The following is a 54,253-nucleotide window of genomic DNA, read 5'->3' on the forward strand; positions in this document are numbered from 1 at the left end:
CCACTCAGGCGCACTTCGTAGCGGCCGGCAGGTGTCAATATCTGGTCCCTCGCCTGCAGGTTCATGTCTTGTGTCGGCACCGGCAGTTGCCGCACCAGCCGGCTCAGCCACGCCGACGCACTGGCCTGAGGCTCGGGGCCCGAGCGGGTGGCGATGGTTTGGGGCGTCGCTGCGAGCTTGACGATGCTCAGTGTCTCGCCCGGCTGCAAGGCCGCGCCGATGCGGGCCAATGACAGCGGCGGCGTGGCGCCGGGCGTGGCGCTGTCGAACAGTGCCGGGCCGTCGCCGGGCGCCAGCAGCTGTAAGCGCACCTCGATGCGGTCCAGATCGGCCGGTGGCCAGGCCGGCTGCGGCCTTTGGAACAGGGCTTGGCGAAAGGCCTCGACCGGCAGGCGAATCGAGTAGAAGGCGCGGCGCGGGCAGTCCGGGGCCGTGCTGGTGGGGTCCACACAAGGCCCCTCGCGCCATAACCAGGCACGGAAATCGCGCTGCGGCCGCGCCTGGCGCTGCAGCTGCGGTCCGGTTTCGGTAAAGCCCGTCAGTCGGCCGCGCTGGGCCTCGCCGCTGCCGGCGGCCATGGCCTCGAAGGGGGCGATCCAGATGTCGTCCCGGCCGCGCAGTCGCAGGCTCACGCGAGCGCGGTGCACGGCCGACAGATCCAGGCCGCCGCGCTGGCGACCCACCAGCGGGCCGCTGTCCAGGCTGCCGACAAGGTAGATGAAGCCCCCGGCATAGGCGTTGCTGCCCACCGCGACGCACAGGCTGGCGCCGTCCGGGTACTGGAGCGCGCAGCCCGACATCTCGACCGCGCGCTGGGCCTTGTACTGCTCGTCGAAGTCGATGGCCGAGAAGGGCAGCAGCAGCGGCGCCAGGGCCTGGCCCGGCGCTTGATCGCGGCCGGGGTTCAGCAGCGCCAGCTGACCGGCCGGGTGGCGTAGTTGGGTGACGATCTCGGCCAGCGATTGCCGGAAGCCCTGCTCATAGCGCTGGTAGCTGCGCTGCTTCTCCTCGATCAGCAGGCTCAGCGCCAGCGCCAGCGTGGCCAGCAGCAGCAGCAGGAAGACACCGTGGAACACGATGCGGCGGCGAAACGCCGCCACGCCCAGGCGCGGCACGGCCAGGGTGCCAAGCTCGAACTTCACGACGGGGCCGTCCAGCGGAACCCACGCATTGGCACATTCTCGATCGCATCGAATGCGGAATCGACATCGCGAAAGGCGTCGCGGATGGTCGAGACATGCTTGCGCACGTTGTCGCGGTTGCGGCCGCTCTTGACCACCTCGAACAGCTCCTCATAGGACACGACCTGACCCCGGCGCTGGTGCAAGGTGGCAAGGATGCGCTGGGCCGTCAGCGGCAGATTGATCCGCTGGCCGCGCCAGATCGCCGAGCGCTGCCACAGCGGGTCCAGAAGCAGCTCGTCGTTGGTCTCGTCTGCGGCCGCCGCAGCGGGCTGGCGAGCCTTGGCGGCGCGCAAGATGTCCAGAAAGGTCTCGATGAACTCGGCCTCCCCGAAGCTCGTCTTTTGCAGATAGTCCCAGGCGTCCAGCGCCTTCATGATGCCCCGGTAGATGGCGGCCGGCATTGCCGATACGACCAGCACCGGCGTGCCCTGGTGCAGCTTGTTGATCGCATTGATCAAGGCCACGCCGGCATGGCGCTCACGGCCCAACTCGATGTCCAGCACCACCATCGCGTAGGACTCGCGGGCCAGTGCGGCCTCGGCGGCGTCACGGTCGAACCACTGGTCGATCTGCAGCTCTGGGCGGGCGGCGCGTATCCAACCTGCCAGCTGGTTGCTGGTGGGCCTGTCGTCTTCGATGACGGCGATGCGGGTGCTCATGGCGGGGAATTATGGGCGGGGCGGGCTTCAGAGCCCGTGAGGATTTCTTCCGGGCCGTGAGTACATGCGCCCGTCCGCTCCATGGTTGCTTCCGGCGCTTGCGGGAATGATGGCTTCACCCAATCCGGGGGTGAACGAGAACCACCATGCTGAATCGCCTCAAGACCTTGCCCGCCGCCATCGGCCGTGGTCTGCGCCCTTTCGTGCCGCAATCGGCCGCGCTGCGCCGTGCGTTGCCTCCACTGCTGATGGCGGGCGTGCTGGGCCTGGCCGTTTATGGCCTTGCCAGTCATCCGCCCCTGCACACGGTGGGGCGCGGTGAGGTGGCCGTGCGGGTGAACCAGTTCAGCGGCGCGGCCAGCGAGTTTCGCGACGGCAGCCTGCTGCTGCTGCCGGGGCTGCATCAGCTGCGCAGCTTCCCGCTGCGCGATCAGAGCTACCGCCCGGCCCATCTGGCCAGCGCCAGCGGTGCGGCGCCGCTGCAGTCGGTCGAGGGCCTGTCGCTGGGCATGGAGCTGACCCTTCGCTGGGGCCTGGACACGACGCGTCTGCCCCAACTGGCCCGCAGCCTGCCCGACGATATCGAGCAGGAGATCGTCGGGCCGGCCCTACAAGGCATCGTCTACAAGCTGATTGCCCGCCACACGGTGCGCGAGATCTTCTCAAGCAAGCGCGCGGAGATCCAGCAGACCTTGGAGGCCGAGCTGCGCACCAAGCTGGCTGCCGACGGCCTGCTCCTGCGCAGCATCCAGATCGGCAAGATCGACCTGCCGGCCGACTACCGGCGCGGCATGGACGGCCTGCTGGCCGAGAGCCTGGCGACCGAGAGGATGCGTTACACCTTGGAGATCAAGGACAAGCAGGTGCGTCAGACCGAGCTGGAGGCCGCCGCCGACAAGGCGCGCCGCGAGATTGCCGCCGAAGCGGCGGCGCGCGAACAGCTCATCGCGGCCAAGGCCCAGGAGGAGGCGATGAAGCATGTGCTGCCCTTCAAGCAGCGCCAGATCGAGCAGCGCCAGCTGGAGGCCGAGGCCAACAGCGTGACCCGCCTCAAGCTGGCCCAGAGCAATGCCCAGGCCCGCCGCATCGAGGCTGAAGGCGAGGCCCAGGCGCGCCAGCAGCTGGCCGATGCCGAGGCCTACCGCCTGGCCCAGCTGGGCAAGGTCAACGCCCAGCAAATGGCCACCGAGGGCGAGCTGATCTCCCGCCATCCGCTGCTGGTGCAAAAAGCCATGGCCGACAAGCTCTCCGACAAGATCCAGGTCATCATCGCGCCGCCGCCGGCCGCCGGTGGCTTCATCGGCAATGCGCTGCTGGGCGGTCGCTCGCAGGCCAGCGTCGTCGACAACAGCAGCGACGAGGAGTGAGCGATGAACCGCAAGCTCCTCAGCCGTTTTCATGTGCCGCTGCTGATGGCCCTGGCCACGGCTGCCGCCCTCTATAGCAGCTGCGCCGGCGCGGCGAGCGGAGTGGCCCTGGTGCTGCAGGACCAGGTGGCGCTGCGTGGCGCGGCCCGCGAATCGGCGCCGGCCCAGGCCCAGTTGTGGCGCGGTGAGGCGCTGGAGATCCGCGGCGAGCGGCTCGATTACTACCAGGTCTATGACTACCGGCGCGAGCGCGGCGGCTACGTGCGCAAGACCCAGCTGATGCGCACCGGCACCCGCCCTACCGACGCGGCCGACCTGCTGGCCGCGCTGAGCCTGGTGCGCCATCAGCCCGGCGCCGAGGCCTTGGGCCTGGGGCTGGCGGCCGCCTATGTGCAGGCAGCGCCGGCACAGACCCTGGCCGGCGCTGCCGGGGCCCAAGCGCTGGAGGCGATGGGCAGCCTGGCCGAGCGGCTGGCCGATCGGGTCTCGACGCCGGTGGTCGAGGGTCAGGTCCTGAGCAAAAATGCCGAGGCAGTACGGGCCGCCCAGCTCGACGTGGCGGCCCGCTACGGCCTGCACTTCACCAGCCACGAGGGGGTCGGCGGTACACGGCTGTGCTACGAGGGGGAGATGTTCCGCCGCGTGATGGCCATCGCGGCCGCCGCACCCGAGCAGCGGGTTCGCGCCGCGCTGGCCCTGACCCGACCCGACTGCCAGCCGGCCGAGCTTCACCCCCGCGAGCGTGAGCAGCAGGACGGTTGGCGCGCCGAGGTGCTGGAGCTGGTGGACGGCGACAGCCTGCCCACCCACTGGAAAAACCGCCTGCTGATGCGCCGCGCCGGGGTCTGGAGCAGCCTGGCGTTCGCGCGCTCGCGCCGCGGCGACGCAGCGGCCGCGAAGGCGGCCTCGGAGCGCGCGCTGGCCGAGTTTGCTGCGATCAAGCCCGCCGAGCTGGCCGAGGACGACGGCGCAGCCTACAACGACGCGGCGATGCGCACGAATGCCCAGCGCTGGGCCGTTCAGCCGGTCAGTGCGACGATGGCCGGCTTGGTGGTGTCGGTCGGAGCCGAGGGCGAGACCTGTGTGGCCTATGGCAACGCGCGCCGCTGCACCTGGGGCCAGGTCTGGCCGGCCTCGGCCCGCATCAACCGCGAGGGCACGGCCATTGCGTTGGCGGTGCAGCCGCTCGATGGCTGGACCGAGCTGTGGCTGCTGCGGCTTGACAACAAGGCCTGGCGCATCGATGTCCTGCCGCCGGCGGCGGCTGCGCCGGGCCTGGGCTATGCGGAGTTTGCCGGCTGGGTGCCCGGCGGCCGGCAGCTGCTGGTGGCGCGTGAAGCCCGTGCCGAAGGGCGCTACAAGCGCAGCTACGAGCTGCTCAATCTGGACGGCCTGGCCGCCGAGCGGCAGGCCGGCGACGCCCGGCTGCTCGGGGCGTTCCAGCGCTGGCAGGATCGGGACTGGCGGCGGCTGTCGCTGAGCATGCGCTGACCCGCTTCTTTCTGCACAATGGCGCGGTTCACCAAGACCAGGGAGACGCTGTGTCCTACATGTTGTTGATCGTCGAACCCACCGGCCAGCGCGAGGAGCGCGGTCTGCAGGCCGGCCAGGAGGCTTATGCGCAGATGCAGCGCTTCGGTGCCGATTTGCAGGCCAAGGGCCTGCTGGCCGGTGCGAATTCGCTGGCGGCTTCCGGCGTGCGCCTGCAGATGCGCGAGGGCCGGCGGGTGCTGACCGACGGACCCTTTGCCGAGGCCAAGGAAATGGTGGGTGGCTATTTCCTGCTGAACTGCCAGGGCCGCGACGAGGCCCTGGCCATCGCCGCCGAGTGCCCGGCCGCCCAGTGGGCGACGGTGGAGGTGCGCGAGGTCGCACCCTGCTATGTGAACTGAAACGGGGCGCCGGCCGCCTTGCGCGGTCCAGGCCGCCGCCGATGCGAAGACGCGGTTGGACGAGTTCGTCGGTGGCGAGGCCGAGCCTTGGATCTAGAGTTGCCTGCCGCCGTGCGCAAGCCCTGGCTGCTCTTTGGCTCCGAGCGACGGCGGGCCGTGGTGGAACCAGCGCGATCCGCGCGCCTACCGGATGAAGCGGCGCCGCCTTGACCGGGCTCTCAGGCGTAGGCGACCCAGCCTCGAAATGCCAAGCCCATATAGAAGGTGTCGATATCCGAGAAGCCCGCCTTTCGCATCAGCGCCTCATCCTGGTCCGGGGCAAGAATGGGCAACTGCTGGCCGATAGCCACCGCGCTAGCCTTGGCCTGTTCAGGATCGACGCCAGATGAGGCGGCAAACGCAGCGCATCGCGACAGCCCCAACGCACGCTCGGCAGGCTCCTGGGAAATGCTGTAGTGCGCCGCGACCAGAACGCCACCCGGCTTCAATCGCGCATGAATATCGCGCAGTATTTTGTAGCGCTCAGCCTCGGTGGTGAAGTGCAAGGTCAAGAGACAAGACGCCGCATCGAACGGCCCCTGAGGTGCAGCGTCGATGTAGCCCTGGTGCAGCTGAACGCGCGACGCTAGCGGCCCTAGACGGATCTTCGCGAGATGCAACATTTCAGCCGAGGGGTCAACGCCGTCAAACTGCCAGCCCGGGCATGACTGTGCGAAGAGTGTGAGCTCCATGCCACCCCCGGCGCCAACGACCAAGACGCGCCCATGTGGGGGTGTGCGTTCTGCCATCAGCAAAGCCGCCATGCGATGCATGTCATTCAAGCCGGGCACACGGCGGGTGGCGTTGTCGGCATAGCCGACGAGGGCCTGCGGATCTGAAAAAGAAGACATCTGTCCCTCGTTGTGGAATGTGCGGTGTGCGCGCAAGCCTTGCTTCGCGACCGGGGGCGGCCTACTCTGTGGCCCGCTAGGTCCCGAACACCAAGGCCTGATGCACCGATGCCCCGGCCATCACGCCGTCGGCCGAGGCGAAGGTGGCGTTGTGCGGCACGCGTGCGGCATCGCCGGCCGCGTAGACGCCGACCACCGTGGTCTGCTTGAAGGCGTCGGTGCGTATCACCGGGCCGAAGGGGCCGGCATCGAACTCGCAGCCCAGTTGCGCGGCCAGCGGGCTGGCCATCTCGGTGCGGCTGGCCAGGTAGAGGGCAGCGATCTCGATCAGCCGGCCGTCGCACAGGCGTGCGCCGCCATCCTCCATGCCGGCCAGCGGCACCGGCTCCAGAGCCACGCCGCGCGCCAGCAGCTGAGCCCGCAGCGCGCCCTCCAGCTCAGCCTCGCAGCCGTTCAGGAACAAGGTGGTTGGGCCCCACTCGGGAATCAGCTGGGCCTGGTGCCCCGACATCGGCCCGAGCCACAGCACGCCCAGCGGCCGGCCATCGAACTCATAGCCATGACAGTAGGGGCAGTGCAGCACGGTCCTGCCCCAACGCTCTTGCAGGCCCGGGATGCCCTCGGGCAGGCGGTCGACGATGCCGCAGGCCAGCACCAGCTTGCGCGCGCGCAGCGCCTCGCCCGTGTGCAGCACCACCGAGAAGCCGCCGCCGCCAGCCTCGGCCGCCGCGCCGACGGCCAGCCCTTGGATGAAGTGCACGTTTGGGTAGGCAAGCAGCTTTTCGCGCGCGTTCGCGATCATCGCCAGCGGCGCCTCGCCGTCGTGGCCGAAGAAGCCGTGCGAGGCGCTGGCAAAGCGGTTGCGCGGCGCGCCGGCGTCGACGACACAGACCCGGCGGCGCCCGCGTGCAATCTGCATCGCGGCGGACAGGCCGGCAAAGCTGCCGCCAATGACAAGCGCATCAAAAGTCATGGTCTTGGTGGTGTTGAAGTGCCGCGCCCCGGTGGGATTGCAGACGTTGATGGAAGTCGGCGGACAGCTGGGCCAGGCTGACATCGCTCAGCCGCGCCAGCAGCAAGGCCTCGGCCTCGGCGAAGGCGCTGCCCAAGGTCGCGTTGACGGCCTTCTCGACCAGGCAGTCGGGGTGCTCGGAGCGGTGGCCGATGGCCAGCAGGGTGGGTGCGCCCAGCGCTTCGTGCACATCGCGCAAGCTGATGTCAGCCAGCCGGCAAGCCAGTGACCAGCCGCCGCCATGGCCTTTCTCTGACGCGACGAAGCCGGCCTCACGCAGGCCGCCGAGCAGCCGGCGCAGCACCACCGGGTTGGTGCCCATGGCCTTGGCAAGCATCTCCGAGGTGGCAGGACCGTCCATTTCGGCCAGGTGCAATAGCACATGCAGAACGGCGGAGAGGCGGCTGTCTTTTGTCATGCAACATCATATGTTTCATGATCTAAGGGCGTCAAACCGGTTCGGTGAAATCCCTTTGCTTCGATGGCCTTGTCGATTTCGCTCGATCTGCTTCGTCGTGGATGCAGGGGCCGACAAAACGCTCCGTCGCATCAAGGAGAACACCATGCGTTACATGATCATTGTCCGGGCGACGGCCCAGAGCGAGGCCGGCGTGATGCCGCCGCCCGAGGACGGGCTGATGGCCGAGATGGCGGCTTTCCACGAGGAGTTGGCCCAGGCCGGCGTGCTGCTCGATGCGAACGGGCTCAGGCCCAGCAGTGAAGGCTGGCGCATCCGCCACCAGCGCGGCCAGCGACTGCTGATCGACGGGCCCTTTGCCGAGACCAAGGAGCTGATCGCCGGCTACACGCTGATCCAGGTGCGATCTCGCGAGGAGGCGATGGAATGGGCGCGGCGCTTTCCAGCGCCCTTTCGCGACCAGCTCTGCGAGATCGAGCTGCGCCGGCTCTACGAGCTGGAGGACTTCGAGGACCAGGCCTGCGTGCAGAGCTTGCGCGAGCTGCCGCCTTACAAGAACTGAATCACATCGCTAACATCAAACTTCAGGGAAACAAGGAATGATCAAGACCATCGCCCTCGTCGCCGCCGCCCTGGCTGTGCTGCTGATATATGCCGCTACTCGTCCCGACAGCTTCCGTGTCGAGCGCAGCACCCGCATCCATGCGCCGCCCGAGAAGATCTATGCGCTGATCCATGATCTCAAGGGCTTCAACCGCTGGAACCCCTACGAGAAGAAGGACCCGGCGATCAAGGGCCGGTACAGCACCGTCACCGCCGGGCCAGGCGCTCGTTACGGCTGGGAGAGTGACAAGGTGGGCGTCGGCAGCATGGAGATCACCGAAGTGGCCGCGCCCAGTCGGGTTGCGATGAAGCTGGACTTCGTCAAGCCCTTCGAGGCCAATAACCAGGTGGAGTTCACGCTCAGGCCCGAGGCCGGCGCCACCCAGGTGAGTTGGGCCATGCAAGGACCCTCGCCCTTTATCTCCAAGCTGATCGGCATTTTCATCAGCATGGACCGGATGATCGGCCAGGACTTCGAGGACGGGCTGGCGAATCTGAAAAGCCTGGCCGAGCAACACTGAATCACCCACTCACCCACCAAACTACCTGGGGAGAACCCATCATGCACAAGCAAATCTTCGTCAACCTGCCGATCAAGGATATGGCGCGATCGCAGGCCTTCTTCCGCGCCATGGGCTATGGGTTCAACAGCCAGTTCACCAACGACCAGGCCGCAGCCCTGGTGCTGGGCGAGAACCTGTTTGCCATGCTGCTGGTCGAGGACTTCTTCAAGGGCTTCACCAGCAAACGGATTGTCGATGCGACGCAGAGCACCGAGGTGCTGACCTGCCTGTCCTGCGACAGCCGGGCCCAGGTCGATGCGCTGGTCGCCAAGGCGGTGGCCGCCGGCGCCACCGTGCCGCGCCAGCCGCAGGACCATGGCTTTATGTACTCCCATGGCTTCGAGGACCTGGACGGCCATATCTGGGAGCTGGTGTTCATGGATGCCAGCGCCGCTGCCAATCCCGCCCAAGATGCCTGAACGCAGCGAGATCCATCGTGCCATCGATGCGGTCTGGCGCATCGAGGCGGCCAAGATCATCGCGGTCGTGGCCCGCATCGTTCGCGATGTGGGCCTGGCCGAGGAGCTGGCCCAGGACGCGCTGGTGGCCGCGCTGGAGCATTGGCCAGTTGACGGCCTGCCCGACAAGCCCGGCGCCTGGCTGACCACGACGGCCAAGCGCCGTGCGCTGGACCGCTTGCGCGAGCACGCGCTGCACGAGCGCAAACACGAGGAGATCGGACAGGACCTCGAGGCGCTGCAGCAGCATGTCGAACCTGATTTCGTCGACGCGCTAGACGCCGCCCGCCAGGACGATATCGGCGACGACCTCTTGCGCCTGATCTTCACCGCCTGCCATCCGCTGCTCTCCACCGAGGCGCGGGTGGCGTTGACCCTGCGTCTGCTGGGCGGCCTGTCCACCGACGAGATTGCGCGCGCCTTCTTGACCGCTGAGACCACGGTTGCCCAGCGCATCGTGCGTGCCAAGCGCAGCCTGACGGCGGCGCGCGTGCCCTTCGAGGTGCCGCCGGCCGGCCCGGCCCGCGCCGAGCGCCTGGCCTCCGTGCTGGAGGTGATCTACCTGATCTTCAATGAGGGCTACTCGGCCACTGCCGGCGACGACTGGATGCGCCCGGCGCTGTGCGAGGAGGCGCTGCGCCTGGGCCGGGTGCTGGCCGGGCTGGCGAGCGACGAGCCCGAGGTCCATGGCTTGGTGGCGCTGATGGAGATCCAGGCCTCGCGCACCCATGCCCGCACCGACGCCCAGGGCCGGCCAGTGCTGCTGATGGCCCAGGACCGCAGCCGCTGGGACCGCTTGCTGATACGCCGCGGCCTCGCCGCGCTGCAGCGCGCCGCCGGCCCTGACGCGGCGCTGGGCCCTTACGGCCTGCAGGCCGCGATCGCCGCCTGCCATGCCCGCGCGGCCCGCCCCGAGGACACCGACTGGGCCCAGATCGTCGCGCTCTATGACGCGCTGTACCAGCTGATGCCCTCTCCGGTGGTGGCGCTGAACCGCGCGGTCGCGGTCGGCATGGGGCAGGGTCCCGGCCTCGGCCCTGCCGCCGCGCTGGAGCTGGTCAATACGCTCGCTGCCGACCCGCAGCTGCAGGGCTACCACTGGCTGCCCAGCGTGCGCGGCGATCTGCTCGCCAAGCTGGGACGCGGCGCCGAGGCCCGCGCCGAGTTTGAACGCGCGGCGGGCCTGACGAGGAATGGGCGGGAGCGGGAGCTGTTGCTGGGAAGGGCGGGGGAGGCGGGCTAGGGTGTCGGCAAAACTATCGTGAGAGAGTTCTTCAACTACTCGGTCAACTATTGAGCAACATATTCTCAAGCGGTTCAAATGAATGCCTCGACTCGACTGTCAAGCGCCCGCGTCCCTCGGGACTTTGAACGTGCCCTGAGGCACGGGCCCAGGTCTGCCGCGCAGCTGCTTGAGACCGAGGGAATTGGCCAGTCGACGCACTCATGAACTATTCAGCAGCTGGCGTAAACCGTCACGAGCTTCAGGATCTCGGGAGATCCGCATGCCCAGGTATGTGCTGCAGCGCCCGCTGCCCATGGGGCTCAAGCCGCGGCAGCGCAGTTACCGCCTCCTCGACAGTGGCCATGTCGAGCCCTTCGCGGACGTCGACTTCCCCAGCGGCGGCGCCAAGCCGCAGAGGCGGGGCACACTCACTCGCTTGTACGAGCACTTGCCGCCCTCTATGTCCTAGTTGGCGCCACCGGGCTTTCCGAGACGCCAGCTCGCACATCAGGCGAGCCGGCCCCATCCCAACAGCCTCTGGGACCGGGGCGACGATCAGGCTGAACCGCCTGCATCCGACCGAGATTGGAGATCGCGAGGGGGTTTGCGCGTCCATCAGCGAGTCCACCGATCGCTCGTTGACCAGCTCATATGACGCGGAGTCGCATCTGCGAGCTGACGGCACCCCCCTGAAAAGGGCAGCTGCTGGTGGTGGCTCCTCGTGTCTATCGTTGGCGTGAGACGAGCTGGCCTATCCGCAATGTGAATGTGATAGCCGGCATTGAGTGTGAAACCTGGATGGGGCCCGGCTGGCGATGCTGTTCAAAGCCAGTCCCCATCCCAACTAGAGCGAGCATTGCCCATGGCCAAATACCTGATCTCCTTTCCCAGCGCTGCGATGGTCGTGCCCGACGGTGAGTGGGAGGCCGTCGGCCGGGACGCGCATGCGGTGATTGACGAGGCGAAGGCTGCCGGCGTCTATGTCTTCGGCGGTGGCATCGATGAGGACGTGCCGCCCGTACTGGTCTGCGCCGACGGCACAGTGGCCGAGGGCGGCTATCCCTGGGCGCCCGCGCTCAACGGTGGATTCACTGTGCTCGAGCTGCCTTCGCGCGAGGCAGCCATTGCCTGGGCCGCGCGTATCGCCAAGGCCTGCCGCTGCGAGCAGGAGCTGCGCGTGTTTCAGTTCGACCCGCAGTCCTGAGCGCAGCGCGCCCGGCCCCCGCCTTGTGTATAAAGTGCCTCAGCAGTTTGCTGACCGAGCACGAGGGCCGAGTGATGAGCTACGAAGTTGTCTGGGAGCCACGGGGCGCGCTCAAGCGCTTTGAGGGCGTGGTGTCCAGCGCCGACCTGATTCGCTCCGTGGTCGAGACGGAAGCCGATGCCCGGTTCGACAGCCTGCGCTTCGTGATCAATGATTTTCGCGATGTGTCCCGAATCGACTTCGATGCTGAGGACGTCAGCGAGGTCGCAACGATAGACCTGGGCGCATCCAGGACGAACCCCTCGATCAGGATTGCCGTGGTCGCTACCAACGCCGAGGTGATCGCCCTGGCCGAGCACTATGCGAACTCCCCGCTCAACGTCTACCCGACACAGATCTTCGCCACGATGGAGGCGGCACGGGCTTGGGTGGCGGAGCCTGGCGAGTTCCGCAGCACGCATTGGTGAGGCGGCCCGCGCCCGAGAGCCGTCAGGCCGAAATTGCCGCAACCCATAAACTGCCCCTGATGCCGTCCCCCCCCACCGCCTCCCTGAGCCAGTTGATCCTGTTGCGTGCCGTGCAGCGCCTGGAGGCGCAGCAGGGGCCGCTGGACGACTCGCAGGCAATGCGCGAGGCCCACGCGCAGCAGCGCACGATGCCGCAGCGCCTGCTGGCCCGGTCCGACTGGCTGGCGCGGGAGCAGGCGCTGGATGTGGCGCTGGCGCAGTGGCGCGGCCGGTTGCCCTGGCTGGCGCTAGTGGCGGCCTTGCTGATCGGTCTGCTGAGCTTCAGCCTGCTGCAGGCCGTGGTCGGCGGCAACCGGCAGATTAACGCGGTGGCCGCCCTGCTGGCGGTGCTGGGGCCGCATCTGCTGAGCCTGGCGCTGTGGCTACTGTTGCTGGTCGCCGGGGGCGAGGGTGGTGGCGTGGCTCGCTGGGCAGCCTGGGCCGGCTCCCGGCTGCCGGGTGGTACGCCCGCGCAGGCCCTGGTGCTGGAAGCCGGTCTCGATGTGCTTGGCCGCAAGAAGGGGCTGAGTGCCTGGGCGCTTGGGGCTGTCAATCACGCGATCTGGTCGCTTGCCCTGCTGCTGACGCTGGGCGGCCTGATATTCGCGTTTTCCTTTCTGGCCTACCGCCTGACGTGGGAAACGACGATCCTGGATGCCGGCTTCTTTGCCGGCTTTGCCCGCATCAGCGGCTGGCTGCCAGGGCTGCTGGGCTTTGCCTCGCCGCAGCTGGATGTCGGCGCCGACGACAACCGGGGCTGGGCCCTGTGGCTGCTGGGCTGCACCCTGGTCTATGGCCTGGTCCTGCGGGTGATCGCGCTGCTGGTGAGCATCTGGCGCACGCGCCGCCTGCTCGCCGGGCTGCGTCTGGACAGCGAAGACCCGCAGCTGCGCCAGCTGATGCAGCGCTTTGCCGCACTGGACGCGAGCGCCCTGCTCGACGCCGAGCACCACCGCGCGCCGCCGCCGCCCGCGCCGCCCGAGGGCGGGCGCGTGATGCAGGGCGCGGCTCTGCTCGGCTATGAGCTGCCGCCGTCCCTGCCCTGGCCGCCGGTGGGGCTGCCGGCGCCGCCGCTGGCCCAGCGAATCGCCGGTGCCGCCGATGAAAAGCGTCGCCTGCTGGCCCAGCTGCAAGACCTGGCCCCGCAGCGCCTGCTGCTGGTCTGCCATGGCCCTTCCAGCCCCGACCGCGGTACCGAGCGCTTTGTGCGCGAGGCCTTGCAGCGGGTCGGTGCCGGGGCCCTGCTGCTCAGCGGCGAGACGGGCGCCGCGCGCTGGCGCAGCTGGGTGGCGGACTGCGCCCTACCCTTGCAAGCGGTGTTCGACGCACCGGCGCCGGCGCGCGCCTGGCTGGAGGGGGTGGAACATGGCCGCTGAGTTCCCGGCGCTGAACATCGCGGTGGTCGGCCACACGAATGCCGGCAAGACCTCGCTGCTGCGTACCCTGACTCGGCGCGCCGATTTCGGCGCCGTGTCCGACCGGCCGGGCACGACCCGCCAAGTCGAGGCCATCACGCTGGACCTGGACGACGGTGAGCCGGCGCTGTGCTTTGTCGATACCCCGGGCTTGGAGGATGCGGCCGCGCTGCTGGATCATCTGCAAGGCCTGGACGCCGCGCTGCCGCGTGCGCAACGCCTGCAGGCCTTTTTGCAGGGCGAAGCAGCCAAGGGCGAGTTCGAGCAGGAGGCCAAGGTCTTGCGCGCGCTACTGCAGGTTGATGCCGGCCTGCTGGTGATCGATGCCCGTGAAGACCCGGCCCTGCCCAAGTTCGCCGCCGAGCTTGAGATTCTGATGCTCGGCGGTCGGCCGCTGATGCCGGTGCTGAACTTCGTCCGCGAGCCTGCCGCGCAGGAGGTTGGCTGGCGCTCGCTGCTGGCGGCCCATGGCCTGCATGCGCTGCTGCGCTTCGATGTGGTTGCGCCCTTTGTCGGCGCCGAGGCCCACCTCTATGGCGATCTCGGCGCCCTGCTGCCCGAGCGGCGCGCCCAGCTGGCGGGCGTGGTGGCGTTTTTGCAGCGTGAGCGTGTCGAGCGCCGCAGCGCCAGCCTGCGCCTGATTGCAGCATCGCTGCTGGGCCTGGCGGCCTACCGCGAGGCCGCGCCCGCGCAGCAGCTGGACGATCAGCACGCGCGCGCCGCCTTTGTGCGCGCCTTCCGCCAGACGGTCAATGCGAGGCTGCAAATCAGCCGGCTGCAGCTGCTGGCGCTGCACGGCTTCGGAGCAGCCACCGCCGAGGCGGCCGAGTTGCCTCAGTTGGCCGGTCGCTGGGAGGCCGATCTGTTCAACCCCGAGCTGCTGAAGCAGGCCGGCCGGCAGTTTGGTACCGGCGCGGCGGTGGGGGGCGCCATCGGCGTGGTGGCCGATGTAGCACTGGCCGGGCTCTCACTGGGCGCCGCCGCCACGCTGGGTGCGACCCTTGGCGGCCTGGCCAGCCAGGGCCTGGGTCAGGTCGGCCGGCGCCTGCGTAACAAGTTGAGTGGCCTGCTGGAGCTGAGCCTGGAGGACGCCGCCCTGCTGCAGATTGCCTCGCAACACCTGACCCTGCTGCAGGGCCTGGAGCGGCGCGGACATGCGGCGCTGGAAGTGATGCGCGAGCAGGCTGGCATGAGCATCGATTCCGAAGCCGTGTCGGCGCTGCTGCGTGCGCTGCGGCCGGCGCGCGGCCACCCGGAATGGGCCGGTGTCGGCGCGCCACCTGGTGGGGCCGACGAGGTGCGGGTGCTGGCCGCACTGGTCTCGGCGCTGGCGGCGCAGCCGGATGGAGCTCAGTCGCCGAGCTCAATCAGCGCCGCCAGCGCGACGCCGTCCAGGCCGGTCGGCAGCGCATAGTCCGCGACCACCCAGGCGCGCTGCGTGCCGTCGGCCGCCTCGGCCAGCAGCTCGCTGAGCACGCGGCCGGAACGCGCGTCCAGCGCGGCATAGGGTGTGTCCAGCAAGGTCAGCGCGGCGCCGCTGGCCGCGGCCGCCACCAGGCCCAGCTTGCGCCGGCTGCCGGTGGACAGCATGTACATCGGTTTGTCCAGATGCCGACTCAGGTCCAGCGCCTCGATCAGCGCGGCCTCCAGCGCTGCCAGCCAAGTCGCTGCGAAGCGTCCTGCGCGCCGCTCGGCCAGCCAGGCGCGGGCCAGCACCGGGTCGTGCATCGGATCAGCCGGCTGCTCAAAACTGCAGCAAGCCGCCGCCTCGGCGCTGCGCAGCAGGCGCCCTGCGCCGGGCGCCAGCTCGCCGGCGATCAGGCGCAGCAGGCTGGTCTTGCCGCGCCCGTCGCCGCCGCATATCAGGCTCAGGCCGGGCGTGAGCGCGAAGCTCAGCTCGCTGAACAGCGGAGTGCTCCGGCCGCAAGGGGTGTAGGCCAGATGATGGGCTTGAACAAGAACCTTCGGGCTGGGCATGGGTGCGGACAAAGCGCCCAGTTTATGTTCGCGCCGGTGGCCGGGCCCGCCCTTACCATCCGGGACCAAGCAAGGAGCCCTTCATATGATCACCTGCCATCTCCGCTATGTTCTCGACCCGGCCAAGCTCAAGGAGTTCGAGCATTACGGCAAGCTATGGATTCCGCTGGTGCGCAGGTTCGGCGGCATCCACCACGGCTATCTGCTGCCCTCGGAAGGGGCCAGCAATATCGGGCTGGCCTCGTTTTCCTTCCCGTCGCTGGCGGCCTACGAGCAGTACCGGATCCAGTCGTTCGACGACCCCGAGTGCCAGGCTGCGTTCCAGTACGCCGAGCTAACGCGCTGCTTTCTCAGCTATGAGCGCACGTTCTTCCGCCCGGTGTTCGAGTGATTCGTCGTCCGAAGCGATATTCGCTGTAGCCGTGGTTCGAATGCCCAATCTCACGCTCACCCCCCTCGCCCTCGGCGATCTTGACGATCTGCACGATTTCGAGCAGCGCAACCGTGCCTTCTTCGAGACCTGGATCAATGCCCGGCCCGAGGACTACTACTCGCTCGACGGTGTGGCCCGGGCCATCGATGCGGCGTGTCGCGATGCCGAGCAGGACCGGGGCTACCAGTTCTTGCTGCGTGAGGACGGCGTGCTGGCCGCCCGGGTCAATCTGAGCCAGGTGCGGCGCGCACATTTTCACAGCGCCTGGCTGGGCTACCGGGTCGGCGAGCACCATCAGGGCCGGGGCCTGGCCAAGGCCGCTGTGCGCCTGGCCATGCAGCAGGCCTTTGCCGAGCTGGCGCTGTGGCGACTGGAGGCGACATCGCGCATCGAGAATCCGGCGTCGATCCAGGTCCTGACGGCCAATGGCTTTGTGCAGTTCGGTCATGCCCGGCGCTGCTTCCAGCTCGGCCAAGCCTGGTTCGACCTGCTGCATTTCGAGGCGCATGCCGAACCCCGTTGAGCCCGCCCATGTGCTTTACCCTCAAGCCCGTCCTGTACATCCAGATCTCGCCCGAGCGCATCACGCTGAAGAACCTGAAGACCGGCGAGGTGATCACCGAGGTGCCTGAGATGGCGATCACCTCAGCACCGAAGCCGACGATTCTGGCGGTCGGGCCGCAGGCACGCCTGGCCTGCGCCGCGCAGGCGGCGCAGCTGCTCAATCCGTTTGCCCACCCCCGCAGCCTGGTGTCCGATTTCACGCTCGCCGAGCAGTTGCTCCGGTACTACGTGCACCGCATCCGCCGCAAGGCCTGGTTGAGTATCGCGCCGCGCATCGTGCTCCATCCGCTGGGCCAGCCCGCCGGTGGATTTACTCAGATCGAACGCCGGGCGTTCCGGGAACTGGCCTTGGGCGCTGGCGCCGCCGATGTCATTGTGTGGATGGGCCGCGTACTCACCGATGAAGAAATTCTGACCCGACGCCTTCCTGGCGGCGAGGGTGAATGGGCGTAATCAGTCCCCGCGCTGGCTCAACTGTTCCACCAGCAAAGCCAGCTGCCGGCGTGCCCCTTCACCGACGCTGATTTGCGGGTTCGAGTAGCCGTCAGTCTTGCCGCCTTCTCGCTCGCGCGAATCGATGATGGGCCGTGCTGCCGCATGGGCGGCCTCAAAGGAGAGCGTGTGCTGGCGCAGTTGCTCGGCATACATGGCACGGCCGAAAAAGGTCAGCTCCGAGCCCTTGCCGCAGCCGTAGGACGTGTGCTGCGCATCGGCCGCGCTCATCACCAGGCTGCCCGGCCCGGCCAGCGGCGCGATCCAGCTGCCCGAGTAGCAGGCCGAGACCGAAAGCACGCGCCAACGGATGCCGGCCTCGTCCAGCCAGGCCTTGAGCAGCTGCGGCGTCACTTCGTCGAGCGCCAGCGGATCGAGCGAGGCCGCCAGCTTGCCGTCCTGCGCGCCATGTGAGGTCAGGTGGATGAACAGGATGTCTTCGTCGCGATTCATCAGCGCGGCCACCTGCCGGATCGCGCGCTGCAGGTTCAGCGCCGTGGCCCAGGGGTGCTCGTGCGCCGTGCCGGCGTGGTTGACCAGCTGCAGGCTGCGGCCCTGGGCGCCGAAGCGGCTTTGCATCAGCCCATCGACCAGCGCACTCTCGTTGCGGAACACGTCCTCCGGCGCATAGGGGGCGAAGGTGAGCGAGTACAGCTCTACCTTGCCGCTGCGGCCAGGCTGCAGCGTTTGCAGCCGGCGGTTCAGCAGGGCAGGTTGCAGCTCTAGCAGTTCCTGGGTCAGGCGCAGCCTTGCGGGGCGCTCATCCTCGGCGACGTCGGAATACCAGTGCGCCGAGGGCTGAACCCACAGCGGCAGGGCCGCCGCAGCGGCGACGAGCAGGCCTGCCGGCCAGCGCCGCCACGCCGTTGTGTCGCTGCGCCACAGCAGCAGCCACTGCGCACCGACCAGCCACAGCGTCGAGGCGCCCCACAACCCCCACCAGCCCCAGGGGCCGAGCTGCTGGTGCCAGCCCAGGCGCACGGCCGGCACCAGCACCAGGCTCGTGATGAGGGTGATGGGCAGGGCCAGGGCGATCAGCAGACTGAACAGCGCAGCGCTGCCGTTACGCGGCATTAGCCACCAGCAGGCCCAGGCCAGCACCAGGGTGCCGATCCAGCCGTCCCACAGCGCGGGCCAGTAGAGGCTGGCCGGGCTGGCGATGTACAGCCGCTCCGCCAGCAGCTGGACCGCGACCAGACTCAGCAGTAGCAGGGCTGTGCGGGCCGGTGTCGCCCGCAGTCCTCGCCAGTCTGGGCGCCGGAACAACGCGCTGCGTAGCCCCTGCCGCCACCACAGGCTCAGCGAGCCGGGCGCTGCCGCCTCTGTTTGCCGCTCATCTCCCTCGCTCATTACGGGCTCCTTGTGGCGCGAACTGTAGCGGGATCGACGGAGACGGGCCCGGTCACAGGCTTTTCATCTGTGCGGCCTAGCATCGCGCGCTTCTTCGCTCACAAGACATCGCCACCATGCGCACAATTCCGCTCCTGCTTGCCCTGCTCAGCGCGTTTTCGGCCCAGGCCCAGCAAGCCTACCCCGCCACCCTGGCCGGCCACAGTGTGCTGCCGGCGCTGAGCTTCGTCAGCGCACCCAAGAACGCGCCCGCCAGCCTGCGGACCTCGGGCAAGTACACCGCCGCCGACGGCCGCCGCGAGGACAGGCTTGAGGTGATTGCTGGCAGCTCCTATCTGTCAGCCAAGGGCGTGCCCAAGCCCACCGGCATCAGTCTGCCCTTCCGCGGCCAGCCGGTGCAGGGCTTCTCGGGTATCAAGGCGATGGCGGATGGCAGTTACTGGGTGCTGTCCGATAATGGCTATGGCAGCAAGGCCAACTCGGCCGACGCGATGCTGATGTTTCACCAGCTCAAGCTCGACTGGAAAAGCGGTGCCGTGCAGCGCCAGCAGACCGTGTTCCTGCATGACCCCGACAAAAAGCTGCCGTTCCTGATCGTCAACGAGGCAACGCCGCAGCGCTACTTGACCGGTACGGACCTCGACATCGAGTCGATGCAGTTCATCGGCGAGCACGTCTGGTTTGGCGACGAGCTGGGCCCCTATCTGCTGAAGACGGACCGCAAGGGCCGGGTGCTGGCGGTGTATGAGACCCTGGTGGACGGCAAGCCGGTGCGTTCGCCCGACCATTTCGCCGTCACGACGCCGGCCACGCCCGGCGCCTTCACGACCCCGGTGCGGCGCTCGCGCGGCTACGAGGGCATGGCCGCGTCCAAGGACGGCCAGTTCCTCTACCCGCTGCTGGAGGGCCCGCTGTGGAACGAGTCCTCCAAGCAGTGGGAGCACAAGGACGGCCGCGAGTATCTGCGCGTGCTGGAGTTCAATGTCGCCAAGGGCGAGTGGACCGGCCGCTCATGGAAGTACGCGCTGGAGGCCAATGGCAACAATATCGGCGACTTCAATATGATCGACGCCGACACCGGCTTGATCATCGAGCGCGACAACGGCGAAGGCCTGGCCGACACCGCCTGTGAGGCCGCGCCCCGGCCCGACTGCCAGAATGTGCCGGCCCGCTTCAAGCGCGTCTACAAGATCAGCCTGAAGGACGCCGATGCCGATGGCTTCGTGCGAAAAATCGGCTATGTCGATCTGCTGGACATCCAGGACCCCAAGGGCCTGGCCCGGGTCGGCGGCAAGGACGGCCGCTTCAGCTTCCCCTTTGTGACGATCGAGGATGTCGATGTGGTTGATGCCGAGCACATTGTTGTCGCCAACGACAACAACCTGCCCTACTCCTCGGGCCGCCGGCTCGGGCGCAACGATGACAACGAGTTCATCCTGCTGCATGTGCCGGGGCTGCTGTCGGCGCGCTGAGCGCCTGGCCCGGCCTTACTTGTAGAAGGCTTCAACCGTGCCCGTGAGTTTGATCAGCAGCGGTTGGCCCTTGCGGTCGACCTTGCGGCCCACGGGCACCTTGATCCAGCCTTCGCTGATGCAGTACTCGGAGACGTCGAAGCGTTCCTTGCCGTTCAGGCGGATGCCGACGTCGCGCTCGAACACGGCGGCGTCGTGGAAGGGGCTGCGCGGGTCGATGGAGAGGCGGTCGGGCATGGCCGCCGCTGCGGAGGGCTGGTTTTGTTCTTCGCTCATGGTGTTTTGATTGCTTGAGGGGTTCAGAAAAGCGCTATTTTCGCTGTTCGCCGCAGCCTCGCGTCGCAGCGCCGATGTGTGGCAACGCACAGACCCCGACTCTCTTCGGGTGCACAGTGGTCCTCTGACACAGTCCTAGGGGTATCCCATGTCCAATGCCATCGCCGCCCACAAGCATCGCGCCCGTCTGCACATCCTGCGTGACAAGGTCAAGCGCGCGCTGCGCGACCAGCTTCGCGGCATTCCCGGCGCCGACGCGCGCGTGGTCGCGCACCAGGCGGCGCGTGCCGCCTACCGGGCCGCGCATCCGGCTTGATGTAGAACAAGCCCAGGGCCTGGCCCGCCACACACAATGGCCGCATCCCAGCCTGAAGTGGAGATGCGCATCATGGCCAAGTCGACGAGGTTGCTGACCCTGACCCTGGCTCTGCTGGTGGCCGGCTGCGCCGTCGAGCTGCAGAACACCGAGATGGTGGCGCGCGAGCGGGCCCAACTAGCCGGGCCTTCGGGCTCGGTCTACACCGGCTGGCGCATCTTCCAGGACAAATGCGCCGCCTGCCACGGCAACGCCGCCACCGGCGGCAAGGGCGCACCCGATCTCCTGCAGCGTGTGCGCGAGATCGGGCCGAACCGCTTCGTTAGCCTGGTGCTGACGCGCTATGACTGGAACCTCCCGGCGCTGCCGGCCGCGGATGCCGGCGCGGCCCGCGAGGCCGCGCTGGAGGCCATCTTGCAGCGCCAGCAGGGCGCGCTGACGATGCCGGCCTGGCAGGGTGAGCCCAGCGTCAACGTACATATCGCCGACCTCTATGCTTATCTGTCGGCGCGCGCCGCCGGCACGCAGGGGCCGGGGCGGCCGGCGCCCTAATGGCGCTGCGATGAGGCTGCGCCATGAGTGAAGCACAAGCCGCTAGCGGCCTTGATGCCGCCACCGCCGCGCGTCGCCTGCTCGACGAAGGCCCCAACGAGCTGGGCGTGAGCCAGCGCCGCGGGCTGCGCGATATGGCCTGGGACGTGGTGACCGAGCCGATGTTCCTGCTGCTGCTGGGTGCCGGCGCGATCTATCTGGCGATGGGCGACGCGCAGGAGGCGCTGATACTGCTGGGCTTCGTGATCATCATCATGGGCCTGACGGTGCTGCAAGAGCGCCGCAGCGACCAGGCCCTGACGGCGCTGCGCGACCTGTCCAGCCCGCGCGCGCGCGTGCTGCGCGACGGTGTGGCGCTGCGCATTGCGGGCCGCGAGGTGGTGCGCGAGGATGTGCTGATGCTGGCCGAGGGCGACCGTGTGCCGGCCGATGGGCTGCTGCTGGAAACCCATGAGCTGGCCACCGACGAGTCGATGCTCAGCGGCGAATCGGAGCCTGTGGCCAAGCGCTCTGAAGGCGATGCGGTGTTCGCTGGCACCCTGGTGGTCGGCGGCCAGGGTCTGGTGCGGGTGACGGCCGTGGGCCGGCAGACCGAGCTGGGCCGCATCGGTCAGTCGCTGCAGCAGATCGGCCTGCAGGGCTCGCCGCTGCGCGACGAGATGAGCCGGCTGACGCGTCGCCTGCTCTGGATCGGCATGGCCCTGTGCCTGCTGCTGGTGGGCCTGCTGTGGGCGCTGCGTGGCGATGCGCTGCAGGCCTTGCTGGCCGGCATTACCTTGGCGATGGGGGTTCTGCCCCAGGAGCTGCCGGTCATCATGATCGTGTTCCTGGCGCTGGCGGCGCGCCGGTTGGCGGTGCGGCAAGTGCTGACGCGCCGCCTCAACGCCATCGAGACCTTGGGTCAGACCACGGTGCTGTGCGTGGACAAGACCGGGACGCTGACGCACAACCGCATGGCCGTGGCCACGCTGGTGGCCGGCGATGCCGAGCTGGACGTCACCGCGCTGCCGGCCGGTGCGCTGCCCGAGCCCTTTCACGCGCTGCTGGAGTATGCGGTGCTGGCCAGCGAGATCGCGCCGCACGACCCGATGGAGCAGGCCTTCCACCAGCTGGCTGGCCAGCAGCTGGCTCATACCGAACACTTTCTGCATCCGCAATGGACGCTGGCGCGCGAGTACGAGCTCTCGCCCGAGCTGCTGGCGATGAGCCATCTCTGGCGCAGCGCGGCCCCGGCGGTCCCGCACGATGTGGTGGCCAGCAAGGGGGCGCCCGAGGCGGTCATGGCGCTGTGCCATCTGAGCGAAGCCCGGCGGGAGCAACTGGCGGCCCAGGCGGCGCGCCTCGCCGACCGCGGCTTGCGGGTGCTGGCCGTGGCGCGCGGTCGGCATGCGCGCGACGCAGAGTGGCCGGCGCTGCAGCACGACTTCGATTTCGAGTGGTTGGGCCTGGTCGGCTTGGCCGATCCCTTGCGGCCCGAGGTTCCGGCGGCGGTGATGCAATGCCAGCGGGCGGGCATCCGCGTCGTGATGGTCACCGGCGACCATCCGCGCACCGCGCGGGCCATCGCTGAACAGGCCGGAATCGCCAGCGCCCGGGTGCTGAGTGGTGACGAGGTGCAGAGCCTTGACGCGGGCGCGTTGGCAGCCGCACTGCGCGAGGTCAGCGTCTTTGCCCGCGTCAAGCCGCAGCAGAAGTTGGCCCTGGTCGAAGCACTGAAAGCGCAGGGCGAGGTGGTGGCGATGACCGGCGACGGCGTCAATGACGCGCCGGCGCTGAAGGCCGCCCATATCGGCATCGCGATGGGCCAGCGCGGCACCGATGTGGCCCGCGAGGCCGCGTCCCTGGTGCTGCTGCAGGACGACTTCACCTCCATCGTCAGCGCCATTGCCGACGGCCGCCGCACCTTCGCCAATCTGCGCCAGGCCATGGTCTACACGCTGGCCGTCCATGTGCCCATCGTCGGCCTAGCGCTGCTGCCGGCGCTGTTCGGGCTGCCCCTGCTGCTGGCGCCGCTGCACATCGCTTTCCTGGAGCTGGTGATCGCCCCGACCTGCTCGCTGGTGTTCGAAGCCGAGGCAGGCGCGGCCGATCTGATGACCCAGCCGCCGCGCCGCAGTGGAGATGCCCTGCTCGCGCGCCGCCATGTGCTGCTGAGCCTGCTGCAGGGCGGCCTGGTGACGGCGCTGAGCGTGGGCCTATATGTCTGGGTGCTGGGCCTGGATCTGGCGCAGGGCTCGGCCAACACGGTGGCCTTCATCGCGCTGGTGACGGCCAATGCCGCGCTGATCCTGCCCAGCCGCTCGGCCCGCAGCGGCTGGCGCCACATGTGGCAAGGTCTGACCCCCGCCGGCATCTGGGTGCTGAGCGGCACCCTGCTGGCGCTGACCCTGATTACGACGCTGCCGCCGTTGAGCCAGGCTTTCGGCTTTGCCGCGCTGCCGCCCGCCCTCTGGGGGGCCTCGGTGGCCGCCGGTCTGGCGATGATTGCGGCCTTCCAGCTGGCCAAGCAGCTGTTGGGTCGTGGCGCGGCAGAGCCGCTCGTCAGCGGTCCGCTGCCTGCTCCTTGACCAGGCGCTGCATCAGCGCGAAGAAGCGGTCGTAGAACTCGCCGGCCGGTATCGTCTCCGAGGCCACCTTCACCAGTGAGTCCTGGGTCGAGGACAGCGGCACCGAGATCGAGCCGATCGCGCTGACGCCGATGCTGGTGGAGTTGGGGCTTTTCTTCAGCGTGTAGCGGTCCTGCTGGGCCGAGACATAGGCGGTGGACAGCTGGGTGCCGGCCTTGCCGTCGGGCACGCAGACCACCGTGAACCCGATCTCCACATGCACCTCGCCCTCGGGCTGGAAGCGCTTGGCGCCGTTGATCAGGCCGGATTGCGCATTGCTGATCACGTAGCCCTGGCTCAGCAGTGCACGGCGGGCGGCCTCGCAAGTGGTGTCGACATCGGCATCGAACAGGCGCGAGAAGGTCTCGTCGGACTGGAAGCGCTCGTTCTGATAGACCGCGCGCTTGCCGCCGCCGCCGCTCTTGCTGCCCAGGTCAGCACAGGCACTCAGCGCGCAGGCGGCCAGCAGCAGGGGGATCAGCGGCAGCATCGGCCGGCGGGACGGTGTCTTGGACATGGCTGCGTTTCGGGTGCGGCGGGAAGTTGGGCTGACTTGCATTATCCCGGGGGCATCTTGTCGGCTGTGTAAAGCCGGGCTTGCCGCCGCCAGGCGTTCGGTCAGCGCCCGCCTGCGCATAAGACATAGAATGCGAAGCATTCTCAATTGTGAACTGTTGGCATGTTCCTTCTCCGCCTTCGGCCCGATCTCATCCGCCGGAGCGCTCGATGAGCGCCCTGATGATGGGTTTCGAGCAGAGCTATCAAGGCCTGTTGCGCTTTCTGACCCGCAAGCTGGGCTGTGGCGAGACCGCCCGCGAGCTGGCCCATGAGGCATGGCTGCGGGTGGCAGAGGCCGGGCCTGACCGGCTGGGCGGCGCGCCCGAGCAGCGCCGGGCCTACCTCTACACGGTGGCGCAAAACCTGGCCTTCGACCATCTGCGCCGCCAGGCGCGCGGCGGCCAGCGCTTCGAGGCCGGGCTAGATGCGGCGCTGCTGCAAGACCTGAGCCCCGGCGGCACGCCCGACCAGGAGCGCGCGCTGGCGCTGCGCCAGGCGGTGCAGGGCATCGAGGGTGCGCTGGGCGGCCTGCCCGAGCGGGTGCGCGAGACCTTTCTGGCGCACCGGCTCGACGGCCTCGACCATGAGACGCTGGCGCGGCGCCACGGCGTCTCGGTCAAGACAGTGGAGCGCGATGTCGGCCAGGCCATGGACGCGGTCCATCAGGCCCTGCTGCGCTGGCGTGGCGAGCGTCCGGCGCCGCGCCGGCGCCGCCAGGCCTTGTCGGCCTTGCTGGGCGTCGGTGGCTGCGCCCTGGTCGGCTCCCTGGTGTGGCGGCGACGCGAGCTCGGCGACGGCGAGCTGCTCTCGGCGGCCGGCCCGGTGCTGGCGCAGCGGCGACTGGTCAGCCGGCGCGGGCAGCTGCTGGAGCAGCGCCTGCCCGATGGCAGCAGCCTGCATCTGGACGCCGACAGCGAGCTGCAGTGGCGCTGGCACAAGAGCCTGCGCCAGGCCCACTTGCTGCGTGGCGCAGCTTTCTTCGCCGTGCAGCCCGATGCGCAGCGGCCTTTTGTGGTGCAAGCCGGCGCCTGCAGCGTGCGGGTGCTTGGCACGGCCTTCGCCGTGGACTACGACGGCCGGCGTCTGTCGGTGGCGGTCGAGCACGGCCGGGTCAGGGTCAGCGATGCCCATGGCCGGCGGCGCGAGCTGGTTGGCGGCCAGGGCCTTCGGTGGGATGCGGAGTCTGGCCTGGCCGAGGCTGAGCTGGAGGCGGTGGCACGCGATGCGGTAGCGCCCTGGCGCAGCGGCTGGTTGGTGTTCGATGCCGCGCCGCTGGCCGAGGTGCTGCCCCAGCTGGCTCGCTACCTGTCCCGCCCGCTGGTCTGGACGCCCGCTGCAGGGCGCCAGCGGGTCAGCGCCCGCGTGCACCTGGCCCATGTGCCGGAATGGCTGCGCCTGCTGCCTGCCAGCCACGAGCTGGTCTTGCAGCAGCAGGGGACGGCCTGGCGATTGAGTATGCGGGGTGAGTAAAAAAACTTGAGGGATCGCCGCGCCTGCTTCGTTTCAGAGAGGGATGCCCTTGAATCCGGAGCCCCTTGCATGAAACAACACCGCCTCAAACTTGTCGCCGCCGCTGCGGTCCTGGCCTACCCCTTGATGGCCGTGCCGGCGCTGGCGCAACAGGGCGCGGAGCCGACCAGTGCGCTGCAACTGGCCCTGCCGGCCCAACCCCTGGCCACCAGCCTGCAGGCCCTGGCGCGCAACGCCCAGCTGCAGCTACTGGCCGAGCCGGCGCTGCTGGCCGGTCGCCAGGCCCCGGCGCTGCGTGGCCGCTATGCGCCCGAGCAGGCCGTGGCCCTGCTGCTGGCCGGCAGCGGACTGCAGGGCCGCATCGAGGGGCGCACCTTGCTGCTGGCCCCGGCCGGTGCGCCGGGGGCCAGTGCCCAGGCCCTGCCTCTGGTGCGGGCCCGTGCGGCCACCGAACCCACGACCCCGGTGCGCGGCTATCTGGCCAGCAGCAGCGGCAGCGCCGGCAAGCTGGCCCTGGCGCTGAACGAAACCCCGCAAGGCATCAGCGTGCTCGGTGCCGAGCTGCTGCGCGATCAGGCGGTCAGCTCGTTGGCCGAGGCGGTGCGCTACGCCCCCGGCGTGCGCCCGGCCGACTACACAATCACCGATGACGATATGGCGCTGCGCGGCTTCTGGCTGACCGGCGCCGGCACCTACCGCGACGGCCTGCGCTTCATCCATAACGGCTTCATGTCCAATCTCGAGCCCTATGGCCTGGAGCGCTTGGAGCTGCTGCGCGGTCCGGCCTCTGTGACCTATGGCCAGGCGGCGCCGGGCGGTGTCGTCAATGCCGTCACTAAGCGCCCGCAGGCGAAGCTGCGCCAGGAGCTGGGGGTGGAGCTTGGCAGCCATGCGCGGCGCGAGCTCACTCTGGATCTGGGTGGCGTGCTGGGCGCACCGGAGCAGGGCCTGCTGTGGCGCTTCACCGCGCTCAGGCGCGACGCCGACACCCAGTGGCCCGGCCTGCCCGACGAGCGCCTGTACCTGGCCCCGGCGCTGAGCTGGACCGGCGCCAGCACCAGCATCACCGTGATGGCCCAGCACCAGAGCGGCAGCACCGGCTATGCCATCCCGTATTACCGCGATACCCCGGCCGGCCCGGCGCGTCGGAACATCAATGTCGGCGGCCCCGATGGCCGCCAGAACAAGACCAGCAACTCGCTGGGCTATGCGCTGGAACACCAGTTCGGCCCGCAGCTCAAGCTGTTGCAGAACGTGCGGCTGATGGACGCAGAGAACGAACGTCGCGATATGCGCAACCGGGGCCTGCAGGCCGATGGGCGCAGCATCCGCCGCCTCGGCATGTTTCGCCCCGACAAGGAGCACTCCTTCAACGCCGACACCCGGCTGGAGGCCGAGTTCATGACCGGCGGCGTCGGCCACAAGCTGGCGCTGGGCTTGGACTACTACCGCTCGACCCTGGACCTGCGCATCCACTCGCTGAACCAGGGCGTGGCCCCGCTGGACCTGGTGGCGCCGGTCTACGCGCCCATCGCCTGGCATGACAACTACCTGGCCGACCGCATCGTCGCGCGGGTCAGCCAGATCGGCCTGTATGCGCAGAACCAGATCAGGTTCGGCCAGCACTGGGTGGCCAGCATCGGCGGGCGCTGGGACCGGGCCGAAACCGACACCAGCTACGACGCCCGCCTGGCCGCCGCCGACCCCTTCAAGCGCACTGAACACCAGCGCGACGACACCGCATTCACCGGCCGTCTGGGCCTGGTCCATCTGTCGCCTAGCGGCTGGGCGCCTTATGTCAGCTTCTCGAACAGCTTCCAGCCGGTGATGAGCACGACCACGGCCAAGGACGCGCTGGGTCAGGAGTTCCAGCCCGAGACCGGGCGCCAATGGGAGGCCGGCCTGCGCTACGAGCCGGCGGATGCAAGCTGGCGCGCCAGTGCGGCCGTCTTCGAGCTGCGCAAGCGCCATGTGCGCACGCCCGACAAGAACAACCCGCGCCTGGAGATCCAGACCGGCGAGGTGCGCAGCCGTGGCCTGGAGCTGGAGCTCAATGGCGAAGTCAGCCGGGCCCTGTTGCTGCAGGCCCAGTACACCTGGCTTGATGCCAAGGTGCTGAAAAGCCTGCTGCCGGGCGAGCAGGGCGCTCAGCCGCCAGCGACGCCGCGCCACAGCGCCGCGCTATGGGGCAAGTACGCGATGGGCGACTGGAGCCTGGGCCTGGGTTTGCGCCACATCTCGGGCGCCCCCGGCGATGTGCGCCAAGCCGACGGCAGCCAGCTGCGCAACGACGGCTACACGCTGGCCGACGCGATGCTGGCCTACCAGTGGGGTGTCAACTGGCGCGCCGCGTTCAACATCAGCAACCTGGCAGACAAGCAGTACCGCACCCAGTGCAATCTGATGCCCGGCGGCAAGGACTTCTGCGTGATCGGCTATGGGCGTGATGTGCGGATGAACCTCACGTACAGCTTTTGATGCGACCCTGGCTGGTCTTGGCCCATCGCTGGCTGGGCCTGGTCACGGCGGCCTTTCTGCTGCTGGCCGGGCTGACCGGCGCGCTGCTGGCCTTCAACCATGAGATCGATGCGGCGCTGAACCCGCAGTGGATGCGGGTGCCCATCAGTCAGGCCGCGCCGCTGGACCCGCTGCGGGTGCGCGATCAGCTGCTGCGCGCCTACCCGCAGGCCGAGCTGCCCTGGCTGCCGCTGCAGGTGAAACCGGGCCAGGCGCAGCGCTTCTGGCTGATGCCCAGGCCGGGTGTGGCCCATCTTGAGGTCGACGAGGTCTTCGTCGACCCCTGGAGCGGCCGCATCCTTGGCGCGCGCCACTGGGGTCATTTCGACCAGGGCTGGCGCGCCGGCTTGATGCCTTTTGTCTACCGCTTGCACGACTCGCTGGCGCTGGGCGACTGGGGCAAGCTGGCGCTGGGCATCGTCGCGCTGCTCTGGACGCTGGACTGCTTCGTCGGCGCCTGGTTGACCCTGCCGCCGCGTGGCGCGCGCCGGCTGGCGCGCTGGGGCCCGGCCTGGACCCTGCGCTGGCGCGGCGCCGGCTGGCACAAGCGCCTGTTCGACGCCCATCGCGCCGGCGGGCTGTGGCCCTGGGCCCTGCTCTTAGTGCTGGCCTGGTCCTCGGTGGGCTTCAACCTGGACCCGGTCTACAGCCCGGTGATGCGGACCCTGTTCGAGCATCAGCCCGAGCCGGCACGCAGCCGGGGCCTGCCGGTGCTGGACTGGGCTCAGGCCTTGCCCATCGCTCGAGCCCGCGCTGCCGAGGCGGCGCAGGCCCGGGGCTTCACCATCTTGCAGGAGGTCGAGCTGAGCCGGCGCCCCGAGGCCCCGGTTTACCAGCTGCGCCTGCAGACCGAGCGCGATCTGAACCAGCGCCGTGGCGCGACCCGGCTCTTCATCGACGCGCACGACGGCCGCTTGGTGGGCCTCTACCTGCCGCGCGGCGCGGCGGCCGGCGATACGGTCTCGACCTGGCTTGTCAATCTGCATCTGGGCAGCTTGTGGGGCTGGCCCTATCAGGTCCTGGTGCTGCTGATGGGACTGGCGGTGGCCGGGCTCAGCGCAAGCGGGGTGTGGTTGTGGTGGCGCAAGAGGGGCGCGCGGCGGCGTGCCGCTCGGATCGATGGGTGAAAGAATCGGGGCCTGCCCGATTTCCGGAGAACTCCGATGTCCGCCCTTGTCTTTCGCCAGCTCTTCGATCCCCAATCGTCCACTTACACCTATCTGCTCGGCGATGCGGACTCGGGCGAGGCCCTGCTGATCGATCCGGTGTTCGAGCAGGCGCGGCGTGACACCGCACTGCTGCGCGAACTGGGCCTGCGTGCCATTGCGACGCTGGACACCCATGTGCATGCCGATCATGTCACCGGCGCCTGGCTGATCAAGGCTGGCAGCGGCAGCCAGATCATGCTGTCGGCGGCGGCTGGGGCTACGAATGCCGACCGGCTGTTGCGCCACGGCGAGCGGGTGCATTTCGGCGCGCACTATCTGGAAGTTCGCGCCACGCCCGGCCATACCGATGGCTGCCTGAGCTATGTGCTGGACGACCACAGCATGGCCTTCACCGGAGACAGCCTCTTGATACGCGGCTGCGGCCGCACCGACTTCCAGCAGGGCAGCCCGGCCCAGCTCTACCGCTCGGTGCAGCAGCAGATCCTCTCGCTGCCGCAGGCCTGCCTGCTCTACCCGGCGCATGACTACCGGGGCCTGACGGTTACCAGCGTGGCCGAGGAGCGGCGCTACAACCCGCGCCTGGGCGGCGATGTCAACGAGGCCGACTTTGCCGGCTATATGAACAACCTGGGCCTGCCGCACCCCAAGCTGATGGACATCGCCGTGCCCGCCAATCTGCGCTGCGGCCGACCGGAGCCGGACAGCGCGGCGGCGCAGCAGGAGCCGACATGGGCGCCACTGAGCTGCAGCTTTGGCGGCATCTGGGAAATCCAGCCGGCTGCGCTGAACGAATGCCTGGCGGCCACCGGCCAGGTCATCCAACTGGTCGATGTGCGCGAGCCTGCCGAGTTCAGTGACAGCGCGCTGGGCCACATCCCCGGCGCGCGCCTGCTGCCGCTGGCCGAACTCGCCGCCCGCGCCGGGGCCGAGATCGCCAAGGACAAGCCTGTCGTCACCATCTGCCGTTCCGGCGCCCGCTCGGCCCAGGCTACCGTGTTGCTGCAGAAGTCCGGCTTCACCCGGGTCGCAAATCTGGCCGGCGGCATGTTGCGCTGGCGCGCCGAGGGCATGGGAGTGGAGGCCGGGGCGCAGGATTGAGCGGACCCGTTCCCGCACCCATGGAAGCGGCGAGATTTGCCCAGAAAGACAAGCAAAAAAGCCGCGAGTGCCAAAGATATTGAACAAATGGTTGGCATCGACAGTGCCGCCGTCCTGGAGCGACAATTGCTGCTCCAACTTGGCCACTGGCTCAAGCGCCTGCGCAAGGCGCTGGGTCTGGGGACGGTGGAAATGGCCGGCGCGTGGGCATCTCGCGCACCACCCTGAGCGCTGTCGAGGCTAGTGATTCGGGGCCGTCCATCGGGACGCATCTGCGCGTCATGTCGGTGCTGGGCATCAGCGGCGACCTGGCCTTGCTGGCCGGCGATGCTCTGCAAGCGGGACCGCCGGGCTCTGCTGCGGCCCGGTCGCATCGCGCGCGGCCGGTCGTAGAGGAGAGTGGTCTCTGCCGATGAGTCCCGCCATCAGGCCCAGGATCTACAAAGTCTGGCCATGCACGAAGAGGCGGTACGCCTGGTCCGCTCCGATCCGAGTCTGCTGCAACGGGCCCAGGCCACGCTGGAGCGCTGGCCCGGTGCCGGCAACACACGCTCCAGCGCCACGTGGATCGAATGGCGTGACATCCTGAGCCAGGGCAAGTGGTGCCGGGTGCTGAGCTGGACCCGGCGCGCGCAGGCGATGGACCAGGCCTCGCGGCTGGTCACGGTACTGCCGGAGCCGCTGCGCCAGCGCGTTCTGGACCAGTTGAAGGCGCCTAAAAAAGTGTGATGCTGGGTGAGGCCGGGAACTCAGCCGTGGAGTAGCCCAGGCATGACCCGCCAAGAAATCGAGCACCTGGTCCGGGACAGCCGCGAGGTGACCGATCCGTACGCGTTCATCATCGTCGGCAGCCAGTCGATGCTCGGTCAGGTGCCGAATCTTGAAGCCGGCTTCACGATGTCGGCCGAAGCGGACATCTATGCGCTGCATGCCCCGAGCTGGCGGACAAGATCGAAGGCGCACTCGGCGAAGGCTCGCAGTTCCACGAGACCTATGGCTAATGCGCCCAAGGTGTCGGACCCGGGGCCGTCGTCTTGCCTGCGGTCTGGACAAAGCGTGCACCGGGTCCAAAACTCGGCCACCAACGACCGTGTGGGCTACTGCCTCGATGTGGTCGACATGCCGCTGGACGACGCGCAGCATCGCCGGCGTCGCGCGAGCATTCGTCGCTGGGTCAAGGCGGTTCGGGGTGCGGGGTATGAGGTCGCCGATGGATGAGTCGACTCAGGTCTTCGCTCCCGGCCGAGCCGCGCGCTGGCCGATCTGAGCCATCGCCTCCGCCTGGGCCTGCCTGAAGGTGTCGGCAAGGCCTTTCATATCGGCCAGTGCGGTCTCGAAGGTCTCGCGCATCAGCGCGGTCTGCTTGACCGGATCGGAGATGCCGCTGCCGCCGAGCATGCCCTGCATCGCCTCGGCCATCATCGCAGCCTGCTTGGCCGCCAAAGCCTGCATGGCCTCGAAGACGGCCTTGTTGGCCTCGGTCAGCGCCTCGATGTCCTGGCGACGCGCCTCGACGATGGCGGACATGTCGATGCCGGGCATCTTGAACTTCTCCATCATCTGTTTCACATCGCCGAAGGGGTTGGCTTGATGGGTCATGATCTGTCTCCTGGTTGTCGAACGGGTCGGTGATTCGGGTCAGCGGTGCTGGCACAGCTGGTCGAGGATTGCCGGGTTTTCCAGTGTCGAGATGTCTGGCGTGATGGACTCGCCCTTGGCGAGCGAGCGCAGCAGGCGGCGCATGATTTTGCCGCTGCGGGTCTTCGGCAGGTTGTGGCCGAAGCGGATTTCCTTGGGCTTGGCGATCGGACCGATCTTCTTGCCGACCCAGTTACGCAGCTCGGTGGCAATTCTGACGGCCTGCGGCCCCGTCGGCCGCGGCCCTTTGAGCACGACGAAAGCGCAGATGGACTCGCCAGTGGTGTCGTCGGGCCGCCCAACGACCGCTGCTTCGGCCACCAGATGGGTGCAGGACACCAGCGCCGACTCGATCTCCATTGTTCCCATGCGATGGCCGCTGACATTGAGCACATCGTCGATGCGGCCGCCAATGCTGAAGTAGCCGGCTTGCGGATCGCGAGTGGCTCCGTCGCCCGCAAGGTAGTAGCCTCGCGGCTCGCCCGGGAAATAGCTGGATCGGTAGCGAGCGTCGACCCCCAGATCGTGCCAATCATCGCCGGCCAGGGCTTCTTGATCTCAAGCAGCCCGCTCTGGCCATTGGGCAGGTCCGCGCCGGTCTCATCGACGATGGCGGCCATGATGCCGGGGATGGGCCGCGTGCAGGAGTCTGGCACCAGCGAGGTCGCACCAGGCAGTGGCGTGATCATGTGGCCGCCGGTCTCGGTCTGCCACCAGGCATCGACGATGGGGCAGCGCCCGCCACCGATGTGCTGGTGGTACCAAGCCCAAGCGGCCGGGGTGATCGGCTCGCCCACCGAGCCGAGGACGCGTAGGCCGCCGAGGTCGAAGCGGTCGGGATGCACGGGGGCATTGCATTTGGCGAGCTTGATCAGCGCGCGGATCGCGGTGGGCGCGGTGTAGAAGACCGAGACCCGGTGGTCCTGGTTCATCTTCCAAAAGCGACCGGCATCTTGGTAGGTCGGCACACCTTCGAACACCAGCTGGGTCGCGCCGACGGCGAGAGGTCCGTAGGCAATACAGCTGTGGCCGGTGACCCAGCCGATGTCGGAGGTGCACCAGAAGACATCGGCGTTATGCCGGGCGAAGGTCCACGTCGTCGTCACCGCCGCCTGTACCAAGTAGCCGCCGCAGCAATGCTGGACGCTCTTGGGTTTGCCGGTCGAGCCTGAGGTGTAGAGCAGGAAGAGCGGGTGCTCGGCGCTCACCCATTCGGGCTCGCAGACATCGGACTGAACGGCGGTGAGCTCGTACATCCAGTGGTCGCGGGCCCGCCACGGGATGGCGCCGCCGGTGCGCCGGTAGACGATCACATCGCGTACCGCCTCGCAGCCGTCTAACGCCAGGGCCTCGTCGACGATGGCCTTCAGCGGCAGCGCCTTGCCGCCGCGCAGTTGCTCGTTGGCCGTGATCACCGCCACCGCGCCGGTGTCGGCGATGCGGTCTCGCAGCGAGTGGGCCGAGAAGCCGCCGAACACAGCGGTGTGGACCGCGCCCAGGCGCGCGCAGGCCTGCATGGCGACGACACCCTCGACCGAAATCGCCAAATAGATGACGACCCGGTCGCTCTTGTGCGCGCCCAGCGAGCGCAGCGCGTTGGCCATATGGCAGGTGTGCCGCAGCAGCTCGGCGTAGCTGCTGTGTGTGACAGTGACGTCGTCGGCCTCGAAGATGATGGCCACCTTGTCACCGCGTCCGGCCGCAACCCGGACGTCAAGGCAGATATAGGACTCGTTCAGCGTACCGTCCTCGAACCACTTGCAGTGCGGCGCCCCCTCACTGTTCAGTGCGGTCGTGAAAAGAGCCTTCCACTGGACGAACTGGCGGGCGAGCCTGCCCCAGTACCCTTCGTAGTCGGTATCGGCTTGTGCCACCAGCATGTCGTAGCTGGCGCGGCCGGCCACATGGGCGCCTGATGCCAGAGCCAGCGGTGGCGCGCAGAGATCCAGGACATCGGCCGTACCTGTCTCGCTCATGGGGCTTTTCCTATTTCCATCATCAATGCCCGGAGGCGCCCGAGGCGCCGATGCCAGTTTCGGAGCGAACCTGCTGAGCCTTGAAGCCGGCCCGATCCTGCGCAGCGCGCGGGCTGCGATCGAGGATGGAGAACAGCCAGATGCCGACAAAGCCTATCGTCATCGAGAACAGCGCCGGCGAGGCATAGGGGAACAGCGCCGAGCCCTTGGGATTGCCCAGTGTCACCTCCCACACGGCCGGCGATACCAGCGTCAGCAGCACCGAGGACGCTAGGCCGAGAAAACCGCCGATCACCGCGCCGCGGGTCGTGCAGTCCTTCCACAGCACCGACATCAGCAGCACCGGGAAATTTGCCGAGGCGGCGATCGCGAAGGCCAGGCTGACCATGAAGGCGATGTTCTGCTTCTCGAACGCGATGCCCAGGGCCACCGCAACGATGCCCAGAGCAATCGTCGTCAGCTTGGAGACGCGCAGCTCCGACACGCTGTCGGCCTTGCCCTGTTTGAGCACGGTGGCGTAGAGGTCGTGCGACACGGCCGAGGCACCCGACAGCGTCAGCCCCGCCACCACCGCCAGGATGGTCGCGAAGGCCACCGCCGAGATGAAACCGAGGAACACATTGCCGCCCACCGCGTTGGCCAGGTGGATGGCCGCCATGTTGCCGCCGCCAAGCAGGCCGCCCTTGGCATCGAGGAACTGCGGGTCGGTCAGCACGAAGGTGATTGCACCAAAGCCGATGATGAAGGTGAGGATGTAGAAGTAGCCGATCCAGGTGGTCGCCCACAGCACCGACTTGCGCGCCTCCTTCGCGTTGGGAACCGTGAAGAAGCGCATCAGGATGTGGGGCAGGCCGGCGGTGCCAAACATCAGGGCCATGCCAAAGCTGATGGCGGAGACCGGGTCCTTGATGAAGCCGCCTGGGCCCATGATGGACAAGCCCTGTGCGGCCGCCTCGTCTGGCGATTTGCCGGCGGCGGACGCGAGCGCCGTCTTGATCTCGACCGACTTGGCGAACATCGCCTCGGTGCTGAAGCCGAAGTTGTAGAGCACCATGAAGGCCATGAAGCTGGCGCCTGCCAGCAGCAGGCAGGCCTTGATGATCTGCACCCAGGTGGTGGCGGTCATACCGCCGAACAGCACATAGACCATCATCAGCGCCCCGACGATCACCACGGCGATCCAGTACTCCAGGCCGAACAGCAGCTTGATCAGCTGCCCCGCGCCGACCATCTGCGCGATCAGGTAGAAGGCCACCACCACCAGCGTGCCGGATGCCGCGAACACGCGCACCGGCGTCTGTGAGAAGCGGAACGCGGCCACATCGGCGAAGGTGAACTTGCCGAGATTGCGCAGCCGCTCGGCCAGCAAGAAGGTCACGACAGGCCAGCCGACCAGAAAGCCGATCGAGTAGATCAGCCCGTCGAATCCGCCAACCATCACCGCCGCCGAGATGCCGAGGAAGGAGGCCGCCGACATATAGTCACCGGCGATCGCCAGGCCATTCTGGAAGCCGGTGATACCTCCGCCGGCGGTGTAGAAGTCGGCCGCCGACTTGGTCTTGGCGGCCGCCCATTTAGTGATGAAGAGCGTGCCGACGACAAAGGCCGCGAACATGCCGATCGCGGTCCAGTTGGTCGGCTGCTTGTCGGCCTGCCCGAGGTCGGCGCCGGCCGCCAGTGCCGCGCCGGCGGCGGCAGACAAGCTCAGCGCAGCCAACAGGCGCGGCGCGTTCACTTCAATGCTCCCTGTGTGATCTGCTCGGTGAGCGCGTCGAACTCGCTATTGGCACGACGCACATAAAGCGCGGTAATGGCCACCGTAAAAATGATGATGCCCAGGCCGATCGGCATGCCCAGGGTCGTGACGCCCTCGCCCAGCCGGGTCGCGAGAAAGGGCTTTTTGAAGGCCACCAGCAGGATGAAGCCGTAATAGACGACCATCATGGCCCCCGTGAGCCACCAGCCGAAACGCGAACGCGCAGACTTCAGCTTTTGGTAGTTCGGATCGCGCGCGACACGCGCCGTCAGGTCATCTTGCATGGCGGTCCACCTGGGTCCTTGATGCGTACAAGCCTGCTGCAAGGACTGGGGGCCGTCTGTTCGCCAGCGAACAGTCACTGCCCTTGAACGGCGCTCTACTGGGTATAGGCCCGGATCAGGATTTGCCATGCCCAAGGCATTCGATTTCTCGAACTCGCCCTTCGACTGCCTAGACGCGAGCGAGCGGCGCGTTGTGCGGGACAGCGTCGACATTGCCTACTTCCGCCAGGACGAGATCCTGCTGGGCCCCGACATCGAGCCCACACATCTATTCATCATCATCAAGGGCCAGGTGGCCCAGTTCGATGCGAACGAGCTGGTCGCCAGCTTCGGACCCGACGACTGCTTCGACGGCCGCTCCCTGGTGGCCGGCCGCGCCGCCGACCGCTTTGTCGCGGCCGAGGAGGTGGTGGCCTACGCGCTGGCCAGGCGCGCCGTCAATGCCTTGATCGCGAGCAATGCCTCGTTCGGCGCCCTGCTGTTCTCGGATCTGAGCGAGAAGCTCGGCGCGCTGGCCCAACGCCACAGCCAGCGCGAGCTGCATGCGCTGACGATGTCGCGGGTCGACGAAGGTTTTCTGCGGCCAGCCCACACCGTTGACGGCGCGACCGACATCGTCGCCGTGGCCGCGACGCTGCAGGCTCAGCGCAGCAGCAGCGTGCTGGTGCGCGATGGCGAGCGGCTCGGCATCTTCACCAACACCGGCCTGCAGCGCGCCATCCTCGATGGCCGCCCGCTGAACACGCTGGCAGTGCGCGATCTGGCCACGTTCGAGCTGGTGACGATCGCGTCCGGAGCGCCGCTGTTCGACGCGCTCGCGCTGATGATCCAGCACCAGGTGCACCGGCTCGTCGTGGTCGCGGGCGAGCGCATCGTCGGACTTCTCGAACAGCTCGACGTGCTGAGCTTTCTGTCCAACCACTCGTACCTGATCACGGTGCAGATCGTTCGGGCCCAGGACCTGGCCGCGCTGCGGCTGCAGGCCGAGAAGATCTCCCGCTTCGTCGCCCTGCTGCATCGCGGCGGCACCCGCGTCGGCCAGATCGCGGCGCTGGTGCAGGCGCTCAACGCCAAGCTGTTCGAGCGTGCCTGGCAGCTGGTCGCCCCGGCCGAGCTGGTGGCGGGCAGCTGCCTGTTCGTGATGGGCAGTGAGGGGCGTGGTGAGCAACTTCTGAAGACCGACCAGGACAACGGCCTGATCCTGCGCGACGATGTGGCGGTCGGCGCGGCCGAGGTGGAGCAGGCCTGTCAGCGCTTCTCGGCCGCCTTGCGCGACTTCGGCTACCCGGACTGCCCCGGCGGCATCATGCTCAGCAAGCCGGCCTGGTGCCGCAGTGCCAGCGAATTCACCCGCCAGCTGCGCCACTGGCTGGTCCGACCCGAGGCTGAGGGCCTGATGGCACTGGCGATCTTTGTCGACGCTCACGCGGTCGCCGGCGATGCCTCGCTGCTGGCCGGCGTGCGTGCGGAGCTTGACAAGCTGGTGGCGGCCGACGACGCCTTGCTCGGCCGCTTTGCCGCGGCGATCGATGCCTTCCCGGATCCCGGCGCCGCCTGGTGGCACCGGCTGCTGCAGATCGGGGAGCAGGGGTCCCATCTGCTCGATCTGAAGAAGGCCGGCATCTTCGCCATCGTGCATGGCACGCGCAGCCTTGCGCTGCGCGACCATGTGCGGGCCACCGGCACGGCCGCCCGGCTGGATGCCTTGGTGACGCTGGGGCGGCTGCCAGCCGAGCTGGCGAGCGACCTGGTCGACAGCCTGCACCTGCTGATGAGCCTCAGGCTCAAGGCCGGGCTCAACGAACTCGACCCGCTTCGCCCAGCAAGCGGCGCGGTGCGAACCGACCGGCTCGGCAGCCTGGAGCGCGACCTGCTCAAGGATGCGCTCGCCGTGGTCAAGCGCTTTAAGGCGCTGGTGCGGCATCAGTTCCACCTCGACGAGGCTTCGTGATGCTGGGCTGGCTAGTTTCGCTGCGACGTCGCTGGATGCTCTACCACCTGGTCGATGCGCACTTCGCCTTCATGTTTGATCCCGCACCGGCCGGTGAGTGGGTGGCGCTGGACTGCGAGACCACCGGCCTGGACCCGCGCCGGGACAAGATCGTGTCTATCGCCGCGCTGCGCATTGTCGGCAATCGCTTGCTGACGAGCGAGCGGCTGGAGTTGCTGGTGCGGCCCGGCCGGGGCATGACGGGCGACAACGTGCGCGTGCACCGGCTTCGCGAAAGCGATGTCGCCAAAGGGCTGGCTCCCGAGCAGGCGATGCGCCGTTTGCTGGACTTCATCGGTAGTCGGCCCCTGGTGGGTTACTTCCTCGAGTTCGATGTGGAGATGCTCAATCGCGAGATCTGGCCGATGCTGGGCGTGCGCCTGCCGCAACGCAAGATCGAGGTCTCTTCGATGTACTACGACTTCAAGAACCGCCAGTTGCCGCCCGCTCAGCGTGGCGGCGACATTGACCTGCGCTTGGCCACCCTGATGAAGGACCTGGATTTGCCGCTGCGCGACGCCCACGACGCGCTCAACGACGCCGTGATGGCGGGACTCGCGTTCGTGAAGCTGCGCGGTCTTCTGGCGACTTGCTGAGCCATCGTGCCGCGGCCTTCACGGCCCGGGGGCGGTACCTTCAAGACCAGGCGGCGCCGGGCGGGCTCATCGAACTTCGCGCAGCCCGTCCCCGAGCTGCCCCAACCCTTGGGGCTGTCCTTCTATTGCGCGCACCCGCGAGAACAGCCAGGCGACGATGGTGAGATTCAGGAGGTTCCATCCGATGCCGTTGACGAAGGCGGCGTCGTAGCTGCCCGTCAAGTCGAACACCCAGCCCGACATCCAGCCACCCAGAGCCATGCCAAGCAGGGTGGCCATGATGACCGTGCCAACCCTGGAGCCCGCGTCCTGCGGGGCGAAGTGCTCGCGCACAATGATGGCGTAGGTCGGCACGATGCCGCCCTGGAACAGACCGAACAGGGCCGAGATCAGATAGAGGGGGACCAGGCCGTCGAAGGGCAGGAACAGCAGCAGCGCCACGCCCTGAAGGGCCGAGCCCAGCAACAGCGTCCGGATGCCGCCGATTCGGTCACAGATAAGGCCGAACACCAGGCGGCTGACGATGCCACAGGCCAGCATCAGCGAGAGCATCTGGGCGCCGCGGGCGGCGCCAAAACCCAGGTCGGAGCAATAGGCCACGATGTGGACCTGGGGCATGGCCATCGCCACGCAGCAGGCCACCCCGGCCACGCAAAGCAGGAACTGCGCTTGAAAAGGACGCAGGCCGAATGGACGACTGCGGTCGAAAACCGGCCCGCCGGCACCCGCCGGTGCAGCATTGACCAGGGGCGGGCGCTGCCGCATGCGCAGCGACAGCGCGAACACACCCAGCCCGCACACCAGGCCGAGCAGCATATAGGTGTGGCGCCAGCCTATGGTCTCGATGCCGTGTTGCACGATGGGTGGCCAGATCGCGCCGGCGATGTAGTTGCCACTGGCGCAGATGGCAACGGCAATGCCGCGCCGCCGGTTCCACCACAGGGCGGTGTCGGCCAGAAGCGGCGCGAAGGTGGATGAACTGCCGATGAAGCCCAGCAGACCATGCGCCAGGCCGAAGGCCCAGATGCTGCCCGACAAGCCGGCCCAGACAAAGCCGCCGCAAACCGCCAGCGCGCCGACCCACAACACCGGCATCAGGCCGTGGCGGTCGGCGAGTCGGCCGGTCCAGATGCCCCCCAGTCCCAGGCAGACCATCATCAGCGTGTAGGGCATGGCGGCCTCGGCCCGGCCGATGCCGAATTCGGCCTGCACCGTGGGCAGTACGACAGCCACCACATACATGCTGCTATTGCCCAGCACCACCAGGCCCAGTGTGACCAGCAGGCGCCATGCGGCCTGGTGCGAGTCGATGAGGGAGGGGTCGGCCGGGGCGGTGCTCATCAGCATCTCGCTGAATTTACTCGAAAGGTGTCGTCCAGCGCTCGGGCATGCTTGGGCATGGTGGCGAACCGATGTAGCACCTTGGTGCTACATCGACCGGAATCTAGGATTGGCGCCTGTGTCCACCACCACCATCCGCATCGAAGACGGGCAGTAGGCGAGGGTTGCCGCCGCCGCCGAGCGGGCGGGCAAGACCTCGCATGCCTTCATCGTGGACGCCATCGCCCAGACCGTCGAACAGGCCGAGCAGGACGACCGGTTCCACCAAATCGCCGACCGGCGTTGGGACGAGGTACTGGCGACCGGCAAGACGGTGGCTTGGGACGAAGCGCGCGCCTATCTGACGGCCAAGGCCCGCGGCCAGCCGGCGCGCAAGCCCACCGCACGCAAGCTGGGTCGCTGACGCTCCAGGTCACGATCCGCCTGATGACCCGCATCGAACTCGCGCCGGCGGTGCTGCGTGACTTTGATCTCATCTTCGACCACGTCGCGGGCTTCGATCCCGGCAATTCGCCAGCTCGCATCAAGGAGATTCTGCAGGCCCTGCAGCTGCTGAGCAGCAGCCCGCTGATCGGTCGTCCTGTCCGCGGCGACAAGCGCGCACTGGTGATCGGGCGCTCGACAAGCGGCTACGTGGCCCCGTACCGCGATGTCGCCGAACTCGATACGGTGTTCGTGCTGGCGGTCAAGCATGAGCGGGAGGCGGGTTTGGGGCGTAGCCAGCAATCCCCCAGAGGATGGTGCGAGTCGCTGCGAATTCGGGCTTATCCTGCGCCGCGATCACATTGACCGGCCGCGCCTGTACGGCCCTACGACATAAATTCACACAACATGCCCCTGAAGCTCATTTTGGAGTGCTTCTCACTCTTGCCTGCACATTGGCTTCGGCACAGCGCACCGAACGCGCTTACGACACCAAGCTCACCCAGAGGGTCAAGACCCTGGGCATTGTCGTGGCGAGTGGCTACCAGGCTCAGGTCACCACGACAGGCGGGCTGATGCCCAGAGCGCCACATCGCTCACCACAGCCAAGGACGACACCCAACTGGCGGACAGCCTTTGCGCCACAGTCAGCAGCGAACTGGACCTGGAGCAGCGCTACGAGCTCAAGCGTCTGTCCATTCGCCCTGACACGGCGCGCGCCGTGGTCAACGGGCTGTGGGATCGGGGCACGGGGCGCTACGGGAAACTGGCGCCCGAACTGAAGAACGTCTATCGGGATTGCCAGTGCGATGCAGTGCTCGTTCGCGCGGACGGTCCCGGGCACAACCCCTTTGCCGATGATGCGTTCACCTACGGGCCCACCTGGGTTGGAAAGCGCGGCTTGCTGGGCGGGTCTCTGATTGCCAAAGCGCAGCTGCGCATGGGTTTGGTGGCGCTGTTGATCGATCCGGCTACGGGCGAGCGGGACGGCACTGGAGCGGCCAGCCACCGCACCGAACCAGCCGACGCGATCGAGAGCAACTGGCCTGGCGAGGCGGGCCCGATCACTGAGCAACATTGGGCGCAGATGGCGAACTACCTTGGCCAGCACAGGGCCATGGTCCGCCAATCGCTGTACCGGAGCGGCCTGCACCCTTCCTGCGCGCTACCCTATTTTGCGAAGAAGTCGCCGGCGCAGGCTCGCGATCTTGAGCCGCCTGCCACCTTGCCAGGGACGGATCCGGACAGATGTCAGTGAGTTCGCGGCGGCGCTGAAGAAGCCTCAGCCCCGCATGAGTGTCAGACCGGCCTCCAAGCCCTGAGCCCGGTCATGCCAGCGAGCCCTGATCTCAACACGAGTGCAGCGCCACCCCTCACCCACTGACATATCCCGCCCTGGTCCACGAAGACCACGCCGGCGCCGGTCGGCATCGCACCAGGCAGCAGCGAGCTCTTGCCGGAACCGGAGACTTCGGTGAGCACCGTCAGGCGACGCTTTGGCAGCTCGACGCTGATGCGGTCGTGGCTGCTGCGCGGCTCAGTGGTTTTCGCTCGCTTGGCCGTCTTCTTCGCGGCCGTCATGTCTGCTTGCCTCCCTGGATTCGCCGGCTGGGCGCCTGGCGAGGTGTTGTCGGATGATCGTAAAACCTGGAATACAGAAATCCTGGCATGCCGAAAGTAAGGAAATCGGAAAGTCTGCTGAGCCGCCCGGGTTTGCCCGTGCATCCCAAGCTGGTGCACCGGGCGTAGACTGGTCCGAGGAGTGAGGCACCGATCTGGCGCAATGTTCGCCCTGTTCTGGACGGTGAGCCTTGCTCGCTCCGCTCATGCAGGAGGTCAGTCAGGTGCAAGCCAGCGACATCGCCGATCCGGCCTATTTCCACAAGGTCGTCGATTGCCAATGGGCCTGTCCGGCCCACACTCCCGTCCCCGAGTACATCCGCCTGATCGCCCAGGGCCGCTATGACGAGGCTTATCTGGTCAACTGGGTGTCCAACGTCTTCCCGGGCGTGCTGGGCCGCACCTGCGACCGGCCTTGCGAGCCGGCTTGCCGGCGCGCTCGGGTGGAAGAGGCCAATGCGAACAAGCCAGAAGCTGTCGCGATCTGCCGGCTCAAGCGTGTCGCGGCCGACAACAAGAGCCAGGAGCTGCGCGCGATGCTGCCGCAGCCGCTCCCGCGCAATGGCAAGCGGGTCGCCTGTGTCGGTGCCGGGCCGGCTTCGCTGACGGTGGCCCGGGATCTGGCGACACAGGGCTATGCGGTGACGGTGTTCGATGGCGAGGCGAAGGCGGGTGGTTTCATCCGCACGCAGATCCCGCGCTTTCGCCTCCCTGAGAGCGTGATCGACGAGGAGTGCGGCTACATCCTGGGTCTGGGCGTTGAGCTGCGAGCCGGTCAGCGCATTGGGTCGATGAAGGCGCTGCTGGCGGAAGGCTATGACGCGGTGTTTGTCGGCAGCGGCGCGCCGCGCGGGCGAGACCTGAGTCTGCCGGGGCGGCAGGAGGCCGCCGGCGACATCCATATCGGCATTGACTGGCTGGCATCCGTGTCCTTCGGCCATGTCGCGGCGGTCAAGCCTCGCGTCATCGTGCTGGGCGGCGGCAATACCGCGATGGACTGCTGCCGCTCGGCCCGCCGGCTGGGCGCCGAGTCCGTGACGGTGGCGGTGCGCAGCGGCTATGCGCAGATGAAGGCCTCGCCCTGGGAGAAGGAGGATGCGCAGCACGAGGGCGTCCCGATTCTGGACTTCCATCAGCCGCTGGCCTTCGAGCATGACGACGCGGGTCGGCTGACCGGCATGCGCTTCAAGCGAGTGCAGCAGGGCGACGAGGTCGTGATCCCCTGCGACGAGGTGCTGATCGCCGTGGGCCAGGAGAACGCGTTCCCGTGGATCGAGCGCGATGCGGGCATCACCTTCAACGAGCTCGGGCTGCCGGTGCTTAACGTGATCAGCCACCAGTCCAGCCTGCCGCAGGTCTTCTTCGGCGGCGACGCCGCCTTCGGCCCCAAGAACATCATCTGGGCCGTGGCTCATGGCCATGAGGCGGCGGTGTCTATCGACCGCTTTTTGCATGCAGAACCGGTGGGCAGGCGGCCGCCGCCGCACGTCAATTTGCTGTCGCAGAAGATGGGCATCCATGAGTGGAGCTACGACAACAACCCGACCAACGATCTGCGCAACAAGGTGCCTTGGACGGCGGCCGACAAGGCGCTGGCCAGCATCCGCGTGGAGGTGGAGCTGGGCTTTGATGCCGCCACCGCCTTCAAGGAGGCGCAGCGCTGCCTGAACTGCGATGTGCAGACGGTGTTCAGCGACAAGCTGTGCATCGAGTGCGATGCCTGCGTGGACATCTGCCCGACGGACTGCATCAGCTTCACCGAGAACGGCGAGGAGACCGAGCTGCGCCAGCGGCTCAAGGCACCGGCGCTGAATCTGAGCCAAGACCTGTATGTCAGCGGCGCCTTGAAGACCGCCCGCGTGATGGTCAAGGACGAAGACGTGTGCCTGCACTGTGGCCTGTGCGCCGAGCGCTGCCCGACCGGGGCCTGGGATATGCAGAAGTTCCTGCTGCTGACCACCAAGGCGGGGCCGGGCTGTCGCGATCATGCGGTCAGGAGAACGACATGAGCCGCATCGAGGCCACGAACGACTTCGTCGTCAAGTTCGCCAATGTCAACGGCTCGGGTTCGGCCTCGGCCAATGAGCTGTTCGCGAAGGCGATCCTGCGCATGGGCGTGCCGGTCAGCCCGCGCAATATCTTCCCCAGCAATATCCAGGGCCTGCCGACCTGGTACGAGGTGCGTGTCAGCGAGGCCGGCTGGCTGGGCCGGCGCGGCGGTGTCGACCTGATGGTGGCGATGAATCCGCAGACCTGGGCTCAGGATGTGGCCGAGGTCGAGCCTGGTGGCTATCTGTTCTATGACTCGACCCGGCCGCTGGGTCCCGAGGCGGTGCCGCGCAGCGACATCCATGTGCTGGGCATGCCGGTCACCGCCATCTGCAATGCCACCTACGAGGACTCGCGCCAGCGTCAGCTCTTCAAGAACATCATGGTGCTGGGGGCGCTCAGCCAGCTCATGGAGATGGACCCGGTTGAGATCGAGACGCTCTTTGCCGAGCAGTACCGCGGCAAGGAGAAGCTGCTGGATTCGAATGTGCGGGCCCTGCACGCCGGCCGCGAGTTCGCGCGCGACCACCTGGGCCCGTCCTCGGCAGGAGGGCTGCGGCTGAAGGTCCGGCGTGCCGATCGGATCGGCGAGCGCATTTTCATCGAGGGCAATGCCGCCACGGCGCTGGGCTGTGTGTACGGCGGCGCTACGGTCTGCGCCTGGTATCCGATCACGCCCTCGTCCTCGGTGGCCGAGGCCTTCCAGAAATATTGCAGCAAATACAGGGTCGACCCGCAGACCGGGCAACACCGCTACGCCATCGTGCAGGCCGAGGACGAAATCTCCTCGATCGGCATGATCACCGGCGCAGGTTGGAACGGTGCGCGCGCCTTCACCGCGACCTCGGGCCCCGGCGTCTCGCTGATGACCGAATTCCTGGGCCTGGCCTATTTCGCCGAGATCCCGATCACCATCATCGACGTGCAGCGCGGCGGCCCCTCGACCGGCATGCCCACCCGCACCCAGCAGGCCGATCTGCTCAGCAGCGCCTATGCGTCGCATGGCGACACCAAGCACGTGCTGCTCCTACCCGAAGATCCGAAGGAGTGCTTCGAGCATGCGGCGGCCGCGCTGGACCTGGCGGACCGGCTGCAGACCCCGGTCTTCGTGATGAGCGATCTGGACATCGGCATGAACCAGCGCCTGTGCGAGCCGCTGGCATGGGAGGACGCGCGCGGCTATGACAGGGGCAAGGTGCTGAGCGCAGAACAGCTGGACGCTGGTGCCAATCATGGCCGCTACGAGGATGTCGACGGCGACGGTATTGCCTGGCGCACCCTGCCCGGCACCCATGCCAGCAAGGGCGCCTATTTCACGCGCGGCACCACCCGCAATGCCCGGGCGCAGTACTCCGAGGCCGGCGCCGACTACCTCTATAACGTCGAGCGGCTGCAGAGGAAATTCGCCACCGCCGCGACCCTGGTGCCGCAGCCGGTGCTCAAGCCGGCAGCGGCCAAGACGGTGCTGGGCGTGATCTATTTCGGCTCCACGGCACCGGCAATGGACGAGGCCTTGCAGGCCCTGGCCCAGGCAGGCATCCATCTGGACGGGTTGCGACTGCGCGCCTTCCCTTTCCCGGCCCAAGTTGGCGAGTTCGTGCGCGCGCATGAGCAGGTCTTCGTCGTCGAACAAAACCGCGACGCGCAGATGCGCACGCTGCTCATCACCGAACTGGAGCTCAACCCGGCGCGGCTGACCCGCGTGCTGCATTTCGACGGAACGCCGATCACCGCACGCTTTATCACGCAGGCGATCACACGCCATGTGCATGCCCTCGCCACGACGCCCCGACAGGAGCCGGCATGACCTACCTCGCCAAACCCAGGCTCCATCACCCGTCGCTACAGAAGAACGCGGTCGGCTATACCCGGCGGGACTACGAAGGCAAGGTCTCGACGCTGTGCGCCGGCTGCGGCCACGATTCCGTCTCGGCCGCCATCGTCCAGGCTTGCTGGCAGCTGGACATCGCGCCGCACCGCGTCGCCAAGCTCTCGGGCATAGGCTGCAGCTCCAAGACCCCGGACTACTTCCTCGGCGCCAGCCATGGCTTCAACACCGTTCACGGCCGCATGCCCAGCGTCTTGACCGGCGCCAACCTGGCCAACCGGGAGCTGTTGTATCTCGGCATCAGCGGTGACGGTGACTCGGCCTCGATCGGCCTGGGCCAGTTTGCCCATGCGATGCGCCGAGGCGTGGCCATGGTCTATATCGTGGAGAACAACGGCGTCTACGGCCTGACCAAGGGCCAGTTCAGCGCCACCGCCGATCGCGGTTCGGTCGCTAAGAAGGGCGCGACCAACCAGGACGCGGCGATCGACTTGGTCAGCCTGGCGCTGCAGCTGGGCGCTACCTATGTCGCGCGGTCCTTCAGCGGTGACAAGACCCAGCTGGTGCCGCTGATCGAGGGCGCGATCAAGCATCGCGGGGCAGCCTTCATCGATGTGATCAGCCCCTGCGTCGCGTTCAACAACCATGCCGGCAGCACGCGCAGCTACGACCATGTTCGGGAGCACAACGAGGCGCTCAACCGCATCGACTTTATCGATCTGGCGCCCGAGCAGCAGGCCATCGGCGACGAGGCCGTGATCCTGCTGCCGCAAGAGGACGGCAGCCAGATGCGATTGCGCCGCGTCAAGGCGGACTACGACCCCACCGACCGCCTCGCCGCGATGAACCAGGTGGCGGCCCTGCAGGCCGCCGGCGAGATTGCCACAGGCCTGATCTTCGTTGACCCGCACTCGCGCGAGATGCACCAGGGCCTGAACACGGTGGCCGCGCCGCTGAACCGGCTGGGCGAGCGGGAGCTGTGCCCCGGCGCGGCGGTGCTGGCCAAGATCAACGAGGGGCTGCGCTGAGGCGGCCGCCAATCCAGGAGCGAAAGAGCCATGCGCATCGATCCCTATCTCTTCTTCACCGGCTGCTGCGAGGAGGCCATCAACTTCTACGTCAGCGAACTTGGCGCCGAGCTGCAGATGATGATGCGCTACTCGGACAGCCCCGAGCCGCCGCCGCCCGGCATGGTTGCGCCGGGCAGCGAGCACAAGATCATGCATGCCTCGCTGCTGATCGGTGGCGCGCTGCTGATGCTGTCCGACGGCGACTGCAGCGGCGCCGACCCGACCGCCGCCTTCAAGGGCTTCTCGCTCTCGCTGGATTGTGCCGACGAGGGCGAGGCGCGCCGCGTCTTCGACGCGCTGGCCGGCCAGGGCGGGCAGATCACGATGCCGCTGAGCCCGACCTTCTGGGCTCCGCTGTTCGGCATGGTCAGCGACAGGTTCGGCGTCGGCTGGATGGTGGGGGTGGCGGCCGAGCCACAGGCTTGATCGCCGGCCCTATCGGCGTGTTCACTGCGGGCGCTACTTGCCCGCCGCTGACATTGCCGCCAAAGCCTTCAGCGCCGCAGGATGCTGCGGCACCGCCAGGCCCTGGCGGGCGTTGGCGGGGGCGATCTGGGCGCCCTGGGCGCTGCCGCGAGCGGTCAGGTCGCCGCCCTGGCCGAACACGAAACGGGTCAGCGCGCCGACCTCCGAATCCGACAGCTCGGGCGCGGCCAGCAGCAGGGCGGCGGTCGCGACTGTGCTGATCTCGTCACTCTGGCTCGCATAGCTGCCGCGCGCGATGCGGTGCGCGAACAGACCCGAGGGCGCGGTGCTCAGCCGAGCAACGGCGCGCTCCGACAGCGGCAGCAGCCGCAGCGGCAGCTCGGACAGCGCCTCGCGCAGACTGTCGGCCGGCACGCCGATGACCTGGATCAGCGCATCGACCCGGCCCTGGCGCAGCGCCACCAGGGCTTCGCCCAGCGGCAGCTCGACGACCCGGATGTCCGCATCGGCCAGCTCATGCGCGCGCAAGACGCGCAGCGCGGTCAGCCGCGAGGCCGAGCCCGGCACGCCGATCGCGATCCGCTGGCCGCGCAGATCGGCCACCGATCTGGCCTTGGAGCCGGCCGCGACCAGCACGTGGACCGGCTCCGGATAGAGGCTACCGATGGCGCGCAGCGCTGCGTCAGGGCCATCGGCGGCGAATTCCTCGCTGCCCTGGTAGGCCGCCAGCGCCGCGTCGCCCTGTGCCAGTGCTAGCGCGACCTTGCCGGCGCGCAGCAGGCGCAGGTTCTCGTCGCCACCGCGCGTCACAAGCGGCACGGTGCGCGCGCCCTGCTGGGAAGATAGAGCCTGGACGAAACGCAGATATTGGCCGCGCTCCGGGCCGGCGGCGATGGCATAGCCGTCGGCCGCGCGGGCCAGGCGCGCGCGTATCGCCGCATGGGCGGCTGCCAGTTCCTCCTCGATCATCGCGGCCTGGGTCGGCGCCGAGTCACGCGACACCGCCTCCACCACCTTGCGCATGGCATCCAGCAAGGTCGCGGCGCGACCGGCCGGGGCATTGCTGGCGTAGCTGGGCGCGGCGGCGGGCTGGTGGCCGCCGGGCGCCACGGCCAGCCAATGATCGCCGTCGCGTTGGTAGAGCGCCGTGCCATGGACGCGCACCAGGTCGCCGGCCTTGTTGCCGCCGGCTGTGATGCCCACCAGGCCCTTGGGTCCGGCGCCCAGCGCCGACACCAGGCCGGCCACGCCGGGCGAGTCCCAGCCGCCGAAGTCGAAATCACGGTTCAGCCTCAGCACGATGTCGTAGTAGACGATGCGGCGCGTCTGGCCGTCCGGTGCCTTGCTGTCGAACTGCGAGCCGCGGCGCCGCAACTCATGCAGGCTGACCGTGCCCTCGGGCAGGGCCTGGGCCAGGCGGGTCTGCAGATCGCGCTGCAAGGCGTCAGTGTCGGCGACGCGGCCGCAGGCGAGTAGCAGCGGCAGCAGCACAAGGCCGATGAACAGGGTTCGTATCGTCATCTCAGCCTCCGATCAGCGGCAGGGTCAGGGTCAGCACCACCGCGTTCATCAGATCGATGAAGAAGGCACCGGCAAGCGGTACGATCAGATAGCTCTGCGGCGCCGGCCCGTAGCGGGCCGTGATGGCCTGCATATTGGCCATCGCGGTGGCGGTCGAGCCCATGCTGAAGCCGATCAGCGCCGCCGACGAGACGGCAGCCTCGTAGTCGCGGCCCATGAAGCGAAAGCAGACGAACACCGTGTAGAGCACGATGAAGACCACCTGGGCCGCAATCATCAGCACGAAGGGCCCGGCCGACAGCGCCACCTCAACCAGGTTCAGTGCCATCATCGTCGTGACCAGGAACAGCGACAGGCAGACCGTAGAGATCAGGTCCGAGGCCCGGTCGTCCAGGCGCATGCCGGCGAAGGGCAGCAGATTGCGTATCGCGACCCCGACCACCATGCACCACAGAAAGCTCGGTATCGTCACCGCGCCGCCACCGAAGCGTCCGGCAAGCCATTGGCCGGCCACCACAGCGGCCAGGATGCCGGCCAGCGCGCCCATCATGCCTAGGCTGTTGAGCGTGGGTTCGGATTCATGCCGCGCTTGCGGCCGCGTGCTACCTGCGGCGGCCGTCGCTGCGGCGCGAAGGCCGTGGCGTTTGATCAGGTATTGGGCCACCGGACCGGCAATGATGCCGCCGACGATCAGGCCCAGCGTTGCCACCGTCATCGACAGCTCCATCACAGACTGCAGATTGTTGACCTCGGCAAAGCGTTCGGCATAGGCTGCGCCGGTGCCGTGGCCGCCGACCAGCGTGATCGAGCCCCCGACCAGGCCGAAGATCGGGTGCTGGTCCAGCGCCAGTGCGACTGCGATGCCGACGCCGTTCTGCACCAGGATGTAGGGGAACAGCACCAGCAGAAAGATCACCAAAGCCCGCCCGCCGCGCCCCAGCATGCGCAGGTCAGCGCACATACCGACGCCGGCGAAGAACATCAGCAGCAGCACCGGTTTCAGGGTCTGGTCGATCTCCAGCCTGAAGTCGGTGGCGGCAAAGACCAGCGAGGCCAGGGCCGCAAACAGCAGGCCGCCGGTGATCGGGTCGGGGATGTTGTAGCGCGACAGCAGGCCGATGCGGCGATTCAGTAGGCTGCCGATCAGCAGCACGACTGTGGCCGCCAGCAGCGAGGCGAGGGGATCCAGACTCATTGAACTTCCTAAGGTGGTGGCCGGTGGCGGCCGCGAGCGTGGCCCCGATTGTCCAACCCTGATGCGTATCAAGAGTTCCGCAGTCTTCTTGCCGTGCCGTGCGATGTTTCGTGCGATGTTTCGTGCGGTCGAGGGGCGCCTTGCGTGGCCGCGCCCGGGCGCACGGTATCCTCGGGAACGCGGGACTTGCGGAAAATCCGACTTCCAGGCGACTCGTTTTGAGGGCGCGTCATCGATTCCGCTTTCCTTGCTTCCTTGCTTTTGCTTCGCCGGCCTGCTTCGCTTCGATGTCCTTGTCTTTCAAATTGCCTGCTCTTGTGGGACTTCTGCTGGGCTGCCGCCTGCTGTGGGCCGCCGCTCTGATGTCAGGCGGCCTGGCAGCAGCCAGTGAGGAGGGTGCCGAGATCGTGCTCGGCAGCTCGGCGGCGCTGAGCGGTCCGGCCTCGGCGTTGGGTCAGCGCTATCACCTGGGCGCCCGGGCAGCCTTCGAGCAACTCAACAAGCAGGGCGGTATCCAGGGCCGGCGCGTCGCGATCGATCTGCAAGACGATGGCTACGAGCCCGATCGCAGCGAGGCCAATACCGTGGCCCTGCTGCAGGATGCGCGGGTGCTGGCCTTGTTCGGGTACATCGGCACCCCCACCAGCCGCGTGGCCTTGCCCCATCTGCGCCGCGCTGGCAATGTCGCGTTTCTCGGGCCCTTCACCGGCGCCAGCTTGCTATGGGATGAGCGCAGCCACCCCAACGTCTTCAATGTGCGTGCCAGCTATCAGCAGGAGAGCCGCGCCCTGGTCCGTTCCATCAAGGCCAGCGGCGCGCGCCGCATCAACGTCATGGTGCAGGCCGATCCGTTCGGACGCGCCGGGCTAGAGGCGATGCGCGAGGCCACCCTGGCTGCCGGTCTCGCTATGGTGGCCATGGCCACCGTCAAGCGCAACACCACTGAGGTCGCCGAGGCCGTCCACACCCTGGTGCGGCAGCACAGCGCCGACGCCATCTTCATGGTCAGCACCTATGAGACCTGCGCCGCCTTCATGCGCCAAGCCCATGCCCAGGGCTTTCGCGGGCGTTTCTACACCCTGTCCTTTACCGGGCTCGAGCCTCTGCGCACCGCGCTGCAGGATGAGCCCGAGCTCAGCGCCCGCTTGACCCTGGCCCAGGTGGTGCCCGACGCCGAGGACCGCAGCGTGCCGGTTGTGGCCGCTTATCAGCGCGCGATGCGCGAGGCCGGCGAGCGGCAGTTTGACAGCATCAGCCTGGAAGGCTATCTGGCAGCCCGTGTGCTGAGCGAAGGCCTGCGCAAGGCCAGGCCGCCGCTGACGCGGGACAGCCTGCTGCGCAGCCTTCAGACCCTGGGAGATCTGGACCTGGGCGGCTTTGCCGTGCATTACCGCGAGGACGACCGGCGCAGCTCGTCCTATGTGGCACTGCGCCGTCTGGTCGACTGAGCCGTCTCGCTCAGAGCGGCGTCAGCAGCGGCCGACCCGCGTCCAGCGCGTCGACGTTGGCGATGAACAGCTCCACCGTCGCACGGATCGCCTCGGGCGACCAGCCGGCGATGTGGGGCGTGAGGATCACGTTCGGGAAGTCCAGAAGCGCCGTCGGCGGCAGCGGCTCGCTCTCGTAGACATCGAGCGCGGCGCCGCCCAGCTGGCCGGCGGCCAGCGCGTCGGCCAGGGCAGCCGTGTCGACCAGGCTGCCGCGCGCGATATTGACCAGATGGCCTTGCGGGCCCAGCGCGGCCAGCACCTCGGCATTGACGGCATGCCGGGTCGCGGCGCCACCGGGCGCGGCCACCACCAGGAAGTCGGCCCAGTCGGCCAAGGCCAGCAGGCTGTCGAAATAGACGGCTTCGCCGGCATCGGCGCGCGGGGAGCGGTTGTGATAGCCGATCTGCATCTCGAAGGCCTGGGCGCGGCGCGCGATCTTGCGGCCTATCGTGCCCATGCCGAAGATGCCTAGCCGGCGTCCGTTGACGCTGGGCCTGATGGGCAGCGCGTCGCGCCAAAGGCCGGCGCGAAGTGCCCGCTCCTGCTGGGGCAGCGCGCGCACGCTGGCCAGCAGCAGGGCCAGCGTATGGTCGGCCACGCAGCTGTCATTGGTGCCGGCGCCGTTGCACACATTGACGCCGCGCGCCTTGGCGGCTGCCACATCGAGGTTCTCGTAGCCGGCGCCCTGGGCGGCGGCCAGCCGCAGCCGGGGCATCGCGGCCATTTCCTCGGCGCGTAGGCCGGTCGCACCATTGGTCAGCACCAGCCCGATCTCGGGGCCACGCGCCGCAATCGCGGCGGCGCGTTGCGCCGCTGTCGGCGCATCGATCAGCTCGAAGCGCTCGCGCAGCAGGGACTTGTACTCATCGGCCAGGGCCACCAGCAAGAGGCAGGGGGTTTTCGTTGTCATGCCCGCCATCATCGCCGCTGTGCGCCTGCTCCGGTGCGCGCAGCGAACAGGGCGTGCGCGATCACGCCGCTGTCCGAGCAGTCGATCGCCCAGCGCTTGCTTACGCTGGACTTCCCCGATTTCACCGGCGGGCTGTGGAAGACGCGCTAGCCGATCTATGGCTTGGACGAGCGCTACTGAAGACTTTGAGTGCGACCACGCCGGTAATGGCGCCCCAGCTCGACGCTGACGATGCAGACGCTCAGCCAGGCCAGTCCAGAGGCGAAGCCGGCGGCTACATCGGTGGCGAAATGCACCTGCAAAAAGACGCGGCTGCAGCCGACCGTGAAGGCCAGTGCGGCCGCCGCCAACACGGCCGGCAGATGCCAGACCGCCGGAAGGCTGCGCAGCGCCAGATAGGCCAGCATGCCGTAGGCAACCACGGCGCCCGAGCTGTGGCCGCTGGGGAAACTCCAGCCCAGCTCGCTGACCAGACCGTGGTCGTGCACCGGTCGGGCCCGCTCGAAGATGCGCTTGAGCAGCGGGTTCAGCAGCCCGTTGCCGCCCAGTGCCAGCACCCAGCCCAGCGCCAGCGCATGGCGGCGCTTGAAAAGCAGCAGCAGCGTGACGAACACGCCCAGCAGGCTCAGGTTCAGCACGTCGCCGAAGCGGGTGAAGCCGGCGAAGATGCGCAGTGTCGCGGCGTCGACATGCTGGCGTATCGAGGCCGTCAGCGCCTCGTCGGCCAGCGCTAGCACGCCGCCATGGCCCAGGTGTTCGGCAATCTCGGCGAACAGTCCGGCACCGCCCAGCAGCAGGCCGAAGCCGATCAGCGCGTTCAGCAGGACGAAGCCGCTGGGCGGCAGCGCGCTGCGCGCGCGCGGCAGCAGATGGCGGTTCAGCGACCACCACAGCGCCGCCGTGGCGAGCATCAGCAGCATCAGCAAAGCCAGGAAGACCGGCAGGGCCTGGGCGCCCGTCTGGGTGGCCAGGGTGACGAGGGGGTGGTCCAGCGGCGTGGCGGTCATCGGTGCGGATAGTTAGGCAAGCGCCGCATCATGCCGGAATCAGCAACAGTGCATTGAAGCCAGCCTGGTTTTTCCGGAGCGCCTGAAGTTTCACAGTAGAGCCCATGGACACGGCGGGTGCCGGGTCCAAGCAAAACCCCGAAGCTGAAACCCAAGGACTCCATCATGAACAAGCTGACCCTGATTGCCCTGTCCACCCTGCTGAGCGCCGGCGCCGCAATGGCCGACGGCTTGAGCCGCGATGAGGTGGTGGCCGAACTGGTGCGCGCCCGCAATGCCGGCGAACTGACGGCGCTTCAAAGCGAGAGCTATGGCTACAGTGGCTACGGTGGCTACGGCCAGGCTGCCGCAACGAGCAGCCTCAGCCGCGAGGCAGTGATCGCCGATCTGCGCCGAGCCCAGCAATCCGGCGAGCTGGCCCGCCGCGACGCCGAGAGCTATGGCCCCTCGGTCGCGCCGATTGCCTCGAGCAAGACGCGTACCCAGGTGCTGGCCGAGCTGCAGGCTGCCCGCGACAGCGGAGAGCTGGCCCTGCTCAACAGCAACAACCCCGGCTACGCCGAGCTGCTGCAACTGGGCAAACGCACCGGCGCCAACGATCTGATGGCTGGCCAGCCCGGCATCGCGCGCTGAGGCGTAGGGCCGGCGACCCTCGGGCCGCCGGCCCGCTCATCGCAGGAATTTGCAGCTCATCCGCAGCGCCCGGCAGCCCATCGCGAGGCCATGGCAAGCCAAGCCGGCATTGCCGACACTGCAATCACTGACACAGCAACGCCACCCCAGGAGCCCACCATGAATACCCGCCGCCACCTCCAGTCTCTCGCCGTCCTCGCCACCGCTGCCGTCGCCGTTCTCGGCGCCGCGATGCTGGCCACCCACGCGCCCGA

55 protein-coding genes and 1 pseudogene (2 of these 56 only partly in view) are annotated in these 54,253 nt (G+C 68.0%); 37 read left to right on the forward strand and 19 right to left on the reverse strand.

Features of this window, described 5'->3' with window-relative positions; genetic code table 11:
- Both OOZ63_RS11655 and OOZ63_RS11660 read right to left on the reverse strand, forming a co-directional pair.
- Positions 1 to 1,142, reverse strand: partial view of a sensor histidine kinase gene (locus OOZ63_RS11655; RefSeq protein ID WP_266005645.1) — the 5' portion only. The gene continues 952 nt to the left of window position 1, outside the view; the window shows 1,142 of its 2,094 coding nt (coding positions 1-1,142); the start codon lies at positions 1,140 to 1,142; the stop codon falls past the left edge of the window.
- Positions 1,139 to 1,843 (reverse strand): response regulator, encoded by a 705-nt coding sequence (locus tag OOZ63_RS11660; RefSeq protein WP_266005646.1) that lies wholly within the window; start codon positions 1,841 to 1,843, stop codon positions 1,139 to 1,141. Before OOZ63_RS11660 ends, OOZ63_RS11655 begins: the two co-directional genes overlap by 4 nt.
- 146 nt (positions 1,844 to 1,989) lie before the next feature.
- On the opposite strand from OOZ63_RS11660, the gene OOZ63_RS11665 reads away from it, so the two are divergent.
- The 3 genes from OOZ63_RS11665 to OOZ63_RS11675 are packed head-to-tail and all read left to right on the forward strand — an operon-like array spanning position 1,990 to position 5,102.
- Positions 1,990 to 3,210, forward strand: a complete 1,221-nt coding sequence (locus OOZ63_RS11665; protein WP_266005647.1) for an SPFH domain-containing protein — start codon at positions 1,990 to 1,992, stop codon at positions 3,208 to 3,210.
- A 3-nt stretch (positions 3,211 to 3,213) separates the two neighbouring features.
- Positions 3,214 to 4,701: a hypothetical protein gene (locus OOZ63_RS11670; RefSeq protein WP_416234724.1), complete on the forward strand. Its 1,488-nt coding sequence runs from the start codon at positions 3,214 to 3,216 to the stop codon at positions 4,699 to 4,701.
- Positions 4,702 to 4,751: 50 nt separating this feature from the next.
- Entirely contained in the window at positions 4,752 to 5,102 is a 351-nt protein-coding gene (locus tag OOZ63_RS11675; RefSeq protein ID WP_266005648.1) for a YciI family protein, read from the forward strand.
- Between the two features lie 218 nt (positions 5,103 to 5,320).
- Here the strand turns inward: OOZ63_RS11675 and OOZ63_RS11680 are convergent, their stop codons facing one another.
- The 3 genes from OOZ63_RS11680 to OOZ63_RS11690 are packed head-to-tail and all read right to left on the reverse strand — an operon-like array spanning position 5,321 to position 7,422.
- Positions 5,321 to 6,028 carry a class I SAM-dependent methyltransferase gene (locus OOZ63_RS11680; protein ID WP_323055742.1) on the reverse strand — a complete coding sequence of 236 codons (708 nt, stop codon included), beginning with the start codon at positions 6,026 to 6,028 and terminating at the stop codon, positions 5,321 to 5,323.
- 40 nt (positions 6,029 to 6,068) lie between these two features.
- Positions 6,069 to 6,965 carry an NAD(P)/FAD-dependent oxidoreductase gene (locus tag OOZ63_RS11685; RefSeq protein WP_266005649.1) on the reverse strand — a complete coding sequence of 299 codons (897 nt, stop codon included), beginning with the start codon at positions 6,963 to 6,965 and terminating at the stop codon, positions 6,069 to 6,071.
- Positions 6,955 to 7,422: an Rrf2 family transcriptional regulator gene (locus tag OOZ63_RS11690; RefSeq protein WP_266005650.1), complete on the reverse strand. Its 468-nt coding sequence runs from the start codon at positions 7,420 to 7,422 to the stop codon at positions 6,955 to 6,957. The genes OOZ63_RS11685 and OOZ63_RS11690 overlap by 11 nt, the downstream gene beginning before the upstream one ends.
- A gap of 145 nt (positions 7,423 to 7,567) precedes the next feature.
- Between OOZ63_RS11690 and OOZ63_RS11695 the strand changes: the two genes are divergently transcribed.
- From OOZ63_RS11695 to OOZ63_RS11730, 8 genes are all read left to right on the forward strand, one after another.
- Positions 7,568 to 7,984, forward strand: a complete 417-nt coding sequence (locus OOZ63_RS11695; RefSeq protein ID WP_266005651.1) for a YciI family protein — start codon at positions 7,568 to 7,570, stop codon at positions 7,982 to 7,984.
- Positions 7,985 to 8,021: 37 nt separating this feature from the next.
- Positions 8,022 to 8,546, forward strand: a complete 525-nt coding sequence (locus OOZ63_RS11700; RefSeq protein WP_266005652.1) for an SRPBCC family protein — start codon at positions 8,022 to 8,024, stop codon at positions 8,544 to 8,546.
- Positions 8,547 to 8,587: 41 nt separating this feature from the next.
- Complete coding sequence (locus OOZ63_RS11705) at positions 8,588 to 9,007, forward strand: VOC family protein (RefSeq protein WP_266005653.1); 420 nt, start codon at positions 8,588 to 8,590, stop codon at positions 9,005 to 9,007.
- Positions 9,000 to 10,289: an RNA polymerase sigma factor gene (locus tag OOZ63_RS11710; RefSeq protein ID WP_266005654.1), complete on the forward strand. Its 1,290-nt coding sequence runs from the start codon at positions 9,000 to 9,002 to the stop codon at positions 10,287 to 10,289. Before OOZ63_RS11705 ends, OOZ63_RS11710 begins: the two co-directional genes overlap by 8 nt.
- Positions 10,290 to 11,133: 844 nt before the next feature.
- A complete protein-coding gene (locus OOZ63_RS11715) occupies positions 11,134 to 11,475 on the forward strand; it encodes a transcription initiation protein (RefSeq protein ID WP_266005655.1) in 342 nt (113 codons plus the stop codon).
- 74 nt (positions 11,476 to 11,549) lie between these two features.
- Entirely contained in the window at positions 11,550 to 11,942 is a 393-nt protein-coding gene (locus tag OOZ63_RS11720) for a hypothetical protein (RefSeq protein ID WP_266005656.1), read from the forward strand.
- Positions 11,943 to 12,001: 59 nt separating this feature from the next.
- A complete protein-coding gene (locus OOZ63_RS11725) occupies positions 12,002 to 13,357 on the forward strand; it encodes a DUF2868 domain-containing protein (RefSeq protein ID WP_266005657.1) in 1,356 nt (451 codons plus the stop codon).
- Positions 13,347 to 14,810 (forward strand): GTPase/DUF3482 domain-containing protein, encoded by a 1,464-nt coding sequence (locus OOZ63_RS11730; protein WP_266005658.1) that lies wholly within the window; start codon positions 13,347 to 13,349, stop codon positions 14,808 to 14,810. Before OOZ63_RS11725 ends, OOZ63_RS11730 begins: the two co-directional genes overlap by 11 nt.
- Here OOZ63_RS11730 and OOZ63_RS11735 read toward each other — a convergent pair.
- Positions 14,747 to 15,373, reverse strand: coding sequence for an ATP-binding cassette domain-containing protein (locus tag OOZ63_RS11735; RefSeq protein ID WP_266005659.1), 627 nt, complete (start codon positions 15,371 to 15,373; stop codon positions 14,747 to 14,749). The two genes, OOZ63_RS11730 and OOZ63_RS11735, sit on opposite strands and share 64 nt — an antisense overlap.
- A gap of 85 nt (positions 15,374 to 15,458) precedes the next feature.
- On the opposite strand from OOZ63_RS11735, the gene OOZ63_RS11740 reads away from it, so the two are divergent.
- Genes OOZ63_RS11740 through OOZ63_RS11750 form a run of 3 tightly spaced genes read left to right on the forward strand, consistent with a single transcriptional unit; the run spans position 15,459 to position 16,823 of the window.
- A complete protein-coding gene (locus OOZ63_RS11740; protein WP_266005660.1) occupies positions 15,459 to 15,764 on the forward strand; it encodes an NIPSNAP family protein in 306 nt (101 codons plus the stop codon).
- A gap of 40 nt (positions 15,765 to 15,804) precedes the next feature.
- Positions 15,805 to 16,329: a GNAT family N-acetyltransferase gene (locus tag OOZ63_RS11745; protein WP_266005661.1), complete on the forward strand. Its 525-nt coding sequence runs from the start codon at positions 15,805 to 15,807 to the stop codon at positions 16,327 to 16,329.
- Between the two features lie 8 nt (positions 16,330 to 16,337).
- Positions 16,338 to 16,823 (forward strand): rod shape-determining protein, encoded by a 486-nt coding sequence (locus OOZ63_RS11750; RefSeq protein ID WP_266005662.1) that lies wholly within the window; start codon positions 16,338 to 16,340, stop codon positions 16,821 to 16,823.
- On the opposite strand, the gene OOZ63_RS11755 is transcribed toward OOZ63_RS11750, so the two are convergent.
- Positions 16,824 to 18,212, reverse strand: coding sequence for a C13 family peptidase (locus OOZ63_RS11755; RefSeq protein ID WP_266005663.1), 1,389 nt, complete (start codon positions 18,210 to 18,212; stop codon positions 16,824 to 16,826).
- Positions 18,213 to 18,328: 116 nt separating this feature from the next.
- On the opposite strand from OOZ63_RS11755, the gene OOZ63_RS11760 reads away from it, so the two are divergent.
- The gene (locus OOZ63_RS11760) at positions 18,329 to 19,684 is read left to right on the forward strand and encodes an esterase-like activity of phytase family protein (RefSeq protein ID WP_266005664.1); all 1,356 of its coding nucleotides are present in this window, start codon (positions 18,329 to 18,331) and stop codon (positions 19,682 to 19,684) included.
- Positions 19,685 to 19,699: 15 nt separating this feature from the next.
- On the opposite strand, the gene OOZ63_RS11765 is transcribed toward OOZ63_RS11760, so the two are convergent.
- Complete coding sequence (locus tag OOZ63_RS11765; RefSeq protein WP_266005665.1) at positions 19,700 to 19,960, reverse strand: DUF3297 family protein; 261 nt, start codon at positions 19,958 to 19,960, stop codon at positions 19,700 to 19,702.
- Between the two features lie 148 nt (positions 19,961 to 20,108).
- On the opposite strand from OOZ63_RS11765, the gene OOZ63_RS11770 reads away from it, so the two are divergent.
- From OOZ63_RS11770 to OOZ63_RS11780, 3 genes are read left to right on the forward strand one after another with little or no spacing between them, the layout of a single operon-like run.
- Complete coding sequence (locus OOZ63_RS11770) at positions 20,109 to 20,276, forward strand: hypothetical protein (protein WP_266005666.1); 168 nt, start codon at positions 20,109 to 20,111, stop codon at positions 20,274 to 20,276.
- Between the two features lie 36 nt (positions 20,277 to 20,312).
- Positions 20,313 to 20,828 (forward strand): c-type cytochrome, encoded by a 516-nt coding sequence (locus tag OOZ63_RS11775; RefSeq protein WP_266005667.1) that lies wholly within the window; start codon positions 20,313 to 20,315, stop codon positions 20,826 to 20,828.
- Between the two features lie 23 nt (positions 20,829 to 20,851).
- Entirely contained in the window at positions 20,852 to 23,395 is a 2,544-nt protein-coding gene (locus OOZ63_RS11780) for a cation-translocating P-type ATPase (protein ID WP_266005668.1), read from the forward strand.
- Here OOZ63_RS11780 and OOZ63_RS11785 read toward each other — a convergent pair.
- Entirely contained in the window at positions 23,370 to 23,951 is a 582-nt protein-coding gene (locus tag OOZ63_RS11785; protein ID WP_266005669.1) for a DUF2242 domain-containing protein, read from the reverse strand. The two genes, OOZ63_RS11780 and OOZ63_RS11785, sit on opposite strands and share 26 nt — an antisense overlap.
- Before the next feature lie 209 nt (positions 23,952 to 24,160).
- Here OOZ63_RS11785 and OOZ63_RS11790 point away from each other — a divergent pair, with 209 nt between their 5' ends.
- From OOZ63_RS11790 to OOZ63_RS11815, 7 genes are all read left to right on the forward strand, one after another.
- Positions 24,161 to 25,462: a sigma-70 family RNA polymerase sigma factor gene (locus OOZ63_RS11790; protein ID WP_266005670.1), complete on the forward strand. Its 1,302-nt coding sequence runs from the start codon at positions 24,161 to 24,163 to the stop codon at positions 25,460 to 25,462.
- Positions 25,463 to 25,531: 69 nt separating this feature from the next.
- Positions 25,532 to 27,940: a TonB-dependent siderophore receptor gene (locus tag OOZ63_RS11795; protein WP_266005671.1), complete on the forward strand. Its 2,409-nt coding sequence runs from the start codon at positions 25,532 to 25,534 to the stop codon at positions 27,938 to 27,940.
- Positions 27,940 to 29,106: a PepSY-associated TM helix domain-containing protein gene (locus OOZ63_RS11800; protein ID WP_266005672.1), complete on the forward strand. Its 1,167-nt coding sequence runs from the start codon at positions 27,940 to 27,942 to the stop codon at positions 29,104 to 29,106. The genes OOZ63_RS11795 and OOZ63_RS11800 overlap by 1 nt, the downstream gene beginning before the upstream one ends.
- Positions 29,107 to 29,142: 36 nt before the next feature.
- Positions 29,143 to 30,246, forward strand: a complete 1,104-nt coding sequence (locus OOZ63_RS11805) for a rhodanese-like domain-containing protein (protein ID WP_266005673.1) — start codon at positions 29,143 to 29,145, stop codon at positions 30,244 to 30,246.
- A gap of 36 nt (positions 30,247 to 30,282) precedes the next feature.
- Positions 30,283 to 30,474, forward strand: coding sequence for a hypothetical protein (locus OOZ63_RS29075; protein WP_323055743.1), 192 nt, complete (start codon positions 30,283 to 30,285; stop codon positions 30,472 to 30,474).
- 171 nt (positions 30,475 to 30,645) lie between these two features.
- The gene (locus OOZ63_RS29080; protein WP_323055744.1) at positions 30,646 to 30,975 is read left to right on the forward strand and encodes a hypothetical protein; all 330 of its coding nucleotides are present in this window, start codon (positions 30,646 to 30,648) and stop codon (positions 30,973 to 30,975) included.
- A 42-nt stretch (positions 30,976 to 31,017) separates the two neighbouring features.
- Entirely contained in the window at positions 31,018 to 31,464 is a 447-nt protein-coding gene (locus OOZ63_RS11815) for a hypothetical protein (protein ID WP_266005674.1), read from the forward strand.
- A gap of 6 nt (positions 31,465 to 31,470) precedes the next feature.
- Here OOZ63_RS11815 and OOZ63_RS11820 read toward each other — a convergent pair whose 3' ends face one another.
- From OOZ63_RS11820 to OOZ63_RS11835, 4 genes and pseudogenes are all read right to left on the reverse strand, one after another.
- Positions 31,471 to 31,845 (reverse strand): phasin family protein, encoded by a 375-nt coding sequence (locus OOZ63_RS11820; protein ID WP_266005675.1) that lies wholly within the window; start codon positions 31,843 to 31,845, stop codon positions 31,471 to 31,473.
- A 39-nt stretch (positions 31,846 to 31,884) separates the two neighbouring features.
- Positions 31,885 to 33,860 (reverse strand): annotated as a pseudogene (acs, locus tag OOZ63_RS11825) (acetate--CoA ligase).
- Between the two features lie 22 nt (positions 33,861 to 33,882).
- Positions 33,883 to 35,595, reverse strand: coding sequence for a cation acetate symporter (locus OOZ63_RS11830; RefSeq protein WP_266005676.1), 1,713 nt, complete (start codon positions 35,593 to 35,595; stop codon positions 33,883 to 33,885).
- Positions 35,592 to 35,900, reverse strand: coding sequence for a DUF485 domain-containing protein (locus OOZ63_RS11835; protein WP_266005677.1), 309 nt, complete (start codon positions 35,898 to 35,900; stop codon positions 35,592 to 35,594). Before OOZ63_RS11835 ends, OOZ63_RS11830 begins: the two co-directional genes overlap by 4 nt.
- A gap of 127 nt (positions 35,901 to 36,027) precedes the next feature.
- Here OOZ63_RS11835 and OOZ63_RS11840 point away from each other — a divergent pair, with 127 nt between their 5' ends.
- Both OOZ63_RS11840 and OOZ63_RS11845 read left to right on the forward strand, forming a co-directional pair.
- Complete coding sequence (locus tag OOZ63_RS11840; protein WP_266005678.1) at positions 36,028 to 37,851, forward strand: DUF294 nucleotidyltransferase-like domain-containing protein; 1,824 nt, start codon at positions 36,028 to 36,030, stop codon at positions 37,849 to 37,851.
- Positions 37,851 to 38,486 carry a 3'-5' exonuclease gene (locus OOZ63_RS11845; RefSeq protein WP_266005679.1) on the forward strand — a complete coding sequence of 212 codons (636 nt, stop codon included), beginning with the start codon at positions 37,851 to 37,853 and terminating at the stop codon, positions 38,484 to 38,486. The genes OOZ63_RS11840 and OOZ63_RS11845 overlap by 1 nt, the downstream gene beginning before the upstream one ends.
- Before the next feature lie 66 nt (positions 38,487 to 38,552).
- Here the strand turns inward: OOZ63_RS11845 and OOZ63_RS11850 are convergent, their stop codons facing one another.
- A complete protein-coding gene (locus OOZ63_RS11850; RefSeq protein WP_266005680.1) occupies positions 38,553 to 39,827 on the reverse strand; it encodes an MFS transporter in 1,275 nt (424 codons plus the stop codon).
- Between the two features lie 211 nt (positions 39,828 to 40,038).
- On the opposite strand from OOZ63_RS11850, the gene OOZ63_RS11855 reads away from it, so the two are divergent.
- The 3 genes from OOZ63_RS11855 (at position 40,039) to OOZ63_RS11865 (ending at position 41,508) form a co-directional block, all read left to right on the forward strand.
- On the forward strand, positions 40,039 to 40,230 hold the full coding sequence (locus tag OOZ63_RS11855) for a hypothetical protein (RefSeq protein ID WP_266005681.1): 192 nt from the start codon (positions 40,039 to 40,041) through the stop codon (positions 40,228 to 40,230).
- A 23-nt stretch (positions 40,231 to 40,253) separates the two neighbouring features.
- Positions 40,254 to 40,616, forward strand: coding sequence for a type II toxin-antitoxin system RelE/ParE family toxin (locus tag OOZ63_RS11860; RefSeq protein WP_266005682.1), 363 nt, complete (start codon positions 40,254 to 40,256; stop codon positions 40,614 to 40,616).
- 355 nt (positions 40,617 to 40,971) lie between these two features.
- Positions 40,972 to 41,508, forward strand: a complete 537-nt coding sequence (locus OOZ63_RS11865; protein ID WP_266005683.1) for a hypothetical protein — start codon at positions 40,972 to 40,974, stop codon at positions 41,506 to 41,508.
- Between the two features lie 41 nt (positions 41,509 to 41,549).
- On the opposite strand, the gene OOZ63_RS11870 is transcribed toward OOZ63_RS11865, so the two are convergent.
- A complete protein-coding gene (locus tag OOZ63_RS11870; protein WP_266005684.1) occupies positions 41,550 to 41,831 on the reverse strand; it encodes a hypothetical protein in 282 nt (93 codons plus the stop codon).
- A gap of 263 nt (positions 41,832 to 42,094) precedes the next feature.
- On the opposite strand from OOZ63_RS11870, the gene OOZ63_RS11875 reads away from it, so the two are divergent.
- From OOZ63_RS11875 to OOZ63_RS11890, 4 genes are read left to right on the forward strand one after another with little or no spacing between them, the layout of a single operon-like run.
- Complete coding sequence (locus OOZ63_RS11875; RefSeq protein WP_266005753.1) at positions 42,095 to 43,879, forward strand: FAD-dependent oxidoreductase; 1,785 nt, start codon at positions 42,095 to 42,097, stop codon at positions 43,877 to 43,879.
- Positions 43,876 to 45,726, forward strand: a complete 1,851-nt coding sequence (locus OOZ63_RS11880) for a 2-oxoacid:acceptor oxidoreductase subunit alpha (RefSeq protein ID WP_266005685.1) — start codon at positions 43,876 to 43,878, stop codon at positions 45,724 to 45,726. Before OOZ63_RS11875 ends, OOZ63_RS11880 begins: the two co-directional genes overlap by 4 nt.
- Positions 45,723 to 46,775 (forward strand): 2-oxoacid:ferredoxin oxidoreductase subunit beta, encoded by a 1,053-nt coding sequence (locus OOZ63_RS11885; RefSeq protein ID WP_266005686.1) that lies wholly within the window; start codon positions 45,723 to 45,725, stop codon positions 46,773 to 46,775. Before OOZ63_RS11880 ends, OOZ63_RS11885 begins: the two co-directional genes overlap by 4 nt.
- Positions 46,776 to 46,805: 30 nt before the next feature.
- Positions 46,806 to 47,243, forward strand: coding sequence for a VOC family protein (locus OOZ63_RS11890; RefSeq protein WP_266005687.1), 438 nt, complete (start codon positions 46,806 to 46,808; stop codon positions 47,241 to 47,243).
- Between the two features lie 33 nt (positions 47,244 to 47,276).
- Here OOZ63_RS11890 and OOZ63_RS11895 read toward each other — a convergent pair whose 3' ends face one another.
- Both OOZ63_RS11895 and gltS read right to left on the reverse strand, forming a co-directional pair.
- On the reverse strand, positions 47,277 to 48,764 hold the full coding sequence (locus tag OOZ63_RS11895) for a TAXI family TRAP transporter solute-binding subunit (RefSeq protein ID WP_266005688.1): 1,488 nt from the start codon (positions 48,762 to 48,764) through the stop codon (positions 47,277 to 47,279).
- 1 nt (position 48,765) lies between these two features.
- The gene (gene gltS / locus OOZ63_RS11900; RefSeq protein WP_266005689.1) at positions 48,766 to 49,959 is read right to left on the reverse strand and encodes a sodium/glutamate symporter; all 1,194 of its coding nucleotides are present in this window, start codon (positions 49,957 to 49,959) and stop codon (positions 48,766 to 48,768) included.
- 317 nt (positions 49,960 to 50,276) lie between these two features.
- On the opposite strand from gltS, the gene OOZ63_RS11905 reads away from it, so the two are divergent.
- Positions 50,277 to 51,407 (forward strand): ABC transporter substrate-binding protein, encoded by a 1,131-nt coding sequence (locus OOZ63_RS11905; protein ID WP_266005690.1) that lies wholly within the window; start codon positions 50,277 to 50,279, stop codon positions 51,405 to 51,407.
- Between the two features lie 10 nt (positions 51,408 to 51,417).
- Here OOZ63_RS11905 and OOZ63_RS11910 read toward each other — a convergent pair whose 3' ends face one another.
- Positions 51,418 to 52,359: a 2-hydroxyacid dehydrogenase gene (locus OOZ63_RS11910; protein WP_266005691.1), complete on the reverse strand. Its 942-nt coding sequence runs from the start codon at positions 52,357 to 52,359 to the stop codon at positions 51,418 to 51,420.
- Between the two features lie 173 nt (positions 52,360 to 52,532).
- Positions 52,533 to 53,366 carry a phosphatase PAP2 family protein gene (locus tag OOZ63_RS11915; RefSeq protein ID WP_266005692.1) on the reverse strand — a complete coding sequence of 278 codons (834 nt, stop codon included), beginning with the start codon at positions 53,364 to 53,366 and terminating at the stop codon, positions 52,533 to 52,535.
- Between the two features lie 165 nt (positions 53,367 to 53,531).
- On the opposite strand from OOZ63_RS11915, the gene OOZ63_RS11920 reads away from it, so the two are divergent.
- Positions 53,532 to 53,999 carry a DUF4148 domain-containing protein gene (locus OOZ63_RS11920; RefSeq protein ID WP_266005693.1) on the forward strand — a complete coding sequence of 156 codons (468 nt, stop codon included), beginning with the start codon at positions 53,532 to 53,534 and terminating at the stop codon, positions 53,997 to 53,999.
- Between the two features lie 159 nt (positions 54,000 to 54,158).
- Positions 54,159 to 54,253: the 5' end (the start) of a hypothetical protein gene (locus OOZ63_RS11925; protein WP_266005694.1), read on the forward strand. The gene runs 160 nt beyond the window's last position; only the first 95 of its 255 coding nucleotides appear in the window; the start codon lies at positions 54,159 to 54,161; the stop codon falls past the right edge of the window.

Source organism: Paucibacter sp. PLA-PC-4, assembly GCF_026241155.1.
GTDB lineage: Bacteria > Pseudomonadota > Gammaproteobacteria > Burkholderiales > Burkholderiaceae_C > Roseateles_E.

Excerpts from the sequence above, each read along its gene's own strand:
- OOZ63_RS11660 (WP_266005646.1), bottom strand. The coding sequence starts at position 1,843 with ATGAGCACCCGCATCGCCGTCATCGAAGACGACAGGCCCACCAGCAAC.
- OOZ63_RS11665 (WP_266005647.1), top strand. The coding sequence starts at position 1,990 with ATGCTGAATCGCCTCAAGACCTTGCCCGCCGCCATCGGCCGTGGTCTG.
- OOZ63_RS11670 (WP_416234724.1), top strand. The coding sequence starts at position 3,214 with ATGAACCGCAAGCTCCTCAGCCGTTTTCATGTGCCGCTGCTGATGGCC.
- OOZ63_RS11685 (WP_266005649.1), bottom strand. The coding sequence starts at position 6,965 with ATGACTTTTGATGCGCTTGTCATTGGCGGCAGCTTTGCCGGCCTGTCC.
- OOZ63_RS11690 (WP_266005650.1), bottom strand. The coding sequence starts at position 7,422 with ATGACAAAAGACAGCCGCCTCTCCGCCGTTCTGCATGTGCTATTGCAC.
- OOZ63_RS11695 (WP_266005651.1), top strand. The coding sequence starts at position 7,568 with ATGCGTTACATGATCATTGTCCGGGCGACGGCCCAGAGCGAGGCCGGC.
- OOZ63_RS11700 (WP_266005652.1), top strand. The coding sequence starts at position 8,022 with ATGATCAAGACCATCGCCCTCGTCGCCGCCGCCCTGGCTGTGCTGCTG.
- OOZ63_RS11705 (WP_266005653.1), top strand. The coding sequence starts at position 8,588 with ATGCACAAGCAAATCTTCGTCAACCTGCCGATCAAGGATATGGCGCGA.
- OOZ63_RS11710 (WP_266005654.1), top strand. The coding sequence starts at position 9,000 with ATGCCTGAACGCAGCGAGATCCATCGTGCCATCGATGCGGTCTGGCGC.
- OOZ63_RS11715 (WP_266005655.1), top strand. The coding sequence starts at position 11,134 with ATGGCCAAATACCTGATCTCCTTTCCCAGCGCTGCGATGGTCGTGCCC.
- OOZ63_RS11720 (WP_266005656.1), top strand. The coding sequence starts at position 11,550 with ATGAGCTACGAAGTTGTCTGGGAGCCACGGGGCGCGCTCAAGCGCTTT.
- OOZ63_RS11725 (WP_266005657.1), top strand. The coding sequence starts at position 12,002 with ATGCCGTCCCCCCCCACCGCCTCCCTGAGCCAGTTGATCCTGTTGCGT.
- OOZ63_RS11730 (WP_266005658.1), top strand. The coding sequence starts at position 13,347 with ATGGCCGCTGAGTTCCCGGCGCTGAACATCGCGGTGGTCGGCCACACG.
- OOZ63_RS11735 (WP_266005659.1), bottom strand. The coding sequence starts at position 15,373 with ATGCCCAGCCCGAAGGTTCTTGTTCAAGCCCATCATCTGGCCTACACC.
- OOZ63_RS11740 (WP_266005660.1), top strand. The coding sequence starts at position 15,459 with ATGATCACCTGCCATCTCCGCTATGTTCTCGACCCGGCCAAGCTCAAG.
- OOZ63_RS11745 (WP_266005661.1), top strand. The coding sequence starts at position 15,805 with ATGCCCAATCTCACGCTCACCCCCCTCGCCCTCGGCGATCTTGACGAT.
- OOZ63_RS11750 (WP_266005662.1), top strand. The coding sequence starts at position 16,338 with ATGTGCTTTACCCTCAAGCCCGTCCTGTACATCCAGATCTCGCCCGAG.
- OOZ63_RS11755 (WP_266005663.1), bottom strand. The coding sequence starts at position 18,212 with ATGAGCGAGGGAGATGAGCGGCAAACAGAGGCGGCAGCGCCCGGCTCG.
- OOZ63_RS11760 (WP_266005664.1), top strand. The coding sequence starts at position 18,329 with ATGCGCACAATTCCGCTCCTGCTTGCCCTGCTCAGCGCGTTTTCGGCC.
- OOZ63_RS11765 (WP_266005665.1), bottom strand. The coding sequence starts at position 19,960 with ATGAGCGAAGAACAAAACCAGCCCTCCGCAGCGGCGGCCATGCCCGAC.
- OOZ63_RS11770 (WP_266005666.1), top strand. The coding sequence starts at position 20,109 with ATGTCCAATGCCATCGCCGCCCACAAGCATCGCGCCCGTCTGCACATC.
- OOZ63_RS11775 (WP_266005667.1), top strand. The coding sequence starts at position 20,313 with ATGGCCGCATCCCAGCCTGAAGTGGAGATGCGCATCATGGCCAAGTCG.
- OOZ63_RS11780 (WP_266005668.1), top strand. The coding sequence starts at position 20,852 with ATGAGTGAAGCACAAGCCGCTAGCGGCCTTGATGCCGCCACCGCCGCG.
- OOZ63_RS11785 (WP_266005669.1), bottom strand. The coding sequence starts at position 23,951 with ATGTCCAAGACACCGTCCCGCCGGCCGATGCTGCCGCTGATCCCCCTG.
- OOZ63_RS11790 (WP_266005670.1), top strand. The coding sequence starts at position 24,161 with ATGAGCGCCCTGATGATGGGTTTCGAGCAGAGCTATCAAGGCCTGTTG.
- OOZ63_RS11795 (WP_266005671.1), top strand. The coding sequence starts at position 25,532 with ATGAAACAACACCGCCTCAAACTTGTCGCCGCCGCTGCGGTCCTGGCC.
- OOZ63_RS11800 (WP_266005672.1), top strand. The coding sequence starts at position 27,940 with ATGCGACCCTGGCTGGTCTTGGCCCATCGCTGGCTGGGCCTGGTCACG.
- OOZ63_RS11805 (WP_266005673.1), top strand. The coding sequence starts at position 29,143 with ATGTCCGCCCTTGTCTTTCGCCAGCTCTTCGATCCCCAATCGTCCACT.
- OOZ63_RS11815 (WP_266005674.1), top strand. The coding sequence starts at position 31,018 with ATGACCCGCCAAGAAATCGAGCACCTGGTCCGGGACAGCCGCGAGGTG.
- OOZ63_RS11820 (WP_266005675.1), bottom strand. The coding sequence starts at position 31,845 with ATGACCCATCAAGCCAACCCCTTCGGCGATGTGAAACAGATGATGGAG.
- OOZ63_RS11835 (WP_266005677.1), bottom strand. The coding sequence starts at position 35,900 with ATGCAAGATGACCTGACGGCGCGTGTCGCGCGCGATCCGAACTACCAA.
- OOZ63_RS11840 (WP_266005678.1), top strand. The coding sequence starts at position 36,028 with ATGCCCAAGGCATTCGATTTCTCGAACTCGCCCTTCGACTGCCTAGAC.
- OOZ63_RS11845 (WP_266005679.1), top strand. The coding sequence starts at position 37,851 with ATGCTGGGCTGGCTAGTTTCGCTGCGACGTCGCTGGATGCTCTACCAC.
- OOZ63_RS11850 (WP_266005680.1), bottom strand. The coding sequence starts at position 39,827 with ATGAGCACCGCCCCGGCCGACCCCTCCCTCATCGACTCGCACCAGGCC.
- OOZ63_RS11860 (WP_266005682.1), top strand. The coding sequence starts at position 40,254 with ATGACCCGCATCGAACTCGCGCCGGCGGTGCTGCGTGACTTTGATCTC.
- OOZ63_RS11870 (WP_266005684.1), bottom strand. The coding sequence starts at position 41,831 with ATGACGGCCGCGAAGAAGACGGCCAAGCGAGCGAAAACCACTGAGCCG.
- OOZ63_RS11880 (WP_266005685.1), top strand. The coding sequence starts at position 43,876 with ATGAGCCGCATCGAGGCCACGAACGACTTCGTCGTCAAGTTCGCCAAT.
- OOZ63_RS11885 (WP_266005686.1), top strand. The coding sequence starts at position 45,723 with ATGACCTACCTCGCCAAACCCAGGCTCCATCACCCGTCGCTACAGAAG.
- OOZ63_RS11890 (WP_266005687.1), top strand. The coding sequence starts at position 46,806 with ATGCGCATCGATCCCTATCTCTTCTTCACCGGCTGCTGCGAGGAGGCC.
- OOZ63_RS11895 (WP_266005688.1), bottom strand. The coding sequence starts at position 48,764 with ATGACGATACGAACCCTGTTCATCGGCCTTGTGCTGCTGCCGCTGCTA.
- gltS (WP_266005689.1), bottom strand. The coding sequence starts at position 49,959 with ATGAGTCTGGATCCCCTCGCCTCGCTGCTGGCGGCCACAGTCGTGCTG.
- OOZ63_RS11910 (WP_266005691.1), bottom strand. The coding sequence starts at position 52,359 with ATGACAACGAAAACCCCCTGCCTCTTGCTGGTGGCCCTGGCCGATGAG.
- OOZ63_RS11915 (WP_266005692.1), bottom strand. The coding sequence starts at position 53,366 with ATGACCGCCACGCCGCTGGACCACCCCCTCGTCACCCTGGCCACCCAG.
- OOZ63_RS11920 (WP_266005693.1), top strand. The coding sequence starts at position 53,532 with ATGAACAAGCTGACCCTGATTGCCCTGTCCACCCTGCTGAGCGCCGGC.